Origin of the sequence: Sphingomonas sp. Root241 (genome assembly GCF_001428865.1) — a bacterium.
Classification (GTDB): Bacteria; Pseudomonadota; Alphaproteobacteria; order Sphingomonadales; family Sphingomonadaceae; genus Sphingomonas.
In genome coordinates, this window is record NZ_LMIV01000001.1 from 1,327,030 (window position 1) to 1,382,320 (window position 55,291).

General features: G+C 64.8%; 59 protein-coding genes and 1 tRNA gene (2 of these 60 running past the window's edge). 35 read left to right on the plus strand and 25 right to left on the minus strand.

Going from position 1 to position 55,291, the window contains the following annotated elements; translation table 11 throughout:
• From ASE13_RS06120 to ASE13_RS06135, 5 genes are all read left to right on the plus strand, one after another.
• Positions 1–105: the final stretch of an OmpH family outer membrane protein gene (locus tag ASE13_RS06120; RefSeq protein WP_056612694.1), read on the plus strand. Its footprint begins 645 nt before the window's first position; only the last 105 of its 750 coding nucleotides appear in the window; its start codon lies off the left edge, out of view; it ends in the stop codon at positions 103–105.
• Positions 102–581 (plus strand): 3-hydroxyacyl-ACP dehydratase FabZ, encoded by a 480-nt coding sequence (fabZ, locus tag ASE13_RS06125; RefSeq protein WP_056612696.1) that lies wholly within the window; start codon positions 102–104, stop codon positions 579–581. The genes ASE13_RS06120 and fabZ overlap by 4 nt, the downstream gene beginning before the upstream one ends.
• Before the next feature lie 107 nt (positions 582–688).
• A complete protein-coding gene (gene rpmE, locus ASE13_RS06130) occupies positions 689–919 on the plus strand; it encodes a 50S ribosomal protein L31 (protein WP_029724515.1) in 231 nt (76 codons plus the stop codon).
• A gap of 216 nt (positions 920–1,135) precedes the next feature.
• Positions 1,136–1,477, plus strand: a complete 342-nt coding sequence (locus ASE13_RS19360; RefSeq protein WP_235536862.1) for a hypothetical protein — start codon at positions 1,136–1,138, stop codon at positions 1,475–1,477.
• Entirely contained in the window at positions 1,477–1,962 is a 486-nt protein-coding gene (locus tag ASE13_RS06135; RefSeq protein ID WP_156404756.1) for a hypothetical protein, read from the plus strand. The genes ASE13_RS19360 and ASE13_RS06135 overlap by 1 nt, the downstream gene beginning before the upstream one ends.
• 324 nt (positions 1,963–2,286) lie before the next feature.
• Here the strand turns inward: ASE13_RS06135 and rpoD are convergent, their stop codons facing one another.
• The 4 genes from rpoD to ASE13_RS06150 are packed head-to-tail and all read right to left on the minus strand — an operon-like array spanning position 2,287 to position 7,190.
• Positions 2,287–4,326, minus strand: coding sequence for an RNA polymerase sigma factor RpoD (gene rpoD, locus ASE13_RS06140; protein WP_056612700.1), 2,040 nt, complete (start codon positions 4,324–4,326; stop codon positions 2,287–2,289).
• A gap of 41 nt (positions 4,327–4,367) precedes the next feature.
• Positions 4,368–6,221: a DNA primase gene (gene dnaG / locus ASE13_RS06145; RefSeq protein ID WP_056612702.1), complete on the minus strand. Its 1,854-nt coding sequence runs from the start codon at positions 6,219–6,221 to the stop codon at positions 4,368–4,370.
• Positions 6,212–6,736, minus strand: a complete 525-nt coding sequence (locus ASE13_RS19365) for an endonuclease domain-containing protein (RefSeq protein WP_082596394.1) — start codon at positions 6,734–6,736, stop codon at positions 6,212–6,214. Before ASE13_RS19365 ends, dnaG begins: the two co-directional genes overlap by 10 nt.
• A gap of 1 nt (position 6,737) precedes the next feature.
• Entirely contained in the window at positions 6,738–7,190 is a 453-nt protein-coding gene (locus ASE13_RS06150) for a GatB/YqeY domain-containing protein (RefSeq protein ID WP_056612704.1), read from the minus strand.
• Between the two features lie 140 nt (positions 7,191–7,330).
• Here ASE13_RS06150 and carA point away from each other — a divergent pair, with 140 nt between their 5' ends.
• The 5 genes from carA (at position 7,331) to ASE13_RS06175 (ending at position 13,734) form a co-directional block, all read left to right on the plus strand.
• The gene (gene carA, locus ASE13_RS06155; RefSeq protein WP_056612706.1) at positions 7,331–8,506 is read left to right on the plus strand and encodes a glutamine-hydrolyzing carbamoyl-phosphate synthase small subunit; all 1,176 of its coding nucleotides are present in this window, start codon (positions 7,331–7,333) and stop codon (positions 8,504–8,506) included.
• Positions 8,503–9,210 (plus strand): hypothetical protein, encoded by a 708-nt coding sequence (locus ASE13_RS06160; protein ID WP_056612708.1) that lies wholly within the window; start codon positions 8,503–8,505, stop codon positions 9,208–9,210. The genes carA and ASE13_RS06160 overlap by 4 nt, the downstream gene beginning before the upstream one ends.
• Entirely contained in the window at positions 9,210–12,542 is a 3,333-nt protein-coding gene (carB, locus tag ASE13_RS06165) for a carbamoyl-phosphate synthase large subunit (RefSeq protein ID WP_056612710.1), read from the plus strand. Before ASE13_RS06160 ends, carB begins: the two co-directional genes overlap by 1 nt.
• Positions 12,543–12,622: 80 nt before the next feature.
• Positions 12,623–13,099 carry a transcription elongation factor GreA gene (greA, locus tag ASE13_RS06170; RefSeq protein WP_056612711.1) on the plus strand — a complete coding sequence of 159 codons (477 nt, stop codon included), beginning with the start codon at positions 12,623–12,625 and terminating at the stop codon, positions 13,097–13,099.
• Between the two features lie 8 nt (positions 13,100–13,107).
• Positions 13,108–13,734 carry a rhomboid family intramembrane serine protease gene (locus ASE13_RS06175; protein ID WP_056612713.1) on the plus strand — a complete coding sequence of 209 codons (627 nt, stop codon included), beginning with the start codon at positions 13,108–13,110 and terminating at the stop codon, positions 13,732–13,734.
• Between the two features lie 4 nt (positions 13,735–13,738).
• On the opposite strand, the gene ASE13_RS06180 is transcribed toward ASE13_RS06175, so the two are convergent.
• The 5 genes from ASE13_RS06180 to ASE13_RS06200 all read right to left on the minus strand — a co-directional run bounded on the left by ASE13_RS06180 (position 13,739) and on the right by ASE13_RS06200 (position 15,623).
• On the minus strand, positions 13,739–13,966 hold the full coding sequence (locus ASE13_RS06180; RefSeq protein ID WP_056612715.1) for a DUF4170 domain-containing protein: 228 nt from the start codon (positions 13,964–13,966) through the stop codon (positions 13,739–13,741).
• Between the two features lie 74 nt (positions 13,967–14,040).
• Entirely contained in the window at positions 14,041–14,400 is a 360-nt protein-coding gene (locus tag ASE13_RS06185; protein ID WP_235536863.1) for a hypothetical protein, read from the minus strand.
• Positions 14,397–14,744 (minus strand): DUF3618 domain-containing protein, encoded by a 348-nt coding sequence (locus ASE13_RS06190; RefSeq protein WP_156404757.1) that lies wholly within the window; start codon positions 14,742–14,744, stop codon positions 14,397–14,399. Before ASE13_RS06190 ends, ASE13_RS06185 begins: the two co-directional genes overlap by 4 nt.
• Positions 14,741–15,082 (minus strand): phage holin family protein, encoded by a 342-nt coding sequence (locus tag ASE13_RS06195; RefSeq protein ID WP_056612717.1) that lies wholly within the window; start codon positions 15,080–15,082, stop codon positions 14,741–14,743. The genes ASE13_RS06190 and ASE13_RS06195 overlap by 4 nt, the downstream gene beginning before the upstream one ends.
• A 13-nt stretch (positions 15,083–15,095) precedes the next feature.
• On the minus strand, positions 15,096–15,623 hold the full coding sequence (locus tag ASE13_RS06200) for a hypothetical protein (protein WP_056612719.1): 528 nt from the start codon (positions 15,621–15,623) through the stop codon (positions 15,096–15,098).
• A 147-nt stretch (positions 15,624–15,770) separates the two neighbouring features.
• On the opposite strand from ASE13_RS06200, the gene eno reads away from it, so the two are divergent.
• From eno to ASE13_RS06220, 4 genes are all read left to right on the plus strand, one after another.
• Entirely contained in the window at positions 15,771–17,048 is a 1,278-nt protein-coding gene (gene eno / locus ASE13_RS06205) for a phosphopyruvate hydratase (protein ID WP_056612722.1), read from the plus strand.
• A gap of 193 nt (positions 17,049–17,241) precedes the next feature.
• Entirely contained in the window at positions 17,242–17,559 is a 318-nt protein-coding gene (locus ASE13_RS06210; protein ID WP_056612724.1) for an FtsB family cell division protein, read from the plus strand.
• Between the two features lie 202 nt (positions 17,560–17,761).
• Positions 17,762–18,811, plus strand: coding sequence for a pyruvate dehydrogenase (acetyl-transferring) E1 component subunit alpha (gene pdhA / locus ASE13_RS06215; protein WP_056612726.1), 1,050 nt, complete (start codon positions 17,762–17,764; stop codon positions 18,809–18,811).
• A gap of 1 nt (position 18,812) precedes the next feature.
• Entirely contained in the window at positions 18,813–20,225 is a 1,413-nt protein-coding gene (locus tag ASE13_RS06220; RefSeq protein ID WP_056612728.1) for a pyruvate dehydrogenase complex E1 component subunit beta, read from the plus strand.
• Positions 20,226–20,263: 38 nt separating this feature from the next.
• On the opposite strand, the gene ASE13_RS06225 is transcribed toward ASE13_RS06220, so the two are convergent.
• The 3 genes from ASE13_RS06225 to ASE13_RS06235 are packed head-to-tail and all read right to left on the minus strand — an operon-like array spanning position 20,264 to position 23,546.
• A complete protein-coding gene (locus ASE13_RS06225) occupies positions 20,264–20,956 on the minus strand; it encodes a TadE/TadG family type IV pilus assembly protein (RefSeq protein ID WP_156404758.1) in 693 nt (230 codons plus the stop codon).
• On the minus strand, positions 20,953–21,576 hold the full coding sequence (locus tag ASE13_RS06230; RefSeq protein WP_056612730.1) for a TadE/TadG family type IV pilus assembly protein: 624 nt from the start codon (positions 21,574–21,576) through the stop codon (positions 20,953–20,955). The genes ASE13_RS06225 and ASE13_RS06230 overlap by 4 nt, the downstream gene beginning before the upstream one ends.
• Positions 21,576–23,546: a TadE/TadG family type IV pilus assembly protein gene (locus ASE13_RS06235; RefSeq protein WP_162254669.1), complete on the minus strand. Its 1,971-nt coding sequence runs from the start codon at positions 23,544–23,546 to the stop codon at positions 21,576–21,578. Before ASE13_RS06235 ends, ASE13_RS06230 begins: the two co-directional genes overlap by 1 nt.
• A 126-nt stretch (positions 23,547–23,672) precedes the next feature.
• Here ASE13_RS06235 and ASE13_RS06240 point away from each other — a divergent pair, with 126 nt between their 5' ends.
• Both ASE13_RS06240 and ASE13_RS06245 read left to right on the plus strand, forming a co-directional pair.
• Entirely contained in the window at positions 23,673–24,347 is a 675-nt protein-coding gene (locus ASE13_RS06240; RefSeq protein ID WP_156404759.1) for a hypothetical protein, read from the plus strand.
• Between the two features lie 62 nt (positions 24,348–24,409).
• Complete coding sequence (locus tag ASE13_RS06245) at positions 24,410–24,889, plus strand: histidine kinase (RefSeq protein WP_056612736.1); 480 nt, start codon at positions 24,410–24,412, stop codon at positions 24,887–24,889.
• On the opposite strand, the gene trmFO is transcribed toward ASE13_RS06245, so the two are convergent.
• Complete coding sequence (gene trmFO, locus ASE13_RS06250) at positions 24,886–26,199, minus strand: methylenetetrahydrofolate--tRNA-(uracil(54)-C(5))-methyltransferase (FADH(2)-oxidizing) TrmFO (RefSeq protein WP_056612739.1); 1,314 nt, start codon at positions 26,197–26,199, stop codon at positions 24,886–24,888. The genes ASE13_RS06245 and trmFO overlap by 4 nt on opposite strands.
• A gap of 64 nt (positions 26,200–26,263) precedes the next feature.
• Here trmFO and ASE13_RS06255 point away from each other — a divergent pair, with 64 nt between their 5' ends.
• From ASE13_RS06255 to ASE13_RS06265, 3 genes are read left to right on the plus strand one after another with little or no spacing between them, the layout of a single operon-like run.
• A complete protein-coding gene (locus ASE13_RS06255; RefSeq protein ID WP_082596396.1) occupies positions 26,264–26,890 on the plus strand; it encodes a lysoplasmalogenase family protein in 627 nt (208 codons plus the stop codon).
• On the plus strand, positions 26,887–27,318 hold the full coding sequence (locus ASE13_RS06260; protein ID WP_056612742.1) for a DUF488 family protein: 432 nt from the start codon (positions 26,887–26,889) through the stop codon (positions 27,316–27,318). The genes ASE13_RS06255 and ASE13_RS06260 overlap by 4 nt, the downstream gene beginning before the upstream one ends.
• A 14-nt stretch (positions 27,319–27,332) precedes the next feature.
• Complete coding sequence (locus ASE13_RS06265) at positions 27,333–27,722, plus strand: VOC family protein (RefSeq protein ID WP_056612744.1); 390 nt, start codon at positions 27,333–27,335, stop codon at positions 27,720–27,722.
• A gap of 173 nt (positions 27,723–27,895) precedes the next feature.
• Here the strand turns inward: ASE13_RS06265 and ASE13_RS06270 are convergent, their stop codons facing one another.
• The 6 genes from ASE13_RS06270 to ASE13_RS06285 form a co-directional block, all read right to left on the minus strand.
• Positions 27,896–28,423: a hypothetical protein gene (locus ASE13_RS06270; RefSeq protein WP_056612747.1), complete on the minus strand. Its 528-nt coding sequence runs from the start codon at positions 28,421–28,423 to the stop codon at positions 27,896–27,898.
• 153 nt (positions 28,424–28,576) lie between these two features.
• Positions 28,577–29,539: an O-methyltransferase gene (locus ASE13_RS06275; protein WP_056612749.1), complete on the minus strand. Its 963-nt coding sequence runs from the start codon at positions 29,537–29,539 to the stop codon at positions 28,577–28,579.
• A complete protein-coding gene (locus ASE13_RS19370; protein ID WP_162254671.1) occupies positions 29,532–30,866 on the minus strand; it encodes an ATP-binding protein in 1,335 nt (444 codons plus the stop codon). Before ASE13_RS19370 ends, ASE13_RS06275 begins: the two co-directional genes overlap by 8 nt.
• Complete coding sequence (locus ASE13_RS19375) at positions 30,859–31,335, minus strand: very short patch repair endonuclease (protein WP_268801280.1); 477 nt, start codon at positions 31,333–31,335, stop codon at positions 30,859–30,861. The genes ASE13_RS19370 and ASE13_RS19375 overlap by 8 nt, the downstream gene beginning before the upstream one ends.
• 17 nt (positions 31,336–31,352) lie before the next feature.
• Complete coding sequence (locus ASE13_RS19380; RefSeq protein ID WP_082596399.1) at positions 31,353–32,522, minus strand: DNA cytosine methyltransferase; 1,170 nt, start codon at positions 32,520–32,522, stop codon at positions 31,353–31,355.
• 97 nt (positions 32,523–32,619) lie between these two features.
• Entirely contained in the window at positions 32,620–33,984 is a 1,365-nt protein-coding gene (locus ASE13_RS06285) for a class II 3-deoxy-7-phosphoheptulonate synthase (RefSeq protein ID WP_200955666.1), read from the minus strand.
• 553 nt (positions 33,985–34,537) lie between these two features.
• Here ASE13_RS06285 and ASE13_RS06290 point away from each other — a divergent pair.
• Genes ASE13_RS06290 through ASE13_RS06300 form a run of 3 tightly spaced genes read left to right on the plus strand, consistent with a single transcriptional unit; the run spans position 34,538 to position 36,855 of the window.
• Complete coding sequence (locus ASE13_RS06290) at positions 34,538–35,326, plus strand: sulfite exporter TauE/SafE family protein (RefSeq protein ID WP_056614809.1); 789 nt, start codon at positions 34,538–34,540, stop codon at positions 35,324–35,326.
• 15 nt (positions 35,327–35,341) lie between these two features.
• The gene (locus tag ASE13_RS06295; RefSeq protein ID WP_082596401.1) at positions 35,342–36,463 is read left to right on the plus strand and encodes a pyridoxal phosphate-dependent aminotransferase; all 1,122 of its coding nucleotides are present in this window, start codon (positions 35,342–35,344) and stop codon (positions 36,461–36,463) included.
• Between the two features lie 56 nt (positions 36,464–36,519).
• Positions 36,520–36,855, plus strand: coding sequence for a hypothetical protein (locus ASE13_RS06300; RefSeq protein WP_056612754.1), 336 nt, complete (start codon positions 36,520–36,522; stop codon positions 36,853–36,855).
• A 149-nt stretch (positions 36,856–37,004) separates the two neighbouring features.
• Here ASE13_RS06300 and ASE13_RS06305 read toward each other — a convergent pair whose 3' ends face one another.
• The 5 genes from ASE13_RS06305 to ASE13_RS06325 form a co-directional block, all read right to left on the minus strand.
• Positions 37,005–37,940 carry an NAD(P)-dependent oxidoreductase gene (locus ASE13_RS06305; protein ID WP_056612756.1) on the minus strand — a complete coding sequence of 312 codons (936 nt, stop codon included), beginning with the start codon at positions 37,938–37,940 and terminating at the stop codon, positions 37,005–37,007.
• Between the two features lies 1 nt (position 37,941).
• Positions 37,942–38,391: a TM2 domain-containing protein gene (locus tag ASE13_RS06310; protein ID WP_056612758.1), complete on the minus strand. Its 450-nt coding sequence runs from the start codon at positions 38,389–38,391 to the stop codon at positions 37,942–37,944.
• Between the two features lie 218 nt (positions 38,392–38,609).
• Entirely contained in the window at positions 38,610–40,109 is a 1,500-nt protein-coding gene (gene cysS / locus ASE13_RS06315; protein ID WP_056612760.1) for a cysteine--tRNA ligase, read from the minus strand.
• Positions 40,110–40,271: 162 nt separating this feature from the next.
• Entirely contained in the window at positions 40,272–40,547 is a 276-nt protein-coding gene (locus tag ASE13_RS06320) for a hypothetical protein (RefSeq protein ID WP_056612762.1), read from the minus strand.
• 62 nt (positions 40,548–40,609) lie between these two features.
• Positions 40,610–40,828 (minus strand): hypothetical protein, encoded by a 219-nt coding sequence (locus ASE13_RS06325; RefSeq protein WP_056612764.1) that lies wholly within the window; start codon positions 40,826–40,828, stop codon positions 40,610–40,612.
• Between the two features lie 221 nt (positions 40,829–41,049).
• On the opposite strand from ASE13_RS06325, the gene ASE13_RS06330 reads away from it, so the two are divergent.
• Positions 41,050–41,457: a glycine zipper 2TM domain-containing protein gene (locus tag ASE13_RS06330; protein WP_056612766.1), complete on the plus strand. Its 408-nt coding sequence runs from the start codon at positions 41,050–41,052 to the stop codon at positions 41,455–41,457.
• Positions 41,458–41,528: 71 nt separating this feature from the next.
• Here the strand turns inward: ASE13_RS06330 and ASE13_RS06335 are convergent.
• Positions 41,529–41,602 (minus strand) — tRNA-Cys (locus tag ASE13_RS06335).
• A 162-nt stretch (positions 41,603–41,764) separates the two neighbouring features.
• On the opposite strand from ASE13_RS06335, the gene ASE13_RS06340 reads away from it, so the two are divergent.
• The 12 genes from ASE13_RS06340 to ASE13_RS06395 form a co-directional block, all read left to right on the plus strand.
• Complete coding sequence (locus ASE13_RS06340; RefSeq protein ID WP_156404829.1) at positions 41,765–42,448, plus strand: protein-L-isoaspartate O-methyltransferase family protein; 684 nt, start codon at positions 41,765–41,767, stop codon at positions 42,446–42,448.
• Positions 42,449–42,462: 14 nt separating this feature from the next.
• Positions 42,463–44,049, plus strand: a complete 1,587-nt coding sequence (locus ASE13_RS06345) for a TolC family outer membrane protein (protein ID WP_056612768.1) — start codon at positions 42,463–42,465, stop codon at positions 44,047–44,049.
• A 35-nt stretch (positions 44,050–44,084) separates the two neighbouring features.
• On the plus strand, positions 44,085–44,561 hold the full coding sequence (locus ASE13_RS06350; protein ID WP_056612770.1) for a DUF2497 domain-containing protein: 477 nt from the start codon (positions 44,085–44,087) through the stop codon (positions 44,559–44,561).
• 55 nt (positions 44,562–44,616) lie between these two features.
• Positions 44,617–46,656 (plus strand): alpha/beta hydrolase family protein, encoded by a 2,040-nt coding sequence (locus ASE13_RS06355; protein ID WP_056612772.1) that lies wholly within the window; start codon positions 44,617–44,619, stop codon positions 46,654–46,656.
• A gap of 49 nt (positions 46,657–46,705) precedes the next feature.
• Complete coding sequence (locus ASE13_RS06360; protein WP_156404760.1) at positions 46,706–46,909, plus strand: hypothetical protein; 204 nt, start codon at positions 46,706–46,708, stop codon at positions 46,907–46,909.
• Positions 46,887–47,522 carry an AAA family ATPase gene (locus ASE13_RS06365; RefSeq protein ID WP_235536865.1) on the plus strand — a complete coding sequence of 212 codons (636 nt, stop codon included), beginning with the start codon at positions 46,887–46,889 and terminating at the stop codon, positions 47,520–47,522. The genes ASE13_RS06360 and ASE13_RS06365 overlap by 23 nt, the downstream gene beginning before the upstream one ends.
• Positions 47,523–47,566: 44 nt before the next feature.
• Positions 47,567–50,320, plus strand: a complete 2,754-nt coding sequence (locus ASE13_RS06370) for a valine--tRNA ligase (protein WP_056612776.1) — start codon at positions 47,567–47,569, stop codon at positions 50,318–50,320.
• Between the two features lie 162 nt (positions 50,321–50,482).
• Positions 50,483–51,922 carry an MATE family efflux transporter gene (locus ASE13_RS06375; RefSeq protein ID WP_056612778.1) on the plus strand — a complete coding sequence of 480 codons (1,440 nt, stop codon included), beginning with the start codon at positions 50,483–50,485 and terminating at the stop codon, positions 51,920–51,922.
• Positions 51,923–51,940: 18 nt separating this feature from the next.
• Complete coding sequence (gene hemB, locus ASE13_RS06380) at positions 51,941–52,927, plus strand: porphobilinogen synthase (protein WP_056612780.1); 987 nt, start codon at positions 51,941–51,943, stop codon at positions 52,925–52,927.
• A gap of 130 nt (positions 52,928–53,057) precedes the next feature.
• Positions 53,058–53,594 carry a GNAT family N-acetyltransferase gene (locus ASE13_RS06385; protein ID WP_056614822.1) on the plus strand — a complete coding sequence of 179 codons (537 nt, stop codon included), beginning with the start codon at positions 53,058–53,060 and terminating at the stop codon, positions 53,592–53,594.
• Positions 53,591–54,130: a GNAT family N-acetyltransferase gene (locus ASE13_RS06390; protein ID WP_056612782.1), complete on the plus strand. Its 540-nt coding sequence runs from the start codon at positions 53,591–53,593 to the stop codon at positions 54,128–54,130. Before ASE13_RS06385 ends, ASE13_RS06390 begins: the two co-directional genes overlap by 4 nt.
• Before the next feature lie 41 nt (positions 54,131–54,171).
• On the plus strand, positions 54,172–55,291 hold the 5' portion of the coding sequence (locus ASE13_RS06395) for a hypothetical protein (RefSeq protein WP_056612784.1). The gene runs 1,115 nt beyond the window's last position; the window shows 1,120 of its 2,235 coding nt (coding positions 1–1,120); it begins with the start codon at positions 54,172–54,174; its stop codon lies beyond the right edge, outside the window.

A 55,291-nucleotide genomic window follows, 5' to 3' on the forward strand; every position in this document is an offset into this window, starting at 1 on the left:
CAGGCCTATCAGCAGCAGGCAGCAGCGCAGCGCGGCGCAGCTCCCGCCGCGGCTCCGGCGGCAGGCGCGGCGACTCAGCCCGCCAAGCCGGCCGAGCCTCGGTGAGCGAGAACGACACCGGCAGCATCTCCATCGGTCCGTTGGATATCCAGCGGGTGATGGCGGCGCTGCCGCATCGTTATCCGATGCTGCTGGTCGATCGCGTCGAGGAGCTGGTGATCGACCAGCGCATCGTCGCGATCAAGGCGGTGTCGATGAACGAGGAATTCTTCCAGGGGCATTTCCCCGGGCGTCCGATCATGCCCGGCGTGCTCCAGGTCGAGGCGTTGGCGCAGGCGGCGGGCGTGCTCGCGGTCGAGAGCCTCGGTCTCGCCGGTTCGGGCAAGCTCGTCTATTTCATGTCGATCGACGGCGTGAAGTTCCGCAAGCCGGTCGTGCCGGGCGTGCTGCTCCGCCTCGAGGTCGAATTCATCCAGAAACGTTCGCGCGTGTGCAAATTCGCCGGCAAGGCATTGCTGGACGGCGAAGTCGCCACCGAATGCGAGTTCACTGCGATGATCGCGGACCCGCCCAAAGTCTGATCGCCTTCGCGCGCGGGGCAGGGGAGGTTGCGTTGGGCGGCCCCCTCTGCTAACCGCCCGCGTCCGCTGCCGGTCGGAAACCGGCGGCCTTTCCAAGGAATTGACCCGTGAAGAAAGACACGCATCCAGATTACCACATGATCAAGGTGCAGATGACCGACGGCACCGTGTTCGAGACTCGCTCGACCTGGGGCAAGGAAGGCGATCTGATGACGCTCGACATCGATCCGCTGGCGCACCCGGCGTGGACCGGCGGCCGCGGTCAGATGCTGGATCAGGGTGGTCAGGTCGCGCGCTTCAACAAGCGCTTCGGCGGCCTCTCGCTCGGCAAAAAGTAATCGCGCGCCGCCCGAGGGCGGGCGCTTGCGAGACCATCATCCCGGCGAACGCCGGATTTTGCTGACGGACCAAAGGGTTCGGGCAAGGTCCGAGGTTCGCCGGGATGTTCTTTTAAGGCGCTGTTAGCCGGGCCGGCCTAGCCTTTGCGGCATGGGATCGAGGTCCGCGCCCTTTGCTGCAGAATTCGAGCCTGCGGAGATACCAGGTGCGCGCAGGTGTCGCTCGACGCTCGGATCGGGCGTGGCGGGCTCGACCGGACATTGTGCGCGGTCGTCGATCTATCGGTCAGCGGCGCGCGGCTCCAGACCTATTCCGAGTTATGGCCGGGCGTGACGATCTGGCTCGCGCTTTCCAAAATCGGGCGCTGCGCCGCTCGCGTCATCTGGGTGCATCATTTCGAGCGGGGTTGGAGTTCGAGCGGCCGCTCGCACCCAAGGAGTTTGAAGCACTTACGGCTGAGTGAGGGCTGGACGAGCCCGAATGAGCCCGAACCGGGTTGCGGCTCCCGGCAAACAACGTCATGCTTCGGCAACTTCACTGCTTTGGGGAAACGGTGATGCTGAAGGCTGTGGTCGCCTGCGTCATCCTGTGTGGAATGTCGTTCCCGGCAGTTGCCGGCGAGCGAAGCGGCGTCGCCAAGGCGCGCGCGAATATGCTCAAGGCCTCCGCCGCACCGGGTCGCGATCCGCCCGCACGCGTTCGAACCGCCCCTAGGCCGTTCATGCTTCCCGCCGGCGCCACGCCCCTTCGGGTGCTCCCCCAGACAACGTTCCTTACTGGGCAATCGGCGAAGCGCACCGCCGATGATGCGTCGGAACCGGTGGAATGGGGGCCGGGATCGACGCTGCCAGAAGTCACAGCCCGCGCCGGGGGCAGCTATGCCGTCTACGACGTGATGCGCGCGCAGCCGAGGCCGCGCCATCGTGAATCCGCCTTGAGTACGGCTCTCGTGCTCCGACTCGATGGCGAAGACGACAGCCCCGCCTTCAGCGTCGGTGGCGGCGGCGTGGCGGCAGCGGTATGGCGCGCGGTTCCGAGATAATCGCGCCAACCGACCGATTTCAGGCTTAATTTCGTTTCCCTGGAACTTCCGCACAAGCGGACGGAACACTCGTTCAACACTTGTTCCGCGCCGATCCGCTATTTGAATTGCATAGTTCGCTGTTGCTGCCGGTCGCACCAAGGTGCGGCAGCGCGCACGCGAGCGACCGGTTTTCGATCCGGGGGGAGGGCGTTTGCCGGCCGCCGACAACATGGCCGGCAGACGTTCAGGACGGGCGGTTAAGCCGCCCGTCGCGAAAACCAGAACGGCCCCGGAAGCGATTCCGGGGCCGTTCTATTTTCTCAGCGGGCGCCGCGCGCGACCTTATTGGTCGAGGAACGACCGCATCTTCCGCGAACGGCTCGGATGCTTGAGCTTGCGCAGTGCCTTGGCTTCGATCTGGCGGATGCGCTCGCGCGTGACCGAGAATTGCTGGCCGACTTCCTCGAGCGTGTGATCGGTGTTCATGCCGATGCCGAAGCGCATGCGCAGCACGCGCTCCTCGCGCGGCGTGAGCGAGGCAAGGACGCGGGTGACCGTTTCCTTGAGGTTCGCCTGGATCGCTGCGTCCACCGGGATGACCGCGTTCTTGTCCTCGATGAAGTCGCCGAGGTGCGAATCCTCCTCGTCGCCGATCGGCGTTTCGAGGCTGATCGGCTCCTTTGCGATCTTCATAACTTTGCGAACCTTCTCCAAAGGCATGGAGAGGCGTTCGGCCATTTCCTCGGGCGTGGGCTCGCGGCCCTGCTCGTGGAGGAACTGGCGGCTGGTGCGGACCAGCTTGTTGATCGTCTCGATCATATGGACCGGGATGCGGATCGTGCGGGCCTGATCGGCGATCGAACGCGTGATCGCTTGGCGGATCCACCAGGTGGCATAGGTCGAGAATTTGTAGCCGCGGCGATATTCGAACTTATCGACCGCCTTCATCAGGCCGATATTGCCCTCCTGGATGAGATCCAGGAACTGCAGGCCGCGATTGGTGTATTTCTTGGCGATCGAGATCACGAGGCGGAGATTGGCTTCCACCATCTCCTTCTTGGCGATGCGCGCCTCGCGCTCGCCCTTCTGCACCATGTTGACGATGCGGCGGAACTCGGCGAGCGCCATGCCGGTCGCCTGGCTGATCTCGGAGACTTCGACGCGGATACGATCGACCGCCGCCGCCTCGTTGGCGACGAAGGCAGCCCATTTCTTGTCGAGCTTCTCGACCGAGCCGAGCCACTGCTCATCGAGCTCGTGGTTCACATAGCGATCGAGGAAATCTTTCCGGGGCACCTTGTGACGCTCGGCGAGGCGCAGCATCTGGCCGCCCAGCGCGGTCAGGCGGCGATTGAAGCTGTAGAGCTGATCGACGAGATATTCGATCTTGGCGTTGTGGAACTGGACGCTCTCGACCTCGGCCGTCAGCTCCTCGCGCAGCTTGTGGTACTTGCGCTCCTCGGTCGCTGGCAGCTCGCCGCCCGCGGCCATCGCATCGAGGCGGGCCTGCTGGACCTTGGAGAACTTCTTGTAGACCGAGGTGATGTTGGCGAACTTCTCGAGCGCCTGCGGCTTGAGCGTCTCCTCCATCTGGGCGAGGCTGAGGGTGTTGTCCTCTTCCTCGTCGTCCGAGATCCGCGGGGCGCGGCGCTCGGTCATCGAGTCCTCGTCCTCCTCCTCGGCGACTTCCTCGGGCTCTTCCTCTTCCTTGAACGAGGCGCCGGCGGTCTTTTCGCTGATCTCGCCGTTATCGTCTTCCTCGGCGCCCTCGACCTGCTCGGCCGACGGACCCTTGGAGAGCATCGCGTCGAGATCGAGGATCTCGCGCAGCTGCATCGTGCCTTCGTTGAGCGCGTTCGACCAGCCGATGATCGCATTGAAGGTGATCGGCGACTCGCAGAGCCCGAGGATCATCGTGTCGCGGCCGGCCTCGATGCGCTTGGCGATCGCGATCTCGCCCTCGCGGCTGAGCAATTCGACCGCGCCCATCTCGCGCAGGTACATGCGGACGGGATCGTCGGTGCGATCGACCGTCTCTTTCTTCTTCGCGGCTTCGAAGGCGGGCGCCGAATCGTCGTTGCCGTCCGAGGCATCGACTTCGTCCGGGGTATCGTCCTCGGCCTGCTCGTCCTCGCCGCCTTCTTCGTTCTCGACGACGTTGATGCCCATGTCGTTGAGCGCCGACATCACGTCCTCGATCTGCTCCGAGGACATCTGGTCCTGCGGCAGCATCTCGTTCAATTGATCGACGGTGATGTAGCCGCGCTTCTTCGCACGGGCGACAAGCTTCTTGAGCGTGCCTTCGTTGAGATCGATCAGCGGAGCGTCACCCACGTCAATCGCCGTGTCTTCGCCGCTGCCGCCGCCATTAGCCTTCGCCATCAATAACCCTCGAAATCAAGATGGCGGCATTATACGCCGCCCTAATCGTCGAATTCTTCTTCGTCCGCAAGCATCAGATTCGCAAGCCGCGCTTCGAGCTCCTGGCGCTTCCGCGAAAGCGCCACCTGACGGGTGAACGCTTCCTCCGAGCCGTCCCTGCTCAACGCCGCGGTTGCCTCGGCGAGTGCAGCGTCGACCGCTGGCCGCGCCACCATCACCGCTATGGCCTCGTTCAAGTCCTCACGCGCCCTCGCTTCGTCCGCCTGAGAGCGTGTGAAGGAGAAAGGAAGCGTGTCGGCTCTCAAGAGGTCGCTCGCCACAGAATCAAATCCGGATCGCGCCAATATGGTGAGAACTTTGCCGCTATCAAGCTGCCGGTCCTCCAGCGCGACGTCGATCACTGCCTCGAACAACTTGCCGAGCGCGCCCGAGGCACTGCGCAGCGACCCCAGCACCTCCATATGGCGCGCGATTTCGGCAGGGTGGCGGATCAGCCCGGCGAGCACGGCCTTGGCGAGTACCGGGTCGATCCCGTCTGCGCGTACCCCACGCATCGTGATGCCCGGCATGGCCTCGGGGGGCTTCCACGGGCCTTTCTGGCGCGCACGAGGGCTCTGCGGCCGGAATTCGCGCGGCTGACGCGCAAACAGCTCGTCGAAACGGCGCCGGAACTCGGCCTGATACTCCGATTTGACGTTGGGATCGGCGATCGTCTGGGCGAGCTCGCTCAGGCGGCGCTTGAGTCCGGCGCGGCGCTCCGGAGTGTCGAGCGGTTCGGCGGCGACTTCGCTTTGCCAGATCCGGTCGACCAGCGGCTGCGGTGCCCTGAGCAATGCCTCGAACGCCGCTGCGCCCTTGGTGCGGACGAGATCGTCGGGATCTAGCCCGTCGGGAAGGGTGACGAAGGCGAGACTTCGGCCCGGCTGGAGCATCGGCAGCGCACGGTGCGCAGCGCGAAGTGCCGCCTTCTGCCCCGCCGAATCGCCGTCGAAGCAGAGCAAGGGCTCATCGGCCATCCGCCACAGTCGCTCGAGCTGGTGTTCGGTAAGCGCCGTGCCGAGCGGGGCCACCGCCTCGCCGAACCCGGCCTGGGCGAGCGCGATCACGTCCATATAGCCTTCGACTGCGATGATCCGGTCGGCCTTGCGCGCGGCGGCCTGGGCGCGATCGAGATTGTAGAGCGTGCGGCCCTTGTCGAAGAGCGGAGTCTCGGGGGAATTGAGGTATTTCGGCTCGCCATCGCCGATGATCCGGCCTCCGAACGCGATCGTACGGCCGCGGACATCGCGGATCGGGATCATCAGGCGGCCGCGGAACCGGTCGTACGGCTCCTTCTCCTCGACCTGGATCAGCATGCCGGCCTCTACCAGCATCGCGTCGCCATAGCTCTTGAGCGCTTCCTTCAATTTGCCGCGCGAATCGGGAGCGAAGCCGAGGCCGAAGGAACGGGCGGTCTCCTCGGTGATCCCGCGGCGCTTGAGCACGCCCCGCGCCTCGGCGCCTTCGATGCCGTTCAGCTTCTCGACGAACCACGCCGCGGCATCGGCCATTGCCTCGTGCAGGCCCTTGGCGCGTTCGGCCTTTTCGGCGGAGCGGCGGTCCTGCTCGGGCATCTCCATGCCCGCGGCCTGGGCCAGCTCCTTCACGGCATCGATGAAGGGCAGACCACGCTGGTCGGTCATCCAGCGGATCGCATCGCCATGCGCCGAGCAGCCGAAGCAGTGATAAAAGCCCTTGTCGTCGTTGACGTAGAAGCTCGGCGTCTTTTCCTGATGGAAGGGGCAGCAGGCGCGGAACTCGCGGCCGGCCTTTTGGAGCTTCACCGTCTTGGCGATGAGGCCGGAGAGGAGGGTGCGGGCGCGGAGCTCGTCGAGGAACTGGGGGGTTAGGGACATTTCGGTGCCCTTCTGCTCCCCCTCCCGCGTGCGGGAGGGGGCTGGGGGGTGGGCCCCCGCTCTCCGCAAGCGGTGGCGGTCGTCAGGATCGTCTCCAGGACACCGGCCATGTTCGTAGTCAGATCATTGTTCCAAAACCGGATCACGCGATAGCCTTCGGCCTCGATCCGGCGCGTTCGTTCAGCATCCCGTTCGGCTTGTTCTGCGTGCTGGCTGCCATCCAGCTCGATGATCAATCGCGCGCTACGGCACCCGAAATCGCCAAAGTGTCCGGCCACCGGCAATTGACGCGTGAACTTGAATCCGCCGAGCTGTGATTTGCGAAGATGCGACCAAAGAAGCTTTTCGGCGGGAGTCGGGTCGTTTCGCAATTCGCGTGCCCGCTCGGTTGGGCGTTCCAGACGGAATTTTGGCGATTCTGCCCGCGGGGTCGCCCGCGGAGGGCGGGGGCCCACCCCTCGGTCCCCTCCCGCTCGCGGGAGGGGAAGCGCAGAGTCGTTGGGCCCGTCCTCCATCTCAGCTCAAAGCCGCCTTCACCGCCGCACTCGCCTTGCTCATGTCCAGCGTCGTCGCGTGCCGCGCCTTCAGTTCCGCCATCACGCGGCCCATGTCCTTCATGCCCGACGCGCCCAGCTCCGCCTTGATCGCCTCGACAGCGGCGGCGGTCTCCTCCGCGCTCAACTGCTTCGGCAGGAACCGCTCGATCACTGCGACTTCGGCCGCCTCGGCGTCGGCGAGCTCCTGGCGGCCGCCCTTGGTGTACATGTCGATCGATTCGCGGCGCTGCTTGACCATCTTCTGGAGCACTTCGACTACCAAAGCGTCGTCGTCCTCCGGGGCCTTGCCGGTGCGCGCCTCGATGTCGCGATTCTTGATCGCGGACTGGATCAAGGTGATGGCCCCGCGGCTCGCCTTGTCGCCGGCTTTCATGGCGGCGATCTGCGCGGCCTTGATATCGTCGCGAATCATGGTCTCTCTCGATAATCGGAAAGCGATCAGCCCTAGCCGATGCCGCGGCATCCGTGAACCGGTTGACGCGGGGCGGGGAGGGGTCTAGCCGCCACCACTTAGCGACATCGCAGCAACCTCTATTGGAGCGCCACCCTTAAATGGCCGAAGCCAAACCCATGTCCGTGCCCGCTGGAGCCACCGGCGTATTGGTGCTCGCCAACGGAGACGTGGTGTGGGGAAGGGGATTCGGCGCCGAGGGGCAGGCGGTAGGCGAAGTGTGCTTCCACACCGCGATGACCGGCTATCAGGAGATCATGACCGATCCGAGCTTCGCCGGTCAGATCATCAATTTCACCTTTCCGCATATCGGCAATGTCGGCGCCAATGCCGACGACGTCGAGGCGGACAATCCGCATGCACTTGGGATGATCGTCCGCGAAGATGTGACCGAGCCGAGCAACTTCCGCTCGACCGAGCATCTCGACGCGTGGATGAAGAAGCATGCCCGGATCGGGTTGGCCGGGATCGACACGCGGGCACTGACCCGGCGGATCCGCACCGGCGGCGCGCCCAACGGCGTGATCGCGCATTCGGCCAGCGGCGAGTTCGACATTCCGCTGCTGCTCCAGATGGCGCGCGAATGGCCGGGGCTGGAGGGCATGGACCTCGCCATCACGGTCACCGCCGAAACCCATTTCGGCTGGGAAGGCGGCGTGTGGCGATTGGGAGCCGGATACGAAAAGTCACGCCAGGGTCACACTGGTGCACCAAAGCGCCCGCACGTCGTTGCGATCGATTATGGCAGCAAGCATAACATCTTCCGGAACATTGTTCAGGCCGGAGCTGAAGTAACCGTTCTGCCGGCGACCGCGACGTTCGAACAGGCGATGTCGTTCGCGCCCGACGGCTTCTTCCTTTCCAACGGCCCGGGCGACCCCGCCGCGACCGCGGAATATGCCGTGCCCGTGATCCGCGCGATGCTCGACAGCGGCAAGCCGGTGTTCGGCATCTGTCTCGGCCACCAGTTGATGGCGCTGGCGGTGGGCGCCGAAACCTCGAAGATGTTCCAGGGTCATCGCGGCGCCAACCACCCGGTCAAAAGGCTGAGCGACGGCGCGGTCGAGATCACCAGCATGAACCACGGCTTCGCGGTGCTGGGCAAGACGCTGCCGGAGAATGCCCGCGAGACGCATGTGTCGCTGTTCGACGGGTCGAATGCGGGTTTCGAGCTGACCGACCGGCCGGCGTTCGCGGTGCAATATCACCCCGAGGCCAGTCCGGGGCCGCAGGATAGTCTGTATCTGTTCGAGCGGTTTGTGGAGATGATGAAGTGAGCAATCCGGCTGACTACGTATTTGTCGGCGTCCTGAACGCCATTCATGCGATTTCGCCGAATAAGGCCATCAATCACTCCCTCACTATTGAATCTATACAGCAGGCCTTTGCGAAAGAGTACGCTATTGATCTGCAGGATTCTGTGGCTTCCTACATTATTAAAAGAATGGAATCTGCGGGGATTTTGGTGGTCATTGTCGATCCTTACGCTGATACGGTTCTTGAGATAGCCGATAGTGACATCTCGGCATTTGCGGCGGACAACGAAAATGCAGTCATTGCGCGAGGTTGGTCCAGCGAAGATTGGATCAAATCCGCTTTGAAAAATCAAAATCTATGGGATGACATGGAGCGTCTTGTATCCGGCGCGGAATCTATTGAGGCAATTCCCTCTGCGGATGGTTTCGTTACGGTCAATCATAACTCCGCCGCATACATCGAGGCCGAAGCGTCTATTGTCGAAGCAGATGACGCTTTGCGTGGGGATAACGAATTCGAAGATGACGAGCAGCGCAGTTGGATTCGCATCCATATCGAGACTGGTATCGGCCTGCTAAAAAGAGGGGGGCCGGTTCTTCGTGCGGCTCTGATTGCTCTCATTGTTGAACCCCTCAAAGCCGCACTCAAAGCGACGACAAGTGAAAAGGTGAAGACACTGGTGGGTGTTGCTTTGGCCGCGTTTCTGAAGTGGTTGGGATTGTAATGCCCAAACGCACCGACATCTCCTCCATCCTCGTCATCGGCGCGGGGCCGATCGTCATCGGTCAGGCGTGCGAGTTCGATTATTCGGGCACGCAGGCGATCAAGGCGCTCAAGGAAGAGGGCTATCGCATCGTCCTGGTCAATTCGAACCCGGCGACGATCATGACCGATCCCGAACTGGCCGACGCAACCTATGTCGAGCCGATCACGCCGGCGATCGTCGCCAAGATCATCGAGAAAGAGCGCCCCGATGCGGTGCTCCCGACGATGGGCGGGCAGACCGCGCTCAACACCGCGCTGGCGCTGGCCAATGACGGCACGCTGGAGAAGTTCGGCTGCATCATGATCGGTGCGGACGCCGAGGCGATCGACAAGGCCGAGGACCGGCTGAAGTTCAAGGACGCGATGACCAGGATCGGGCTGGAATCGGCCCGCTCGGCGATCGCGCACAGCGAGGCCGAGGCGCTGGCCGCGCTCGAGCATGTCGGGCTGCCGGCGATCATCCGCCCCAGCTTCACCATGGGCGGATCGGGCGGCGGCATCGCCTATAATCGCGAGGAATTCATCGCGATCGTGCGCTCCGGGCTCGATCTCTCGCCGACCACCGAGGTGCTGATCGAGGAATCGCTGCTCGGCTGGAAGGAATATGAGATGGAAGTGGTCCGCGACCGTGCGGACAATTGCATCATCATCTGCAGCATCGAGAATGTCGATGCGATGGGCACCCACACCGGCGATTCGATCACCGTCGCGCCGGCGCTGACGCTGACCGACAAGGAATACCAGATCATGCGCAATGCATCGATCGCGGTACTCCGGGAAATCGGCGTCGAAACCGGCGGTTCTAACGTACAGTTCGCCGTGAATCCGAAGGACGGCCGCCTGATCGTCATCGAGATGAATCCGCGCGTGTCGCGTTCATCGGCATTGGCTTCCAAGGCGACGGGCTTCCCGATCGCCAAGGTCGCGGCCAAATTGGCGGTGGGTTACACGCTGGACGAGATTACGAACGACATCACCGGGGCGACCCCTGCGTCGTTCGAGCCGACGATCGACTATGTCGTCACCAAGATCCCCCGTTTCGCCTTCGAGAAGTTCAAGGGCGCCGAGGCGACCTTGGGCACCGCGATGAAGTCGGTCGGCGAGGTCATGGCGATCGGCCGCAACATTCATGAATCGATGCAGAAGGCGCTGCGCGGGCTCGAAACGGGGCTGAGCGGCTTCAATCAGGTCGACCGCCTCGCCGGCGCGCCGCGCGACGAGATCGAGGCGGCGCTGGCCGTCCGCTCGCCCGACCGGCTGCTGATCGCGGCGCAGGCGCTGCGCGAAGGCTTCACGGTCGCCGAGGTGCAGGCGCTCACCGCCTATGACCCGTGGTTCCTTCAGCGGATCGCCGAGATCGTCGAAGCCGAAGAGGCCGTGTGCCGCGGCGGACTGCCGCAGGATGCCGCGGGCATGCGCAAATTGAAGGCGATGGGATTCAGCGACAAAAGGCTCGCTTATCTGGCGCTCAAGTCCGTCAACATGCGTCGCGGCTCGGAGACGATGGCGCGCAGCCACGGGCTGATCGGCGAAGTCGCCAAGGCGATGAGCGGCGGCGTGACCGAGGCGGATGTGCGGAAGCTGCGCCACAAGCTCGGCGTGCGCCCGGTGTTCAAGCGGATCGACACCTGTGCCGCCGAGTTCGAGGCGAAGACGCCGTACATGTACTCGACCTATGAGGCGCCGAGCTTCGGCGAGCCCGAGTGCGAGTCCAATCCCACCGATCGCAAGAAGGTGGTGATCCTCGGCGGCGGGCCGAACCGGATCGGGCAGGGGATCGAGTTCGATTATTGCTGCTGCCACGCCTGCTTCGCGCTGGCCGACGCGGGCTATGAGACGATCATGGTCAATTGCAATCCGGAGACGGTGAGCACCGACTATGACACGTCCGATCGCCTCTATTTCGAGCCGCTGACTGCCGAGGACGTGCTCGAGATCCTCGAAGTCGAGAAGTCGAACGGCAATCTGGTAGGCGTGATCGTCCAGTTCGGCGGACAAACGCCGCTCAACCTCGCCCAGGCGCTGGAAGATGCCGGGATTCCGATCCTGGGTACTTCGCCTGACGCGATCGATCTTGCCGAGGATCGCGAGCGTTTCGCGGACCTGGTCGCCAAATTGGGGCTCAAGCAGCCCGCCAACGGTCTGGCGCGCAGCCGCGACGAGGCAGTGGCGGCGGCCGAGCGGATCGGCTTCCCCGTGCTGATGCGGCCGAGCTACGTGCTGGGCGGCCGGGCGATGGAGATCGTCGACACGCTCCAGCAGCTCGACGACTATATCCAGACCGCCGTGCAGGTCTCCGGGGACTCGCCCGTCCTCATCGACCAGTATCTGCGCGACGCAATCGAAGTCGATGTCGATGCGATCGCCGACGGCGACGACGTCGTGGTCGCGGGGGTGCTCCAGCATATCGAAGAAGCCGGCGTGCATTCGGGCGACAGCGCCTGCTCGATCCCGCCCTACAGCCTCTCCGCCGAGATCGTCGCCGAGATCGAAAGGCAGACCGAGGCGCTCGCCCGTGCGCTCAAGGTCAAGGGGCTGATGAACATTCAGTTCGCGGTCAAGGACGGCGAGGTGTACCTCATCGAGGTCAATCCGCGCGCCAGCCGCACGGTGCCCTTCGTCGCCAAGGCGATCGGCATCCCCATCGCCAAGATCGCGGCACGCGTGATGGCGGGCGAGAAGCTCAAGGACCTGCCGAAGATCGATCGCGACATCGATTATATCGCGGTGAAGGAAGCGGTCTTCCCCTGGGCGCGCTTCCCCGGAGTCGATCCGGTGCTCTCACCCGAGATGAAGTCCACCGGCGAAGTGATGGGCATCGATCGCGATTTCGCCACCGCCTTCGCCAAGTCGCAGCTCGGGGCGGGGACGGTGTTGCCGTCGTCCGGCACCCTGTTCGTCAGCGTCAAGGACAGCGACAAGCCGGTAGTGCTGCCCGGCGTGCAGATCCTCGCGGACCTGGGCTTCCGGATCATCGCCACCGGGGGAACCGCCGATTATCTCGAAGCCGAGGGCATCGCTGTCGAGCGCGTGAACAAGGTTGCGCAAGGCCGGCCGCATATCGTCGATCGGATTCAGGACGGCGATGTCGCGCTGATCTTCAACTCCACCGAGGGCTGGCAGTCGCTCAAGGACTCGGCGAGCATTCGCGCGACGGCGATGGCGCAGAAGATTCCCTACTTCACCACCGCACCGGCCAGCGTCGCGACAGCAAGGGCGATTGCGGCGCTTTCTGGGCAGGCGCTTGATGTTTGCCCGCTCCAGTCTTATTATTCGCACTCGCACAATTGATCTCCCCCAATCGATGTTAATGTGCGGGCGTATCCCATGTGGGACGCTTGGGGATCGAGGCGTTTGAAGGGCGGAATGGAATGGCGACGGTCGAAAAGATGCCGATGCTCAAGGAGGGCTATGAGAAGCTCACTGCCGAGCTGAAGCGCCTCAAAGCGGAACGTCCGCTGATCGTGGATGCGATCGAGGAAGCGCGTGCGCACGGCGATCTTTCGGAAAATGCCGAATATCATGCCGCCAAGGAGCAGCAGGGCCAGAACGAAGCCACGATCTCGGATATCGAAGGCAAGCTCAGCCGCGCCCAGATCATCGATCCCAAAGACCTGTCGGGCGACAAGGTCGTGTTCGGCGCGACGGTGACGTTGCTCGACGAGGACGACAAGCCGATCAGGTACCAGATCGTCGGCGAGACCGAGGCGGATGCGAGCAAGGGCCGCATCTCGTACAATTCGCCGATCGGGCGCGCGCTGATCGGCCGCAAGGTCGAAGAGGAAGTCGAGGTCTCGGTGCCCGCGGGCGACCGCTACTATCTGGTTTCCAAGATCGAATTCATCTGAGGCCGGCCATGCGCCGACTATCGGCGACTTCGATCATCGTGCTGGTCACGATCGTGGTCAGCCTTGCCGTCACGCTCGGCAATCATGAGGTGCTCGCGGCCTATGCCGGCGGGTTCATTCCACGTCGCCTGAGCGGGTTGGTGATCGACGACATGTGGGCGGTGCCGGTGTGGCTGACGCCCCTGTCGAGCGCGTTCCTGCATGCCGGCATCTTCCACCTTGCGATGAACATGCTGATGCTGGGCTTCACCGGCAAGGAAACCGAACGCGCGGTCGGTCCGGCGGGCATCGTCATACTCTATGTCGTCGGGGCCTATGCCGCGGCGCTCGCGCAGTGGCTGCCGGATCCCATGTCGATGACTCCGATGATCGGCGCCAGCGGCGCCGCGTCGGCTGTGGTCGGCGCCTATTCCCTGCTGTTCGGCCGTTCGCGCGCCCGGGCAATCGGCCCGATCCCGGCACAGGCAGTGCACGTGCTCTGGCTGGCGGCTGCCTGGACGGTGGTCAATCTGCTGACTGCCTTCGCGTTCCTCGGCGCGGGCGTAGCCGTCGCGGCGGCGGCGCATATCGGCGGGTTCGTCGCCGGCCTCGCGCTCGCCAAGCCGCTGCTGGCGTGGAACTGGCGGCGGGCCTGAGGCCTCAGGCCGCCGGCTTTTCGAGGTCCGGCTCAAGCAGCCGGTGGAGATGGACCACGACATAGCGCATCTCCGCATCGTCCACCGTGCGCTGCGCGGCTGCGCGCCACGCCTTTTCGGCGCTGGCATAATCCGGGAAGATGCCGACCACGTCGAGTTTGGTCGGATCGGTGAAATCGAGGGTCTGCGGATCGGTCACGCGACCGCCGAAGACGAGGTGAAGCTTGCTCATCGAAACTCCTGGGGAGAGCGGTTTGACCTGCCCTTACCGGGCAAAGGCTTAACCGCTCAACCCCGATCTCGCCTTTAGGCTTTTTGTCCGGCGCCCTTGGCGGCTTCGAGGAGGTTGCCGAACAGCGCGGTGGCGCGTTCCTTGGTGGCGTCGCGGCCGGGGAGGAGCGATTCGATCTCCTGCTTGCCGGCCTGCTTCACCGCACTCGCCGTGGCGGTGGCGCGATCGGCGAGCTGGCGGCCGACCGGGTCGAGCAATTCGCGCTCCTTCGCCGAGCGGGGCAGCAGCATGCCGATGACCACGCCGAGCGCGATGCCGCCGGCGAGGAGCGCGACCGGATTGTCGCCGATCCCCTCGGCCGCCTTTGCCGCACGAGCTCGGGCGCTGCCGTTCTGGTTGGCTGCCTTGGGCGCGCTCACATTGTCGTTGCTCATCTGGGCTGTCCTTTCTTCGCGGGCTTCGCGGATGTCTTTTTGTTCAAACCATCGGCGGCGGGGGCGGTTTCATTGCGGCGGCGAAGCATGTCGGCGATCCAGCCCCGCGCGAAGACGAGGCCCACCGTTCCGGCGATCGCAGCGACGGCGAAGGGACGCGAGCGGACGGCCTCGGCGCCCTTGCGGGCAGTCGAGGCGACGCCCAGCGCGGCGATTTCGACGGCATTTTCCGCGAGATGCGAAGGCTTGAGCCGCTCCTGCACTGCATCGAGGGTCGCGAACAGGCGGGTTCGGGCGGCCTGGACCTGCGCCTCGGCGGCGAGCAATTGCGGATCGGTGCTCATGCATCGCTCCCGAACAGGCGCGCCATCTGCCGATAGGCGAGCCAGCCGAGCAGGCCGGCAAGCGCGAACGCCACGACGATCACGATCAGCGTGGCGAGTGCCGGGCCGACCAGCGGCGTCAGCGACAGGATCAGCCCGACGAGCAACGCAGTGACCGAGCAGAGCGCGATCACCAGCGCGGCGATGCCGAGGATCAGCCCGGCCCTGGCCTCGCCGATCTTGGTGGCGGCGAGCGTGCGATAATAATCGATTTCGGCGCGAGCAACGTCCTTGCCGTCCTCGACGAGCCGCCCGATCAGCTCGCCGATGCTCTCTTCCGCTGCCTCTGGCTCGCTCACCCCCCTTTACCCGTCAGGCGTCGGTGGTTTCGGAAGCCGCGTCGACCCCCGACTTGATCAGCCGCGCGACGACGAAACCGACCGCGGCCGCAGCGCCCACGGCGATGACCGGGCTCTTCTTCACCAGATCGGTCGCGTCATTGAACAGATCGTCGACTTCCTTGCCGCGCAGGCTCTCGGCGAAGTTCGAGATGCCCTGGGCGGCAGAACGGGCATATTTGCCATATTGCTCACCGAGCCGTGCATCGACGTCGAGAGCGGCGCCCTCGAACATCTTGGCGACTTCGTCGAGCGCGTTGGTGGCGCGTTCCTTGTTCTCGCCGGCAAAGGCGCGGGCGCGGTCGGCCGCCTGCGTGCCTAGCTTCGACGCCTCGTCCTTGAGCTTCCGGGTCGCGCCGGACGTGGATCCGCCGAGATCGTCCGCCGCTTCGAAATTGATCGCGGCAGGTCCTGCGCCGCCGGCCGTCGCCTCGAGCTTGGGGTCCGCTTCGAAAGCGACTTGCTCGCCGCCGGTGGATTTTGGGGTCTTCGCGTCAGCCATGGCTTGGGCCCTTTCAGTTACTCGTGCAGAGAACCATGGCCGTACGCGCCGGTTCCATCCTCTGCGTTGCCCGGGAGCACAGGAGCGGTTAGAGGCTCGCGCGCGCCCTCGGGCAATCCGATATACCCTAAGTAGGGAGACCGTTACGTGACCGCAATCATCGACATCCATGCCCGCCAGATCCTCGACAGCCGGGGCAATCCCACGGTGGAGGTCGATGTGCTGCTCGAGGACGGCAGCTTCGGCCGTGCCGCGGTGCCTTCGGGTGCCTCGACCGGTGCGCACGAGGCGGTCGAAAAGCGCGACGGCGACAAGACGCGCTGGCTCGGCAAGGGCGTCGAGGCGGCGGTGCAGGCGGTCAACAGCGAGATTGCCGAGGAAGTGCTGGGGCTCGACGCCGAGGATCAGGCCGATCTCGACCGCGCGATGATCGAGCTGGACGGCACCGAGAACAAGGGCCGGCTGGGCGCCAATGCGATCCTCGGCGTCAGTCTTGCCGCGGCGAAGGCGGCCGCCGATGCGCGCGGGCTGCCGCTCTACCGCTATGTCGGCGGGGTCAATGCGCATGTGCTGCCGGTGCCGATGATGAACATCATCAACGGCGGCGAGCATGCCGACAATCCGATCGACTTCCAGGAATTCATGATCGTGCCGGTCGGCGCGGAGAATATCGTCGAGGCAGTGCGCTGCGGCTCGGAGATCTTCCACACGCTCAAGAAGAAGCTGCACGAGAAGGGCCTCGCGACCGGCGTGGGCGACGAAGGCGGCTTCGCGCCGAATCTCAGCTCGACCACCGATGCGCTCGACTTCATCATGGCGAGCATCGAGGCTGCGGGCTACAAGCCGGGCGACGACGTCATGCTCGCGCTCGATTGCGCCGCGACCGAATATTACAAGGACGGCGCGTACAAGATGGTGGGCGAGGGGAAGACCTTCTCCTCGGCGGAGAATGTCGACTTCCTCGCCGGGCTGGCGGCCAAATACCCGATCTTCTCGATCGAGGACGGCATGGCCGAGGACGATTGGGAGGGCTGGAAGGCACTGACCGACGCGATCGGCGGCAAGGTCCAGTTGGTCGGCGACGATCTGTTCGTGACGAATCCCAAGCGCCTCAAGCGCGGCATCGACGGCGGCTATGCCAATTCGCTGCTGGTGAAGGTCAACCAGATCGGCACGCTGACCGAGACGCTGGAGGCCGTGAGCCTCGCGCAGCGTTCGTCCTATACCGCAGTGATGTCGCACCGCTCGGGCGAGACCGAAGACGCGACGATCGCCGACCTCGCGGTGGCGACCAATTGCGGGCAGATCAAGACGGGCTCGCTGGCACGCTCGGACCGGCTCGCAAAGTACAACCAGCTCATCCGCATCGAGGAAGAACTGGGCGATGCGGCACGCTATGCGGGCCGCTCGGTTCTCAAGGCGTAATCCTTCTCGTCACCCCGGCCTTGTGCCGGGGTCCACCGGGAGGCATCGGGTGGATCAGCCATCGATGGACAGACCGTGAGGCTGAGTGGACCCCGGCACAGGGCCGGGGTGACAAGGTGCTTTGGTGTCTTCGGCTCGGTTAAGTGAAACTGCGGCCTTGATTAACGACTCTGGTTACGCAAGAATCAACCCGATGGCGCGCACTTCTCCGATCAATACGCTTCTGCGCCGCGCGGGGCTTCCCGCCGCGGTGCTCATCGCCATGGGCTTTTTCGGTTATAATGCTGTGCTGGGCCCCACGGGCATCGTCGCGGCGCGGGAGTTGAAGGCCGAGCTCGCGCAGAAGAATTTGGAATATGCGGCGCTGGCCAAGAAGCGTGCCGAGATCAAGAACCGCGTCGATTTGCTCGATCCCAAGCGTGGCGCCGATCCCGACATGGTCGACGAGCTGGTGCGCAAGCAGCTCAACGTCGCACGTCCCGACGAAGTCATCGTTCCGCTCGACAAATAGTCCGGAACGGCCGCGGTTCGCGGCGTTCGACAGCCCGATAATTGGTATCCCATTTTACCATCTCGGCTTGCACCCGCCGGGAAGCGTGTCGTTTGCGCAACGCGCGGAATGAACGCCGGCCTTTCGCGTGCGTTGACGTTGCGTCGGGGCCGAAAACACGCCTATAGGCGCCGCATTGACCTTCCGGGCATGAGGATTTCCTGTGGCCAAAACGCCGGCACGCAAAGCGTCTACCGAACCTGCGGTACCGAACCGCGAACGACCCAGCGAACCAGAACGGTACAAAGCTTCCAAGGAGCAGCTGCTCGAATTCTACAAGCAGATGCTGCTCATCCGCCGCTTCGAGGAGAAGGCAGGGCAGCTCTACGGGCTCGGCTTCATCGGCGGCTTCTGCCACCTCTATATCGGTCAGGAGGCCGTTGCGGTCGGCCTGCAGTCGGCGCTGGACGGCGAGAAGGATTCGGTGATCACCGGCTATCGCGACCATGGCCACATGCTCGCTTACGGCATCGATCCCAAGGTGATCATGGCCGAACTGACCGGGCGCGGCGCAGGCATCAGCCGCGGCAAGGGCGGCTCGATGCACATGTTCTCGACGGAGAAGAAGTTCTACGGCGGCCACGGCATCGTCGGCGCGCAGGTCTCGCTCGGCACAGGGCTCGCCTTCGCACACAAATATAACGAGGATGGCGGCGTCGCGATGGCCTATTTCGGCGATGGCGCGTCGAACCAGGGCCAGGTCTACGAATCGTTCAACATGGCCGAGCTGTGGAAGCTCCCGATCATCTATGTGATCGAGAACAACCAGTATGCCATGGGCACCAGCGTCAATCGCTCCTCGTCCGAGGACCAGTTGTACAAGCGCGGCGAGAGCTTCCGCATTCCCGGCATCCAGGTGGACGGCATGGACGTGCTCGCCTGCCGCGGCGCCGCCGAAGAGGCTTTGGCCTGGGTCCGTGCGGGCAAGGGCCCGATCATCCTCGAGATGAAGACGTACCGTTACCGTGGCCACTCGATGTCGGATCCGGCCAAGTATCGCAGCCGCGAGGAAGTCCAGTCGGTGCGCGAGAAGTCCGACCCGATCGAGGCGGTGAAGCGCGAGCTCGACCAGCTCGGCGTCAAGGAGGACGAGCTCAAGGCGCTCGAGCAGGAAATCCGCAAGGTGGTCAACGAAGCCGCCGATTACGCCGAGCAGACCCCCGAACCCGACCCCGCGGAACTATACACCGACGTGCTGGTGGAGACCTATTGAAATGGCGATCGAACTCAAGATGCCGGCACTCTCGCCGACCATGGAAGAGGGCACGCTCGCCAAGTGGCTCGTCAAGGAAGGCGACACGGTGAAGTCGGGCGACATCCTCGCCGAGATCGAGACCGACAAGGCGACGATGGAATTCGAGGCAGTGGACGAAGGCACGATCGCGTCGATCCTGATCGCCGAGGGCACAGACAACGTGAAGGTCGGCACCGTGATCGCGACGATCGCGGGCGAAGGCGAGGATGCCTCTGCACCGACCCCGGCTCCCGCTGCGGAGGCTCCGAAGGCCGAAGCACCGGCCACCGAGCAGAAGGCCGAGGAATCCGAGGCACCTGCGCCGAAAAAGGCCGAGAGCGGCACGTCGCAGCTCGCCAGCAACAAGGCGGCGACGGTCTCCGATCCCGCGATTCCCGAGGGCACCGAGATGGTCAAGACGACCGTCCGCGAGGCGCTCCGCGACGCGATGGCCGAGGAAATGCGCGCCGATCCGCGCGTGTTCGTGATGGGCGAGGAAGTCGCCGAATATCAGGGCGCGTACAAGGTGACGCAGGGCCTGCTCGAGGAGTTCGGGGCCAAGCGCGTGATCGACACCCCGATCACCGAATATGGCTTTGCCGGCGTCGGCACGGGCGCGGCGATGGGCGGATTGAAGCCGATCGTCGAATTCATGACCTTCAACTTCGCGATGCAGGCGATCGACCACATCATCAATTCGGCTGCCAAGACCAACTATATGTCCGGCGGCCAGATGCGCTGCCCGATCGTGTTCCGCGGGCCGAACGGCGCCGCCAGCCGCGTCGGCGCGCAACACAGCCAGAATTATGGTCCGTGGTATGCCAGCGTCCCCGGCCTGATCGTGATCGCGCCCTATGACGCGGCCGATGCCAAGGGCCTGCTCAAGGCGGCGATCCGTTCGGAGGACCCGGTCGTCTTCCTCGAGAACGAATTGCTGTACGGCCGCAGCTTCGAAGTGCCCAAGCTCGACGATCACGTGTTGCCGATCGGCAAGGCGCGGATCGTGCGCGCCGGTAAGGACGTGACGATCGTGTCCTATTCGATCGGCGTCGGCGTTGCGCTCGAAGCCGCCGAGACACTGGCGGGCGAAGGGATCGACGCCGAAGTGATCGACCTGCGCACGCTGCGCCCGCTCGATACCGCGACCGTGCTCGAGAGCCTGAAGAAGACCAACCGCATGGTGGTGGTCGAGGAAGGCTGGCCGGTCTGCTCGATCTCGTCGGAGATCGTCGCAGTGGCGATGGAGCAGGGCTTCGACGATCTCGACGCCCCGGTGCTGCGCGTGACCAACGAGGACGTGCCGCTGCCTTATGCGGCCAATCTCGAGAAGCTCGCTTTGGTCGATGCGGCGCGTGTCGTCGCGGCGGTCAAGAAGGTGACGTACAAGGGCTGAGCGACGGACGGGGCGCTCTCGGGCGCCCCGCCAGCGCGTCAGCAGGTCGAGGGCGTGACGCCGTTGACCTTGTAGACCCCGTTTGGATGCTGCGGGTTGGGATTGTTCTGCTCGACGCCGTTGACGGTGATCTTGCTGTCGTCGCTGGTGTCGCGACGATCGCGGACCATCATCGACGCGATCTCGTCCATCGAGGTCGAGGGCGAGAGCGACGTCTTGATAAGCGGCTGATAGGTGTAGAACACCTCTACGAACATGGTCACGCCGTCCGCCGGCGCGGTGATCTTCGGCGCGGGCCCCATGCCGGTGAGATTCTTGGTGCCCGCCACGCCATAATTGGACACCGGGGCGCTGAGGCCGCCGCAGCGCTGCCAGCGGATCTGGTATTTCCCCGCATTGGTGGGGTCTGGTTCGAGCGACGAGACGATCACGCGGCCTCGGGTCAGCAGATTGAGTTCGCCGCTCTGCAGCCCCGCGCCGATCAGCAGATCGTTGATGTCCGCTTCGGTGATCTTCTTGGCTTCGAGTTGCGTGCCGCTGCCGATGCGCGCGGCATTGTCCGCCACCTGCAACGCAATCTGGCTGACCCGCATGCGCGTGATGATATAGTTGGTCAGCTCGGCGCCGGTGAGCGACATCGTCAGGAAGATCGGCAGCGAGAAGGCGAATTCGAGCAGCGCCAGGCCGCTCGTGTCGCGCCGCAGCCGCGTGGCCAGCGTGCGCAGGGTCATGGGCAGTTCCTCACCTGGGGCGTGCCATAGGCGCCCTGATCGGCATAAGGCTGGTTGCGCAGCACGGTGGCCGCAGTGACCCGCGTCGTGTTCGACCCTCCGACCATGCGGTAGATCGGAAAGAAGCGCGGATAGGAGACGGTCACTGTGTAGAGCGTGGAATCGCGCGCGCCGCCCTGGCCGCCATTTCCGCCGTCGGCATCCCAGATGTTGTTGAGATTGCTGTCGGTATAGGGCTCACCGGCATCGCACTTGCCGCTGCCGTTGCTGTCGGTGAAGTCCTCGGCCTTTGCCGCGGCGACATCGGAAAAGGTCCGATAATAGCGGCGCTTGATCTCGATCGTGCCGTTGTTGGCCAGCGCCGCTACCTGGCTCTTGATCTTCCTGTCGATGCTGTCGAGCTGGGTCTGCTGACTGCCGCTCTCCAGCGCGGAATCGCGTGCCGCCTTTTGCAGCACGCCCTGCAGCACGGCGCGCATGTACAGCGTGTGGCCGACGTCGAACCCGCCGAGCAACACCAGCCCCATGACGGGTGCGATGATCGCGAACTCGACCACGGTGGAGCCGCGCTCGTCGTCGCGCAAAGCGCGAGGATGGCGAAGGAAGGAGATCCGGCGCATCAGTTGGTCAGCCTCAGTGCGGAGATCTGGTTGGCGATGTCGCGGAATGCCTTTTGCAGTGCCGTCGAGTCGCTCGCGTCGAAGAAGCGCCCCGCGCTGGCGCAGTTGGTCAGGCGCGTCTTGGTCGTCGCGTCGACGCCCGCACCGAACGAGATCACCCACAAAGTGATGTTCTTGTTCTTGACCGCGGTGCACAGCCCTTCGAGGCGCTTGTTGATCTGAGCGTCGAGATTGGCATTCTCGTTGCCGCAGCTGCTGGCATTTCCGACGTTTTCGGTGGTGCGGCGATCGAACCAGGCGACGCCATAGGCCGAATATTCGCATGGGTTTGCCTGTGCGATACCGTCGGTGAAGAAGATCATGTGCCGCTCGATCTCGCCACCTTGTGGCGTAAACTCGTTCTCCGACCTGAAGATGCCGGTGGGTGACATCAGCCGAGCACCCCAGATCATGCCGATGTCATGATAGGTGCTGCCGGTCGGATTCAGGCTGTCGACATAGTCGTCGAAAGCGCTTGCGACGGGCCAACTCTGCAGCTTCTTCGCCTGCGTCGGGCAGCCATAACCAGGAGCGGCGAAATTGTTGATCGAATCTACGGGATTGAGCGTAGCATTGCTGTAATTGCCGCCGGTCACTGCGCGCAAATAGATCAGCGGGCGCAGCGCCGGCTTCCACTGGGTTTCCGCGTTGCCGTTGGGCCGCATGTCGATGTCGAGGTCATATGCATCCGCCGGCGCCGGATTGTAGCTGGCAGCGTCCTTGACGGTCTTGCGCTCCTCGATGCACCCGTCCCAGTTGATCTGCCGGTTCGAGCCGTTGGCACCGTCGGGCCAGGTAAAACTGTTGTTCCAGTTACTTCCGCCTGCCTTCAGCGCACTGAAATTGATCGGGAGTCTATCGTAAGTCCAGCCCTGATAATGAGTCACCGTATCGGTGCGGTTGCGGCGGCAGCTGCGGTTGTTGCCGCTGGTAACCGATGCACCGCTCCAGCCCCCCCACTCGCCGTACCATTCGGTGCTGGCGCTTCCATCGCTGTTGAACGTAATTTTGGTGACCGGCCCCGGAGCCGTGCCGACAGGCGTCGGCGTCGGAGTGAAGCCGTTGAAACTCTGGTTGTTCATGAACTTCAGGCAGTTGGCTTGGCTGATAGCAGTGCCATAGGTTTCCCAATAGGGCGTGCCGACGGCATCCTGGGGCGTGGCGAACAGGTTCCATTTGCGCGTTTGATAGTAGCCGCTGTCCGCGAAGAACTCGTTGGGCAGCAGCTTCCCGACATTGACGTTCACCGAATAGGGTACGAACCCGAACCGGATCTGCGCACCGTTGCCGGTGCCGCCGCTCGGCGCGCCGCCATCGCAGGCCGCATCGGTATCGAGCCGCGCAACGATCTCGAAGAAGCACTTCACCGCGACGCGCAGCATCTGCATCTTCGAACCGCCGGCCGCCTTGCAGCTGGCGTCGCAGGAGCTGTTGTCGGGCTTCCAGTCCATCGACCCGGTATTGTCGAGCACGAACATCACGTCGGTGTTGGGAAGCCGCATATCGGCTTCGCAGGTCACGGTGAGCGTCTCGGTGGTACGGCCGAAGATCCGCATCAGCGTCATCGGCACCGTCGCGGTCGCCGTGCCGGAAACCTTGCCGGCATTTTCGGTGAAAGCCTTGTTGGGACTGGTTCCGCCATAAGCGTTCTTGTCGAAATTCGAATCGAAGAACTGCTTGGCCGTGGTCTCGGGATAGTTGGCGACGCCGTTGACCGTCTGAACCCAATTGCCGCCGGCCATCGCCTTGCGGCCGGCGAGTGCGCCGGCGTCGCAACCATGTTGCAGGCGCGTCTTGACGATGTACATGCGGCTGATGTCGATGCCGCCACCTACCATGCCCGCCAGCGGGATGATCGCCATCGCCATGATCGCCAGCGTGTTGGCGCGCGTATCGCGGGCGAATTCCGTCAGGAACGCCTTTGCCCTCATCAGGCTATGCCGATTGCCCACCATTCTTGCGACCCCGGTCCCCGATCAACACGGCATCATGCCGCACGCACAGCTAACGCCCCATAAATCGAGCTGGTTAACGGGCGGCTTATGGGGGGCAGGGAAATGACCGGAGTAGCGGGGGGGAATCCGGAACACGCGCTCGCGCTCTCTTACGCGCCGCAGGGGGGCGCGGCCGCGCTCGAGGCGCTGTTCGCCCTCGACGAGGCGCTGGCGCAACTGCTGCGGACGACGCGTGAACCCGCTTTGGGCCAGTTGCGACTCGCCTGGTGGCGCGAGGCGCTGGCGAAGCTGGACAGCGAGCCGGCGCCGGCCGAACCGGTGCTGCAGGCGCTCGTGCGCGAGGTGCTGCCCAAGGGGGTGCGCGGAGCCTCGCTGGTGCCGATCGTCCATGGCTGGGAAGTGCTGATCGAGGAGGAGACGCTCGATCGCGGCGCTCTGCGGCGGTTCGGCGAGGGACGCGGGGAATTGTTTGTGGTGGCCGGTGCGGCGATGGGCGCGGCGCCGGGCGATCCGCTTGCCGCGTCCGGGCAGGGCTGGGCGCTGGTCGATCTGGCGCGCCATCTCCGGGCGCCTGACGAGGCTGCCGAAGCGCGCGACCTCGCCGCGCCGCTGCTCGAAGACGCCGTATCGAAGCGCTGGAGCCGCAATGGCCGGGCGCTTGGAGCATTGGCGCACCTCGCGCGGCTCGATCTGCGCGTGCCGCACGGCGGCGAGCCACCGATAGGCGCCCCGCACCGGGTCGGCCGATTGCTCTGGCATCGCCTGACGGGAAGGTAGGGGCTTGCCAGCGCGACGGACGCGCTTAGCTTGCAGGCCTCGACTCTCGGGGGAGACGTTCGATGTGGCGCTATTTCGTCGGCGTGGGTGCGGCACTGGTGCTGGGGCTCGCGGGCTTGTTCCTGCTTCGCGGCTCAGCTGCGCCACCTGTGAAGCTGCCCGGCGCGCCCGCGGCGCATATTGCGGCAGCCGCGACCGAAGACCCGCTTCCCGAGGAAGTGCCTAGCGCCAGCGCGAAGACGCGCGAGCAGAAGCGTTTCGATCGTTATGACAAGGACCGCAATGACGCAGTGACCCGGGAGGAATATCTGCTCTCTCGGCGGAAGGCCTATGCGAAGCTCGACGCCAATCATGACGGGAGGCTCGATTTCGACGAATGGGCGGCGAAGACCACGACCAAATTCGCCGGCGCCGATGCCGACAAATCGGGCGCGTTGAGCCGCGCGGAGTTCCTCGCCACTGCACCCAAGGCCCGCGCCGGCGCCAAGCCGCGTTGCGCGTGCCCTGCCGCTGCTCCCGGGAAGGAAGAGGCGGAGGACTAAGCCGGCATCCAGCCGCTGAACGCGGCACGCGCGCGGCTGGTGTACATCAGCTTGCGGTCGGCCTTTTTCGAGCGGCCCTCGATCGGCGGGAACAGGCCGAAATTGACGTTCATCGGCTGATAGGTCTCGACTTCGGCCTCGCCGGTGATGTGGGCCAGCAATGCACCGAGCGCGGTTTCGCGGGGCGGGGCCGGAAGGGTCTGACCGGCGATCTCGGCGGCGGCGAAGCGGCCCGCGAGCAGCCCGATTGCGGCACTTTCGACATAGCCCTCGCACCCGGTGATCTGCCCGGCGAAGCGGATGTTGGGGCGCGCCTTGAGCCGGAGCGTCGGGTCGAGCAGTTCGGGCGAGCGGATGAAGGTATTGCGGTGCAGGCCGCCCAGCCGCGCGAACTCGGCCTTTTCCAGGCCCGGAATGGTGCGGAACAGCTCGACTTGCGCGGCATATTTGAGCTTGGTCTGGAAGCCGACCATATTCCAGAGGGTGCCGCTGGCATTGTCCTGGCGGAGCTGGACGACGGCATAGGGCCAGCGGCCGGTGCGCGGATCGTCGAGGCCGACGCCCTTCATCGGGCCGTAGCGCAAGGTATCGACGCCGCGTTCGGCCATCACTTCGATCGGCATGCAGCCTTCGAAATAGGGGACGTTCTCCCACTCGCGGAACTCGGTCTTCTCGCCGGCGAGCAGGCCGGCGTGGAAGGCGAGATATTCGTCCTTCGACATCGGGCAGTTGATGTAATCCTTGCCCTCGCCCTTGTTCCAGCGCGACTGATACCAGGCGGTGGTGAAGTCGATGCTCTCGAAATGAACGATCGGGGCGATCGCATCGAAAAAGGCCAAGGCCTCCTTCCCGGTGGCGCTGCCGATGCTCTCGGCGAGGCCGGGGGCGGTGAGCGGGCCGGTGGCGACGATGGTCAGGCCCTCGGCGGGGAGCTGGTCCACCCGCTCGCGGACAATCGTGATGTTGGGATGGGCCTCCAGCGCGGCGGTGACGCCGGCCGAGAAGCCGTCGCGGTCGACGGCCAGCGCCGAGCCTGCCGGGACCTTGTGGATATCGCCCTGGGTGAGGATCAGCGAGCCGAGGTCGCGCATCTCCTGGTGGAGCAGGCCGACGGCGTTGCGCTCGGCATCGTCGGAGCGGAACGAATTGGAGCAGACGAGCTCGGCGAGGCTGTCGGTGTGGTGCGCGGGGGTCCTGTCACCCGAGCCGCGCATTTCGGAGAGCTTCACCTTGTGCCCGGCCTGAGCGAGCTGCCATGCGGCTTCGGATCCGGCGAGGCCGCCGCCGATGATGTGGATGTCGTGAGTCACGGCCGGGCGAATAGCGGCAAGCGAGGCGCATGACAAAGGCTGTGGCCGCGTTATGCTCGGGGGCATGAACCCATCCGCGCTCCGCTTGCTCTTCCTTGCCGCATTGGTGGCGGGCGGGAGCTTCTATGCCACGCACTGGATCAGCGTTCCCTTCGCCGTGGAGACGGTGTGGAAGGGGGCCGGGGTGGGGCTGCTCGCTTTGTGGGCGGGGCTGCAGGCGCGGTCGACCGACGGGTGGCTGATCGCGGCGGCGCTGGCGCTGGGGGCGCTGGGCGATGTGCTGCTCGAGACGCATGGGCTGACGGTCGGGGCGGTTGCCTTCCTTGCCGGGCATGTCGTCGCCGCGACCTTGTACCTGCGCAATCGGAGCGGGCCGCTTTGGCAGGCCGCCCTGATCGCGGCGGCGGTGGCCGGGGCGGCGTTCCTGCTGCCCGCGGAGCGTGCCGCCGCACCGGGGATCGCGCTCTACGCCGCGGGGCTGGGGGCGATGTTCGGGACCGCGGCGATCAGCCGGTTTCCGCAGGGGAGCGTGGGGCTGGGCGCGGCATTGTTCGTGCTTTCGGACCTCCTCATCTTCGGGCGGATGGGGCCGATGGCGGGATCGGCGCTTCCGGGACTGCTGATCTGGCCGACCTATTTCGCCGGACTGGCGTTGATCGCCTGGGGCGTGGTGCGGAGCTTGCGGGCATGAGGATCTTCACGATCGGCTATGAGGCGACGACGATGGCCGAGTTCATCGCGGCGCTCCACAAAGCGGGCGTCGAGCGGGTGATCGACGTGCGCGCGGTGCCCCTCTCGCGGCGCCCGGGCTTTTCGAAGAACATGCTCGCCGCGAGCCTGAAGGAGGCGGGGATCGACTATGTCCTCCTCAAGAATCTCGGCACCCCCAAGCCGGGGCGCGACGCGGCCAAGAAAGGCGATGTCGCGACGCTGGAGCGGGTATATGAAACCCAGCTCGGGCTGCCCGAGGCGCAGGCCGAGGCGGCGCAGATGCGCGCGCTCGCCGCGGAAAAGCCCAGCGCCCTGGTCTGCTTCGAGCGCAACCCCGAACATTGCCACCGCACCCTGCTGCTCGCGGCCGAGGGCGAAGGCGCGGAGATCGTCGACCTGTTTCCCTGAAAGGAGTGACCGCCATGATCGACCATATCGGTTTCGCCGTCTCCGACCTCGCCCGCTCCGACGCCTTCTACGCCGCCGCGCTCGCGCCGCTGGGCATCGCCGAGATCATGCGCGTCACGCCCGAACAGACCGAGGCGGGCGGCACCGCGATCGGCTATGGCAAGCAGGGCAAGCCGTTCTTCTGGATCGGCGACAACGAGCGAGTGGGGCAGGGCACGCATGTCGCCTTCGCGGCCGACAGCCGCGCGCAGGTCGACGCGTTCCACGCCGCGGCGCTGGCGGCGGGCGGCACCGATCACGGCGCCCCGGGCATCCGCGCGCATTACCACCCCGATTACTACGCCGCATTCGTGCTCGATCCCGACGGGACCAACATCGAAGCCGTGTGCCACCGGCCCGAATGAGGCAAAAAAGCGGGGCGGCCGGAGCCGCCCCGTAGTTCGGGGAGAGCCGGCGCGGAAGGAGGGGACCTGGCGCCGGCCCGAGCGGCATTGGACGCAGTGCGTTACAGAGATATGTCGCTTTGTTGCAGCGCGGCTCCGCACGGGCCGAATGTTGGATTTGCCGGGGCGCAATTTCACGGTTTGCACGGCGAATCGGCAATGTTGTTGCGTGTCGGCGTAACTTCGTTGCGCGGGGCGGGCGCGGCCGAACCGGTGTCAATTGCTGCCCCCGATGCATGGAAACGGCCCGACATGCCATCGAGCGCGCGCAGCGCGGCGTAGAGCAGCCTGTTGTCGTAGCGTTCGCGCCAGCCGATTTGCCGTCCGCATCGGAACATTGCTTCGCGGACCGGCCCGAAGCCGCGCGTGCGGATTTCGTCGATCGCTTCGCATTGCGCTTCGTCGAGCGCGCGGTTCCATGCGCGAGCGAAGCCGCTGTCCGGCCCGGCGCGTTTCCGGAGCTGATAGGCGGCCCCGGCAGTCATCCCCACCGACCGCGCCGCCACGGCGACCACGCCGATGCGCCGCAGGCATTCGACAAACGCAATCTGCCGCTCCGCCGACCACCCGCCGGCGCGCGGCGGCATGGGGTGGGGCGTGAAGCGGAGGATGTCGTCGGGCTCTTCCGGTGTGGGCGGTTGCGACTCGCTGGAGTGGAACATATGAGGAACATTGCATGGGCGAGGGGTTGTAGGAAAGTACTTTCTCGCGTTAGTCGGCGCCCGCGCGCTCATCCCACCGAAACATGCCGCGGCCCGCGCCACCCCGGTCCGAGCGAGCGCTGCGATGAACGCGATCTGCCGCCCCAAACCATTTCAGATGGCTTCCACTGGTGCAAAGTTAGGTAGATATCGATAGCTCTTCGCGAATGCGACCCGCTCCTCGGTTGGTATCCAAGCAAGTTCTGCTGCGGCTTGTGGTTCGGGAAGACGCCGTTCCATTTCGCGTATCTCAAGGGGCGTCACCCTCGGGATATCGATACGAAAAGCGTCGCTGCCGGGTCGAAAAAATGGAAGAGTTTCGAGCCTGCATAGATCAAGTGTCTCGAGATCGCTTTCTGACACGATGAGCCATCCGACTGTCGCCATTTGCGCGCCGTCTTTATACTTGAAGTAGCAGACCTGAAATGCGACCCGCTTAGCCAGCGGATCGGGGTTTCCTGCATCGGCATCCTTGAGCGCTGTATCCAAGAGCGACCCAAACGTCGCGCGAACAAATTCGGCATATTTGGGTCCCTGATACGAGATCGCTTTAGCGTCGTCTGGTACGAACTCCGGAAATCCTTCTTTCAAAAAGTGCAGTGCTTTCTCAGATAACTTCTTTTCAGCTGGAAAATCATTGGTGAAGGTGACGGCAACAAACGTGCCACTCTTTGCCTTCCCTGCAACGCTCGCTAGATCGTTAACCATGAATCGTTTGGCTGGTTCATCATAATCTAGCCATACGATCGAATGACGGTCAAAATTAATTTGTGGTAATATCGTGCTGGAATGCCCAAATCGGAGATCAATTCGTTCGTACGGTTTGTTTTGTGTGAATCTGACCTGCTCTTCTTTCTCGTCAGTTCCTTCAATGCTCAAAAGGTCGTCGATGCCGAGCGCTCGATGTACCATTCGGAAGTCGACGAAGGCGACCGAACCGAAGCCGACATATTGATAGCCCTCTATCGGAGCGAAGCGAAGACGCTTGTAAAGGTCGATAAGCATCGTCCGCTCCGCATGCTTTGCTGGGCGAAGTCTGTAATCGATCTTATTGAAGGTCCCGACCAACTCAGTCATCCTCGACGAGGTTTTCGTAGGCAAATTCAAAAGAGCGTTCGCCCAGGTCCGGTAGTTTTTTGACATTGAATGCGGCTAACAACTTGTCCGCTTCGGCTTTTGGCTTCTTGTATGCGATCCGTGACATTGGAGGTCCCCGCTTCGCGGGGGCCTGAAAAACGAACGCGGCACGCTCCGGCAACCTCGCGAGAGGTACTGCCGGCGCCGAAGCCACTGCAGAAGTTAGCACTCTATCGGCTGGTTCGAGGTCTTGCTCACTGTCCAATGCATTGAGGAAAGATATGATCGGTCGCATCGCTTCAATCAGACGAGGTTTTAACCTGCGGTAAGCAGGTGATTCTTCATCCAATCCGGTTTTCGTTGTATTCCAAGGTAGTAAGCTGGCATCATCCGAGTCCAAGAACGCATACCCTCGGAATCGTGCAAACTGATTGTGGTATTTCGGGATAGCGACCCCTTCATCGACCTCCGACCATCCTGTAGTTTTGCTCTGATCGGCCTCTAGAATGCAGCGACCATTGCAAAATATATACCATCCAGCATGTTGCCGACTGGACTCCGCAACACCTGCGTGAAGACGAGTGGTAAGTAGCGCTTTGCCTCCAAGATCGTCTGGGTAGGATTTGACGACTGGTTGAATGCTATCGGAGCTCTTCAGCTGCCAGACACTTGCAATGATCGCCGAGCCGTTGAATGAAATCTCAAGCCCAGCTGCCATAGGTTGTGCATGAGCGATGCGAATATTGTTTGATAGAATAGATTTGAATGTGTCCTGCCCGAAGCGCTCCGGAACACCCACATTGAGCCGGGTGACGCGGAGTGTTGTGCCTGTCTCGGCCTCCTGAAATTTTCGCTCCTCAAGATCTGTAATGGGGAAATCCCAATTTCCCTCGTCCGCAAGCCACAATGGAATATCAACGTCGATTTTGAATTTCGCGGCGGGCTCCGTAGAGCTTACCTCGAAATACGCACCCATCTTGAATAGTGCGCGCTTCATGCCAATGCCGAATTGGCCCACCGAATGATCGGTCTCTTCGAACCCTGCGGCGCGACCAAATTTGAAGGCATATTTCCGTGCAGTTTCTAAAGGTATGCCGCCGCAATTATCAGAAATGACAAAGTGATTTGGAGTGACCTCAATTTCGACCTTAAGCCCCCTATAATCACCTTTGGGCCTCAGCCTCTTCGCGCCATCCACGCAGTTGTCGACCAGATCTTGGATAGCTTCGTCGAGTTGAATGTCTCGCGTGATGATATCTACGAAAAATCGCTTCGTAGGAGATGCATCTGCCTTATTCGGATCATCGCTCGGGACGAATTTAGCCACCGTCTGGTCTCCCCTCGCTGCCAAATCTAACAGCTTGATTACAATTCGCTACTGAATGTGGAATTTTTTCCTGCGAAGCGCGTCGGATACCTGCCAAGATGTCGACAATACCGCTCTCGCGAGTTTCGCATTCCCACACGGTGATCACTTGCCAACCTAGGGCTTCCAGTTCCGCCGCCACCCGAGCGTCACGCGCCACGTTCATGTCGAACTTCGCCTGCCAAAACTCTTCACGCGATTTGGGCGTCGACGCCTTCGGGCAGCCTGGATGCCGGTGCCAGAAGCAGCCATGCACGAACATTGCGATGCGGTACTTAGGGAAAACAAGATCGGGCTTTCCCGGCAGGTCCTTCCGGTGGAGTCTGAAGCGTAGGCCGAGAGAATGAGCGGCGCGGCGGACGCGCATCTCGGGCGTTGTGTTTTTGCCCCGCACCCGTGACATGAGCCAGGAGCGACGTTCGGGGGTCAACCTATCGACCAGATGGACTACTCCGCCGCTTCAGCGAGTTGTTCGCCTCTGCTTTCGATCATCGGCGTTTGTTCGGGCGCGTCCACATGTCTCGTCCCGTCCGGATCGATCATCTCCTCTGCTTCTGCGCCGGTCAGTCGATCACGGATGGCAACAAAAACTGCCTCCGCCATAATTGGAGATACGCTGTTCCCTATCATCCGGAAGCTATGCCAAACGGTAGGATGAAAGAGGTGGTCGTCTGGGAATCCTTGAAGGCGCGCCGCTTCCCGTACGGTGATCACACGATCAAACTCGGGGTGGATTGGCCGGACCGATTGAAATGAGCCGAGATCGGCCCCGGTTCCGGCGCGCAATGTTGGGCATTGGCCGCCTAGGCGTAAACGCGGGTGGCGGCCGATTTTATCTACACCACCGGGCCGGACGTCATGGAAGCGCTTCACCACAGCGGAGGTGTGTACTGTGGGCCGATGCCCTGTTGTAATGCGATTCTTCGCTCGCAGTGGGCGTGCGTATGACGTCGGAGCTCCCGGACGATCAATCGACCAGCGATCGAAGCCAGGTAAGTTGGGATCATCCTCGATGGGGCGCAGGTCCTTCAAGTCGGATAGCGCTTGCCGTACCGTAGCAGCGGGGCGTTTCAATGCTTCGACATCGGCAAGCGACAGAGGCGCTTTGCGGTCCCTCCGAATACCAATGACGAACATTCGGTTGCGCTTCGTGGCGGCACCGAAATCCGATGCATCCCATATGTTTGGGCCGAGAATGTCATAGCGGTCGCTTACGAGCGCCAACGCATCATCTAGTACCGGTCGCGCGTCTTGATAAGCGAGCCCGCGCACATTCTCCATGACGAAGAACACCGGATCGAGTTCCGCAACAATGCGGAAGAAGTGCCGCAGCAAAAGACGCCGCGGATCTTTGGGGTCCCGCTTGCCCATGTCGCTGAAACCTTGGCAAGGGGGCCCTCCGAAAACACCGAACGCATTTCCCCCGATATCCGCACGAATTTCGGCGGCGGTAAGCGTGGCAACGTCACGGTGCCTGAGCACAGTGTTGGGGAAGTTAAGCGGATAAGACGAAGTGAGGATCGGGTCCAGATCGTAAGCAGCGGCGACAGAAAAGCCAGCCGCATGGGCTCCGCGCGAAAAGCCTCCCGTTCCGCAGAACAATTCCACCAGTTTCATCGATCCGACACCACCCTCCATGTCGGGGCAATGCTCTAGCACAACTCGATGCCTGCGCATCCCATAAACGACTAGTGTCGAGCCGCGATCAGCCGCCTCACGCCGCCTTCCGCCGCTCCGCCATCTCCGCATTCAGCATCTCCGCCAGCAGAAACGCCAGTTCCAGCGACTGCCCCGCGTTCAGCCGCGGGTCGCAGTGCGTGTGGTAGCGGTCGGCCAGCGATTGCTCGGTGACGTCGATTGCGCCGCCGGTGCATTCGGTGACGTTCTGGCCGGTCATCTCGGCGTGGATGCCGCCGGCGAAGGTGCCCTCGGCGCGGTGGACGGCGAAGAAGCCGCGGACTTCGGCGAGGATGCGCTCGAAGGGGCGGGTCTTGTAGCCGTTGGCGGCCTTGACGACGTTGCCGTGCATCGGGTCGCAGCTCCACACCACCGGATGGCCCTCGCGCTTGACCGCGCGGACGAGGGCGGGGAGGCCCTTCTCGATCTTGTCGTGGCCGTAGCGGGTGATCAGGGTCATGCGGCCGGGGACGCGCGCGGGGTTGAGCGTGTCGAGCAGGCGCAGCAGCGCGTCGGGCTCGAGGCTGGGGCCGCACTTCATCCCGATCGGATTGCCGATGCCGCGCAGGAACTCGACATGCGCGCTGCCCTCGAAGCGGGTGCGGTCGCCGATCCACAGGAAGTGCGCGCTGGTATCGTACCAGTCGCCGGTGAGGCTGTCCTGCCGGGTGAGCGCCTGCTCGTAGGGGAGGAGCAGGGCCTCGTGGCTGGTGTAGAACTGGGTGCCCTTCAATTGGGGGACAGTGTCGGGGTTGATGCCGCACGCCTCCATGAAATCGAGCGACTCGCCGATGCGGTCCGCCACGTCGGCGAACTTCTTCGACCAGGGGCTGCGGCCCATGAAATCGAGCGTCCATTTGTGGACCTGGTGGAGATTGGCATAGCCGCCGGTGGCGAAGGCGCGCAGCAGGTTGAGCGTCGCGGCGGACTGCGAATAGCCCTGCACCATGCGCTGCGGATCGGGGATGCGGCTCTCGGGCGTGAAGGCGATGTCGTTGACGTTGTCGCCGCGGTAGCTGGGGAGCTCGACGCCGTCGATCGTCTCGGTATCGGCGCTGCGCGGCTTGGCGAACTGGCCGGCCATGCGGCCGAGCTTCACCGTGGGGAGCTTCGACGCGAAGGTGAGGACGACCGCCATCTGGAGGATGACGCGGAAGGTGTCGCGGATGTTGTTGGGGTGGAACTCGGCGAAGCTCTCGGCACAATCGCCGCCCTGGAGGAGGAAGGCCTCGCCGCGCGAGACGCGGGCGAGTTCGGTGGTGAGCTCGCGCGCCTCGCCGGCGAAGACGAGCGGGGGGAAATTGGCGAGCTGGGCCGTGGCGGCGTTCAGCGCGGCCTGATCGGGGTAATTGGGGAGCTGGCGGGCTTCGGCCTGGCGCCAGCTGTCGGGGGTCCAGCCCATGTCTTGCTCCAGATTGCGGACATGGACGTACCAGTCCTGGTGATGGGCGATGCCGTTGGCGGCGATCTGGTTGAGCACGGCGGCGGAGGCGCGCTTGCCGTCCTCCTCCCAGCCCTGCACCGTCGAGCCGGGCGTGTCGAACCAGGCGCCGAATGCGGCGCGGGAAAGGGCGCGTTCCTCGCGGAAGCGGCGGATCTTGGAACCTGCTAGCGTCGTCATGATGCGGGCGCCTTACCCCGACGGGGTAAATGGGCGCAAGGGGTAAAATTACCCTGAGCGGGTAAATGTTCGGGGCGCTTGTGCGGAGGGCTGCGGAGGCATAGCCTGTACGGGCTGTCGGGAGTCGCAGGCCCGGCATGCGGCGCGGCCATGCGCCGGAACGGACATAGCGCGGCCACCGGACGACAGCCACAGGCGCGGACGGACAGCGACGCGCAACGGGAGAGGCAGGAAGCTCCAGACGGGAGAGTTTCGTGCCCTTGGTTCGCGTGCGGGTTTTCATGATCAGGGGTGCCGCGTGAGTTTGCTCGCGTGGGCCGAGGCGTTGGCCGCGATGCTGGCGGCGGGGCTTGCCGCGGGGTTTGCGGGCGGGCTGTTCGGAATCGGCGGCGGGTTCGTGGTGGTGCCGGCCTTGTTCGCGGTGCTGCCGCTGCTGGGCGGCGCGCCAGAGGAGCTGGCGCATGTCGCGATCGGGACCTCGCTGGCGACGATCGTCGCGACGTCGATCCGATCGGTGCACGCCCACGCAAGGCGCGGGGCAGTGGACTTCGAGATATTGAAGAGCTGGGCGCCGTGGATCGTCGCGGGCGTGGGGGCAGGGGTGCTGCTCGCCGCGCGGGTGCCGGGGCCGGCGCTGGCGATCATCTTCGGCACCGGTGTGCTGGTGATGGCGCTGCATTTCCTGTTTCCGCTGCTCGGCGGGCGGCAGCTGGCCACCGAGATGCCTGGCGGGGCGGCGCGCGCGGGGATCGCGGGCGGGCTGGGCGCCTTCTCGTCGCTGCTGGGGATCGGCGGGGGAACGATCGCGATCATCGTGATGACCCTGTGCGGCAAATCGATCCACCGCGCGATCGCGACGGCCTCGGGCGTGGGCGCGATCATCGCCGTGCCCGGCGTGATCGGCTTCGTCGCGATCGGGGCGGGCGCGCACGGGCTGCCTTATGGCTCGCTCGGCTATGTCAATCTGCCCGCCGCGGCGGTGGTGACCGCGGCGACCCTGCTCACGGCGCCCTGGGGCGTGGCAGCGGCGCATGCGCTGAGCCCGGTGATGCTGCGGCGGAGCTTCGGAATCTATCTGGTGGCGATCGGGATATTGATGATCCGCAACGGCCTTTACGGCTGAACAGGGAGACGGGCGATGGTGACGGTATCGAGGCGGGGACTGATCGCGGCAGGCACGGCGACGGCGGCGTGCGCGGCGTTTCCGAGGGCGGCGTGGGGCACGGGCGCGGCGGCGAGCGAAGTGCCGCTGTTCGGGCCGGCGAAAGGCGTGGCTCTGCTGTCGCGCAACGAGAATCCCTATGGCCCGGCACCGAGCGCGATCCGGGCGATCGCCGAATGGTCGGCCAAGGGGTGCTATTATGCCGACGAAGGCGCGCGGCGGCTGACCGCGATGATCGCCGAGCGCTTCGGCGTGACGCCGGACCATGTCGCGATCGGCAGCGGATCGACCGAGATATTGAGCGCGGCGGGGCTCGCCTTCGCCGGCAAGGGCGCGATCCTGTGCCCCGAATTGTTCTGGGACACGACTGCGCTCTATGCCGAGGCCAAGGGCGCGAAGCTCCAGCGCGTGGCACTGAAGCCGGACATGGACGTGGACCTCGACGCGATGGCCGCGGCGGTGGGGCCGGACACGGGGATGGTGCACATCTGCAACCCCAACAACCCGACCGGCCGCGTGCTCGACGGCGACAGCATGCGCGCCTTCGTCCGCGCGGCGAGCCCGAAGGCGACGGTGCTGGTCGACGAGGCCTATATCGAGCTGACCGATCGGCCCGAGTATAATTCGGTCGCGGCTCTGGTGAAGGAGGGGCACGACCTGGTCGTGTGCCGCACCTTCTCCAAGATCTATGGCATGGCGGGGCTGCGCGTGGGCTATGCGATCGGCCAGCCCGAGACGATCCGGAAGATCAGGGGGTACGAGATGAGCTTCGGCGGGAACACCGCGGGGCTGGCGGCGGCGATCGCGGCCTATGACGACACCGTGTTCACCACCTGGTCGAAGAGCCGCATCCTCGAGGCGCGCGCGATCATGCTCGCGGCGATCGAGAAAGCGGGGCTCGAGGCACTGCCGAGCCAGACCAATTTCCTGTTCGTGAAGGTGCCTGACGCGAACAAGATGAAGGACGCGATGGCGGCGAAGGGCATCCAGATTCGCGGCGCTTATGGCAAATGGAGCCAATATTCGCGCGTCTCGACCGGCAGGATCGAGGACGTGACGCGCTATGCCGCGGCCTTGCCCGAGGCGGCGCGCGCCTGAGGCTGGACCCGTCCGTGCTCCCGCGGCGTTGATGTTGCGGGGCACGGAGACCGGCAATGGATGATCTGGCGACGGAAGCTCTCGATTTCGACGACGAACTGGCAGCTGAGGAAGAGCAGGAGCAGGAGCGCGAGGCGTTCGGCGAGTCCGATTATGTGGCCGATCCGCGCGCGCTGTTCGGATCGGAGGCGGCGCGGGCGATGCTGGTGGTGCTGACCCGGCGGCTGGGGCCGGACTTCGCGCGCGAAGTGAGCGACGAGATGGCGTCGCGAACCTTCTCGTACCAGGCGGGCTGCCCCGACGACCGCAGCGACGGCAAGGCGATGGAGTATCTGCTCCGGGACGCGTTCTGGGATAAATTGTTCGCGATGGAGGGACCTGACAGGGAATAGGCGTCCCCCTCCCTGCAAGGGAGGGGCTAGGGGTGGGTAAGAAGAGGTCGGGCTCGATGCCCGGCCTTTTCTTTTCTCATCCTGCATCGCCGGGCTCGCTGGCGCTCGCACCCACCCCCAACCCCTCCCTTGCAGGGAGGGGAGTCCAGTCAGTAACCCGCCGCCAGATCGACTTCGTTCTTGAGCGGGCGGCCTCCGAGGAAGGCGTGGAGGTTCTCGACGAAGAGATTGGCGGCGCGGACGAACATGCGGGTCTGGCTGCGGCCCGAGAGGTGCATCGAGAGGATGATGTTGGGCGTGCTCCACAAGGGATGCTCGGGCGGAAGCGGCTCGGGCGTCACGGTGTCGAGGAAGGCGCCGGCGATGCGGCGCTTGGTGACGGCCTCGATCAGGGCGTCCTGATCGATCAGCTCGCCGCGGCCGACATTGATGATCCAGGCCGAGGGCTTCATCGCCTTGAGCTCGGCCTCGCCGATCATCGCGCGGCTCGCCTCGGTCGCGGGGGCGGCGAGGAAGATCCAGTCGAACTCGGCGAGGCGATCGCGCCAGGCGTCGGGGAGGATCGTGCCGGGAGCGCCGGTGCGAGTGACGCCGGTGACGCTCACGCCGAAAGCGGCGAGGCGCTCGCCGATCAGGCGGCCGATCGTGCCGTAGCCGATGACGAGTGCGCTGGTTTCGAACAATTCGAGCTTGCCGGGGGCGTCGAACGGCCATTCTCGCGTTTCGGCGATGCGGACGACCTGATCGTAGCGCTTGGCGGCGACGAGCGCGCCCATCACGGCATATTCGGCGACGGTGTGCGCGTTGACGCCGCTGCCGTTGGTGACGCGGGTGCCGCGGGCGAGGAGTTGCGCCTTGTCGAGCCGATCGAGCCCGGCATAGATCGTCGACAGCCATTTGAGCTTGGCGCCGGCGGCCACGGCGCGCGCCCATTCAGGCGGCTTGTTGATGTCGACCCAGCCGATATCGGCGTCGGCGACCATCTCCGCGGCTTCGTCGGCGGAGGCGAACCAGTGCACGTCCAGCCCCGCCGGAAGCTGCGGCTCGATCAGCGGCCGGGCCAGCGCGGGGAGGACGACCTTCACTTCAGTAACGGCGTGCGTAGCGATGCGCGAATTCGGCGTCCGACATGAGGAGATAGCGGATCGCGTCGATAAAGGCCCAGATGCCGGTGACGAGCAGGCCGATGATCGTCGCCGAGATCACCAGCATCAGCACCCCCGTGCCGTTGCGGCCGAGATAGAAACGGTGGATGCCCAGCGTGCCCAGAAAGAAGGCTAGCAATGCGGCGACGATCTTGTTGCGATCGTTCGCGACCGGCGGCGGGGCCGCGCCGACCGACGCCATGTCCGAATCGGGCAGGCGGAAGATGCGCAGTGCCCGCGTGCCCTCGATGGCGAAATCGATCCGCGCACCCACGGCCGGGCCTCTGGCGTCGCTCCAATCGTCCGGCCTGAAGGTGTAGCGATGGCCGTCCTCGCCCGAAATCTGGCCCTCGCCGCTGGTGCGATCGACGCCCAGTACCTGTCCCCGCATTTTACGTACCCCGTGTTGATGTGCCGCTTTTGGCGAAAGCGGGGGTGGGAGCGCAAGGGGCGGGCGTCTCTTTTCCATATAACCCGTCACCCCCGCGAAAGCGGGGGCCCATCTCCTGCACATCCCGCATACGATACAGCCGTGATTGCCCGTGGCCTCTCCCCGAGATGGGCCCCCGCTTTCGCGGGGGTGACGGTAAGGAGGAGAGGGGGAAGAGTTTACAGCACCGGTTTCCAGTCCCAGCCGAGGGGATCGCCGTCCATCACTTCGACGCCGGCGGCGGCGAGTTCGTCGCGGATCGTGTCGGAGCGCTGGAAATCCTTCACGACGCGCGCTTGCTGGCGCTCGACGAGGCGATCGCTGATCTCTTCGGGGGTAAGAATAGCGTTCGCCGGACGGACGCGGAGCTCTTCGCGGGTGAGGGACAGTAGGTTGAGGCCCAGAGCGGCATCGCATCGAATGGCGAACTCCAGCCGCTGAGGCTCGGACAAGGTCCTGTCCCGAATGGCAGCTTCGAAAATTGACAGAGCCAGAGGAGTGTTAAGATCATCCGAAAGGGCGCGATCGAACGCGGCATATTCGTCAGGCAGGCGCTGTGTGTCGCTTTGAAGTGCTTGACCAATCGTCGCCCACTCAGCTTTTTCCAGTTGCTCGCTTAACCAGTCCGTCATCGCCGGCGCGCTTTGTCGGAGCTGGTCGACAAGGCCGACCAGCCGCTTCAGCCGGGTCAGCGCGGCGGCGAGGTTCTCCGCGGAGAACTCCAATTCGCTGCGGTAATGCGCCTGCAGGCAAAGCAGGCGATAGGCGAGCGGGTGCACCCCTGCGTCGATCAGCGACTGGAGCGTAGTGAAGCCGCCCTTCGACTTCGACATCTTGCCCTGTCGGTCGACGAGGAAGTTGTTGTGCATCCAGAAATGCGCGCCGGTATCCGAGCAGCCGCAAAAGGCCTGGTTCTGGGCGATCTCGTTGGGGTGGTGGATCTCGCGATGGTCGATCCCGCCGGTATGGATGTCGAACGGCGCGCCGAGATATTTCAGGCTCATCACCGAGCATTCGAGGTGCCAGCCGGGCGCGCCCTTGCCCCAGGGGCTGTCCCATTCCATCTGGCGCTGCTCGCCCGGGGGCGATTTGCGCCAGATCGCGAAATCCTGCGGGTGGCGCTTGCCTTCGACTGCCTCGATCCGGCCTTCGCGCGTATCGTCCTGCGATCCGGCGAGCTTGCCGTAATCGGGCACCGTGGTGCTGTCGAAATAGAGGCCGGTGTCGAGCTCGTAGCAGTGATCCGGCGCGATCTTCTTCGCGAAGTCGATCATCTCGCCGATATGATCGGTCGCGACCGACCAGCGTGAGGGCTGGCGGATGTTGAGATCGGCGATGTTCGCCTTGAACGCCGCAGTGTAGTGCGCGGCCACGTCCCAGATGCTCTTCGCCTGGGCGCGGGCAGCGGCCTCCATCTTGTCGTCGCCAGCGTCGGCGTCCGAGGTCAGATGGCCGACATCGGTGATGTTGATGACGTGGGTGAGGGGGAAGCCCTTCCAGGTCAGCACCCGGCTCAGCGTGTCGGTGAAGACATAAGCGCGCAGGTTTCCGAGGTGCGCGTAATTATAGACCGTGGGGCCGCACGAATAGACGCGGACGCCCTTTTCGGAGTCGAGCGGAGCGAACGGCTCGAGGCTGCGGGTGAGGGAGTTGTAGAGCGTGAGCTGGGCGGGGTGCATGCGTGGCACTTAACACTAACTCCCCTCCCTGCAAGGGAGGGGTAGGGGGTGGGTGCGCGGCGTCAGCCGCGCCCCTATCGATGAAGCAAAGTCGGGGCATCGAGCCCCGGCTTTGCTAACCCACCCCTAACCCCTCCCTTGCAGGGAGGGGAATTTTTGGAGTCACACCGTCTCCTTTTGCCCGATCGCGGCGCGGACCATTGCGTTCCAGACTTGCGCGGGATCGCCGCCGGCGGCGCGGCCGGCCTCGACCATTTCGGGAGTGGGTTCGCGCAAGGTGCGGAGCACTGCGGTCGCGCGGGGGATTTCCTGTTCCCACACCGCGTCGACCGCGCCGCCGGCACTGACGTCCTCGCCTTCGCCGTTGATGCTGAGCGCCTCGGCGGCGATGACGCGTGCGATTCGCTCGACGGGCGAGGTCACGGAAAGGTCGGTCATTCGGGCAGCTCCTGTCGCGGGTCTCGCGACGTGCAACGCATGCCCGGAGACCGCGTTCCTGCTCAGGCGGCGAGCGGGGCGGTCGTGTTCCGACGCGTGACGCCGTTGCCCGACGCGCCGCCGCCGATCAGCGGCAGCGCGGTGCCGCAAAAAGCGCATTCGGCGGTGAGTCGGCCGATCATCCAGTGCGACCGGCCGCAGCCGGGGCAATGATTGGTCTCCTGCGGCCGATACGCGATGCGATAGCCGGTATGTGCCTGGCGGATGCCGAAATCATACATTCGTCGTCTCCCGGTAACCGCTGCGGAAACGAGCGGGATTCGCGGCTTGTTCCGCGGCCGGGTCGAACCGGGTGCGACGAGGCGTTCTTTTTCGCCGTTAAGTTACGCAAAAGCCACAGTGCATGAACAGCGGCTAACGGACGCGTTCAGGCTCGTTGCACGTCCGGCATGGCAGAAGAGTCGGCATGTGGAGGCAATCAAGGCCCCCGAAGGAGGATGAAATGATCAAGTCCCTGTTCACTGCCGCGCTCGCCGCGACCGTCACCCTCGGCGGCATGGCTGCAACTCCCGCCGCCGCGCAGGATTATGGCCGCGGCTATTATGAGCGCGAATATCGCGACGACGGCTATCGTGGCGACCGCGGCTATCGCGGCGACCGTGGCTATCGCGAGGATCGCGGCTATCGTCGTGACTATCGCGGCTATCGCAACCGCAGCTATCGTCGCTGCTCGAGCGGCACCACCGGCACGATCCTCGGCGCAGTCGCCGGCGGCCTGCTGGGCGGCGAGATCGGCCGCGGCAGCTCGTGGAGGGGGCGCAGCACCACCGGCACGATCATCGGCGCGGGCGCCGGCGCATTGCTCGGCCGCGAAGTGGACGGCGGCGATTGCCGCAGCCGCCGCCGCTGATCGGCGCACCAGCTGAAACACGAAGGGCGTCCGCTGCGCGGGCGCCCTTTCGCATATCTGTCTGGAAGCGCTGGAGGCCCGACCGGGAATCGAACCCGGGTGCAAGGATTTGCAGTCCTCTGCGTCACCACTCCGCCATCGGGCCTCGAAAGCGAGGGCGCGAAATGCGCGAGGGGTGTGGCGCTGTCAACATAGTTTCAAAATGATCCGGCCCTCGCTTGGCGGCGACGCTGCGGCGCGATAGAAGCGCAACAACGTCAACAAGTGTATTGCGCAACTAATACGGTTGTGCGACAAAGCCGGAGTGATGATGACCCTTCAGGTCGATCCCGCGCCCGTCGAAGCGAGCCGCTTCGAAGCGATGCGCCATGCAATGGTAGCGAGCCAGCTCAGGACCAACGCGGTCAATGATCCGCGCGTGGTCGAGGCGATGGCCCGGGTACCACGCGAAAACTATTTGCCGCCCGAACATCGCGGGCTCGCTTATCGCGACACGCTGCTGCCGCTCGTCGGCGGGCGCCGCCACAATTCGCCGCTCGTGATCGGCCGGCTGCTGACCGAGGCGCAGGTGCGCGCCGACGATCATGTCCTGCTGGTCGGCGCGGCCGGGGGCTATGCCGCGGCGCTTCTGGCGCTGCTCGCCGGATCGGTGGTCGCGCTCGAGGAAGAGGAGTCGCTGGTCGAAATCGCGCGCGGGGCGCTTGCCGGTGAAGACAAGGTCGAAGTCGTGCAGGGGCCGCTGAATGCCGGCTGGCCCGTGCGCGCGCCTTACGACCTGCTGGTCGTCGACGGTGCGGTGGAGCAGCTTCCCGACGCGCTGATCGCGCAGGTCAAGCCGGGCGGGCGCGTGCTCACCGGCGTGATCGATCGCGGCGTGACTCGCCTCGCTTCGGGTCGTCGCACCGAAGGGGGCTTCGGCCTGATCGACTTTCAAGATATCGAATGTGCCGAATTGCCTGGTTTCCGACGCCTACGGACCTTCACTTTCTGAAGAAGAAGAGATTGATGCGACTTACCTCTTTGCTCCTGGGCGTGAGCCTGACGGCGCTCGCCATGCCTGCCGCCGCGCAGACCACGACGACGCGCACAGGCACTTCGACTCCGGTACGCGTGCAGACTGCGCAGCCGACCGCGACTCCGGCGCTGGCGCAGGCCGGGCAGCCGACCACGACGCTGCGCGACGCCCTGGTCCAGGCGTACAACACCAATCCGGACCTCGCCGGCGAACGCGCCAATCAGCGCGCGAACGACGAGAATGTTCCGATCGCGAAGTCGCAGGGACGTCCGGGCGTGAGTTCGACGGGATCGGTCAGCAACAGCCTGTACGATACCGACGCGACCTTCGGGCCGAGCCGGCGCGGCGCGCTGGGGCTCGATCTGTCGGTTCCCGTGTTCAGCGGCGGCGCGGTGCGCAATTCGGTCAAGGCGGCCGAGACTCGCGTCGAGGCGGGGCAGGCCAATCTGCGCGGCGCCGAAGCGGATGTCTTCACCCAGACGGTGACGGCCTATGTCGACGTGCTGCGCGACGAGGCGATCGTGCGGCTCAACCAGCAGAATGTCCGCGTGCTCGAGGTCAACCTCCAGGCGACGCGCGATCGCTTCGAGGTCGGCGATCTGACGCGCACCGACGTCGCCCAGTCCGAGGCGCGGCTGGCACTGGCGCAGAGCCAGCTGCGGACCGCCGAGGCGCGGCTGATCGGCAGCCGCGAGGCCTATATCCGCGTCGTCGGCACGCCGCCCGGCACGCTTGCCCAGCCGCCCGCTTTGCCCAACTTTCCCGATGACGTGGGCACCGCCGAGCAGACCGCGCTCGCCAACAATCCGTATCTCGAGGCCGCCAAGCTGGCGCGCGACGCGACGCGCTATGACGTCAGCGTCGCCAAGGCGAGCCGGCTGCCGCAGGTGAGCGTCGGCGTGGGCGGGGATTATTACAATTATCTCGGCTCGGTCGGCAGCCAGGCCGCCGCCTCGGGGTTCAAGGGCGACGGATTCGCGACGACCCTGGGCGCGCAAGTGACGCTGCCGATCTTCCAGGGCGGGCGGCCGGCGGCGCAGGTCCGCCAGGCGCAGGCGCGGCAGGGGGCGGCGATCGAGCAGGTCACGCTCACCGAGCGCGGCGTGATCGCGCAGGCGCGTTCGGCCTTCGCTTCCTATGACAGCGCGCTCAAGGTGATCGAATCGTCGCGCGTCGCAGTCGAGGCCAACAAGCTCAGCTTGGAGGGGGTCCGCGCAGAGAACAGCGTCGGCACGCGCACGATCCTCGACATCCTCAACGCCGAGCAGGAACTGCTCAATTCGCAGGTGAACTACGTCACCGCCGAGCGTGACGCCTATGTCGCGGGCTTCACCTTGCTTGCGGCGATGGGGCGTGCGGAGGCGAAGGATCTCGGGCTCGACGGCGGGCCGCTCTACGATCCCGCCGCCAATTACGAGCGCGTCCGCGGCCGCTGGAGCGACTGGGCCGACGACAAGGCACCAACCGGCACGAGCACCTCGACCAGCGGCACGCCGGCACAGGGCGCGACGGTGAACACCACTCCGCTGGATCCTTTGTTGCAGCGATCTGTTGACACCACGCCTGGAAATCCCTGATTTAACCACAGTCAGCCACAGGAGACGTGCCGGCTATGGGGGATATCAGTACCGAGCCGTCGATGGAGGAGATCCTCTCCTCGATCAAACGCATCATCGCCGAGGAAGGCGATGCGGCGGTGGCTTCGCGTACCCGCCGCGGCCGCGCCTCTACTGCGTCCACCGCACGTCCGCCGCGCGCGGAGGACGGGGATCCCGAGGAAGAGGCGGTGCTCGAATTGCACGAGCAGGTCGAGGATGAAGCCGAGGCGCCTTCGGGTGCCGGGGAACCCGCATCCATGACGCGTCCCGAGCCGATTCTCTCCGAGCGTGCCGTAGAGGCGACGCGCGGACCGCTCGAGGCGCTCTCGCGAATGGTGGTGAAGCCCGAGGTGGCGGGCTCCGACACGCTCGAGGGACTGGTGCGCGAACTGCTCAAGCCGATGCTGCGCGATTGGCTCGATGCCAATCTGCCGCAGATCGTCGAGGCGATGGTCGCGCGCGAGATCACGCGGATCACCGGGCGGAATTGATTTTTCGCGATTGCGGGCGATTGTAACGCTCGCAACCATCTGCTTATCTCCGCGCATGAAGCATCTCCTGCTCGCGAGCGCTCTGCTCGCTTCCGCCGCCGCGCCTGCCCTGGCGCGAGACCTCACCATCCAGGACGTCGCGACGCTCTCGCGGGTGGGAGCGCCTGCCGTCTCGCCCGACGGCAAATGGCTCGTCTGGCAGCAGCGCGAGACCGATCTGGCAGCCAATCGCGGCCGCTACGATCTGTGGCGGCTCGATTTGAGCAGGAAGGGGGCTGTCCCCGAAAAGCTGGTCGCCGAGGCTGATGTCAACGAAACCAGCCCGCAATTCTCCGCCGACGGTACGCGTGTTTTCTTCCAGTCGGACAAGGGTGGTGTCGATTCGATCCAGTCGGTGGCGATCACCGGCGGCGCGGCGACGGCGTGGTTCACGCCGAAGGGCGGGTTCAGCGGCTTCAAGCTCTCACCCGATGGAAGCAAGGCGCTGGTCTGGGCCGATCGCAAGCCCGGCGCGCCGACGATCGAGCCGGCGATGGAGAAAAAGGATCCGAATGCGGGATCCGGCCGGGTCTTCGACAAGATGTTCGTGCGGCACTGGGACAGCTGGGCGAATGGCGAACGCTCGCAATTGTTCGTCGTGCCGCTCCGCCAGGAAGCGGTGACTGCAGTGCCGATCGCAGCGAGCCTCGATGGCGATACGCCTTCCAAGCCGTTCGGCGGCGGGGAGGAATTGAGCTGGTCGGCGGACGGCAAGACCGTCTATTTCGCGCTGCGCGAGGCGGGGCGGACCGAACCGCTCTCGACCAATCTCGACATCTTCGCGGCGCCTGCCGACGGCTCCGCGGCGCCGGTGAACCTCACGGCCGACAATGACGGGATGGACAATCTCCCGACAGCGTCGCCCGACGGCAAGTGGCTGGCATATTTCGCAATGAAGCGGCCGACCTACGAAGCCGATCGCCAAGTGCTGATGCTCCGCAACCTCGCCACCGGCGAAGTGCGCGCGCTGACCGAGGCTTGGGACCGCTCGGTCGCCTCGATCGCCTGGGCACCCGACGGCAAGACGATCTACGTCACGGCGCAGGACACGCAGGAAGAGCCGATCTTCAGCGTCGACCCGACCAGCGGCAAAGTGACGCGGCTGACGCAGGAAGGCGCGGTTTCCGCTGTGGTGCCGGCGAAGAACGGATTGGTGTTCAGTATGAACAGCCTGACCGCTCCGGACGATTTCTACCGGCTGACCGGCAAGAAGACCGAGCGGTTGACTTCGGTCAACGCCGCGAAGCTCGCAGGGGTGGATTTGCCCAAGGTCGAGCGATTCAGCTTCACCGGGGCGAACAACGACAAGGTCTGGGGCTATGCGGTGCGTCCGGCCGCGCTCGCCGAGGGCAAGAAGGCACCGATCGCGTTCATCGTCCATGGCGGACCGCAGGGATCGAGCAACAATAGCTGGTCGTATCGCTGGAACCCCGCGGTGTTCGCCGGGGCGGGCTATGCCGTGGTGTCGGTCGATTTCCATGGGAGCACCGGCTACGGCCAGGCCTTCAGCGACGCGATCCGCAACAATTGGGGCGGCTGGCCGCTCGAGGATCTGCAAAAGGGTCTCGCGGCAGCTACGGGCAAGTTCGCCTATCTCGACGCCGACAATGCCTGCGCGCTCGGCGCCTCGTACGGCGGCTATATGATGAACTGGATTGAAGGGCAGTGGCCCGACCGGTTCAAGTGCATCGTCCAGCATGACGGCGTGTTCGACGCGCGCGCCATGGCCTATGAGACCGAGGAACTCTGGTTCGACGAGTGGGAGCATGGCGGGAAAGCCTATTTCGAGGATCCCGAAGCGTTCGAGAAATGGAATCCGGTCAACCACGTCACCAAATGGAAGACCCCGCAGCTGGTGATCACCAGCGAGAAGGACTTCCGCATCCCCTATACCCAGGGGCTGGCGGCGTTCACGGCGCTCCAGCGGCGCGAGATCCCGTCGAAGCTGCTCGTCTTCCCCGACGAGAACCATTGGGTGCTCAAGCCGAAGAACTCGATGCAATGGTATGGCGAAGTGCTCGGCTGGCTGGGGAAATATACCGGCAAGGGGGAGTGAGGCTTTCGCAAGCGCACGCGCGGGCCTATATCGATCGCTGGAGATGACGATGGCAACGCAGTTGAAGTCCGTCCGCCCGAGCGACCTGCCGACGAAGCGCGTGCGCGCGCCCGACGGCACGGTCGTGCAACTGAAGGTGGTACAGTCGGACAGCGAGACGTTGGGCGAGGACCTGCTCGCCGCCTTCCGATCGAATGTGCGCCGCATCAAGGCCGATCAGCGGAAGCGGCGTGGCGATCAGGACGCCTCGTAGGCCGGACCGGCCGATCTTCTGGATCGTCGCCGGTCCGAACGGATGCGGCAAGAGCACCTTCTACAATCGTACCGATATCGAGGGTTGGGGAGGATCGGTCTGGATCATCAATCCGGATCTGCTGACCGCGAAGATCGTCGAGAACGAGCCGACGGATATCGAGGCGGCGAACCTTGCCGCCGTGCAACGAATCGAGAAATGGCTGGAAACCTCGATCCAAGCCTATCAGACGATCGGCGTCGAAACGGTGCTCTCGTCCGGCAAGTATCGGCGTCTCGTCGAACTTGCGCACCGGCACGGATTCGAAGTGCGCATGATCTACATCCTGCTCGGCTCGCTCAAACTGCAGATGGAGCGAATCGCCCAGCGCGTTCGTGAGGGCGGGCATGACGTTCCCGCGGACAAGGTCGAGGCGCGCCGTGCGCGCTCGTTCGAGCAGCTTGGGTGGTTTGCGCGGCACGTCGACCGCTGTTGGGTGTTCGACAATTCGACGGGCGAACCCGAATTGGTGGCCGTAAAGGGAGCGCCCGGGTCACTGCTGCAATTTCGGGCGTTGCCGTCCGACCTGGAAATGCTGCTGCGCCAATCGGACGTCGATCTGCAGCGCGCCTGACGATGGGTTTGCCAATTGGTCGCAGGGCTCGCTAAAGCGCCGCCATGAGCGAACTCCCCAAGACCTTCGACCCCGCCGAAATCGAAACCCGCTGGTACCAGCATTGGGAAGAAAAGGGCCTGTTCGCGCCCGAGCGGCCCGGCGCCGATCCGTGGACCTTGGTCAATCCGCCGCCCAACGTGACCGGCAGCCTGCATATCGGCCATGCGCTCGACAATACGCTGCAGGACATTCTCGTCCGCCATGCCCGGCTGAAGGGCAAGGATGCGCGCTGGGTGGTCGGCACCGATCATGCCGGCATCGCGACGCAGATGGTGGTCGAGCGGCAACTCAACGCGAAGCAGCAGAAGCGCACCGATTTCACCCGCGAGGAATTCGTCGCGAAGGTCTGGGAGTGGAAGGAAGAGAGTGGCGGCGAGATCACGCAGCAGCTCCGCCGCCTCGGCTGCTCGATGGACTGGGCCAACGAGCGCTTCACGATGGACGAGGGCTTCTCGAAGGCTGTCCTGAAGGTGTTCGTCGAGCTGCACCGGCAGGGGCTGCTCTATCGCGACAAGCGTCTGGTGAACTGGGATCCTGGTCTCGGCACCGCGATCTCGGACCTCGAGGTCGAGACCGTCGAGGTCAAGGGCAGCTTCTGGCATCTGCGCTATCCGCTGGAGGACGGCAGCGGGTTCATCCAGGTCGCGACGACGCGGCCCGAAACGATGCTCGCCGATATGGCCGTGGCGGTGCATCCGGATGACGAACGCTACAAGGCGCTGGTCGGCAGACAAGTGCGGCTGCCGATCACCGGGCGGCTGATTCCGATCATCACCGACGAGCATGCCGATCCCGCGCTGGGCTCGGGCGCCGTGAAGATCACCCCGGGGCACGATTTCAACGACTTCGAAGTGGGCAGGCGCGCCGGGATCGAGGCACGCGACATGCTCAACATGCTCGACGCCAAGGCGAACATCACCCAGACCGCCGACGGGCTGATCCCGGCCGACCTGCTCGGGCTCGACCGGTTCGAGGCGCGCAAGTTGGTCGTCGAGCGGCTCAAGGCCGAGGGTTTCCTCGTGCCGCATGTCGACAAGGAGGGCGTGGAGCACGATTCCGAGCCGCGCACGATCCAGACGCCTTATGGCGACCGCTCGGGCGTGGTGATCGAGCCGTGGCTGACCGACCAATGGTATGTCGACGCGGCCACCCTGGCGAAGCCGGCGATCGAGGCGGTCCGCTCGGGCGCGACGAAGATCGTCCCTAAGAGCTGGGAGAAGACCTATTTCAACTGGATGGAGAACATCCAGCCGTGGTGCGTGAGCCGCCAGCTCTGGTGGGGGCACCGGATTCCGGCGTGGTTCGCCGACGATGGCAGCATCTATGTCGCCGAGAGCGAGGCAGAGGCACAGGCGCAGGCCGGGGAGGGGGTCAAGCTCATCCAGGACAGCGACGTCCTCGACACCTGGTTCTCCTCGGCGCTCTGGCCGTTCGCGACGATGGGATGGCCTGACGCGGACGTGAAGGCGCTCGGCCGCTATCCCAACGACGTCCTCATCTCCGGCTTCGACATCCTGTTCTTCTGGGATGCGCGGATGATGATGCAGGGTTTGCACTTCATGAAGGAAGTGCCGTTCAAGACCCTGTATCTCCACGGTTTGGTGCGTGCTGCGGACGGGCAGAAGATGTCCAAGTCCAAGGGCAATGTCGTCAATCCACTCGGGCTGATCGACCAGTATGGCGCCGATGCGCTGCGCTTCTTCATGGCGGCGATGGAGAGCCAGGGCCGCGACATCAAGATGGATGAGCGCCGCATCGAAGGCTATCGCAACTTCGCGACCAAGCTGTGGAACGCCGCGCGCTTCTGCCAGTCGAACGGGATCGGCGCGAGCAGCACGATCGAGCCGCCCGCGGCGGAGCTGGCGGTCAATCGCTGGATCATCGCCGAAACGGTGGCGACCGTGCAGGCGCTCGACCTCGCGCTCGCCGACCTGCGCTTCGACGAGGCGGCGAACACGATCTACCAATTCACCTGGAGCCGCTTCTGCGACTGGTATCTCGAGTTGATCAAGCCGGTGATCCAAGGCGAGGGCGGGGTGCCCGCAACCGGCGCCGGTGCCGACGAAACGCGTTCGGTGGCGGGCTGGGTGCTCGATCAGATCCTCGTCATGCTCCACCCGTTCATGCCCTTCATCACCGAGGAATTGTGGTCGAAGATGGGTGCGCGCGAGCACGAGCTGATCGTGGCACACTGGCCGATGGCCGACGCGCGGGCACTCGATCCCGAGGCGGCGAAGGAGATCGACTGGCTGATCCGGCTGGTGAGCGAGATCCGAAGCGCGCGGACTGAGCTTGGCGTTCCTCCCAGCGCCCAACTTGAACTGCACGTCACCGAGGCCTCTGAGCTGACGGAGATTCGGCTTAGGGCGCAGGCGAAGAGCCTGACTCGATTGGCTCGCCTCTCAGAAATCCATCTTAAAGGTAGTGTCGGCATCGGTGTTGTGATCGACGATGCGCAAATCGGAGATCTAGGAGTTTTCAAAACGGCTCAGAAGGGAGCTGCACAGGTTGTTGTCGATGAGGATACTTTCGTGCTCCCGCTCGAAGGTATCATCGATTTCGACGCCGAGCGCGCCCGTCTGACCAAGGCGATCGCTGCGGCCGAGAAGGAGCGCGACGGGCTTGCCGGCCGGCTCAACAATCCGAGCTTCGTCGAGCGGGCCAAGCCGGAGGCGGTCGAGAAGGCGCGGGCGGACCATGCCGAGAAGGCGGCCGAGGCCGAGCGGCTTTCGGCGGCGCTGGCGCGGCTGGGGTGACAAAAACGCAACGTCATCCCCGCGAAAGCGGGGACCCATCTCCTGCAGGTGCCTTGCGATATAACGGCTGTTTCTCCCGCTGCATCTCCTGGAGATGGGCCCCCGCTTTCGCGGGGGTGACGGGTGTGGGGAACCACTCGGGCATGACGGAGTAGGGAACCGATGGCTCAGCCTCCCCAACGCCGCGACCTGACCCAGGGCCCTATCGGCCGCACCTTGATGCTGTTCGCGCTGCCGACGCTCGGCTCGAACATCCTCCAGTCGCTGAACGGCTCGATCAATGCGGTCTGGGTGGGGCGCTTCCTCGGCGAGAGCGCGCTGGCGGCGACTTCGAACGCCAACATCATCATGTTCCTCACCTTCGGCGCGGTGTTCGGCTTCGGCATGGCGGCGACGGTGATGATCGGACAGGCGATTGGCCGGCACGATGTCGACGCGGCGCGGCGGGCGTTCGGATCGGCGGTGGGGCTCGTCATCGGCGGGGCGATCGTCGTCGCGATCCTGGGCTGGCTGTTCGCGCCTGATATCCTGCGATTGCTCGCCACGCCCGGCGACGCGATGCCGCTGGCGCTCGCCTATCTGCGGGTGATCTTCCTCGGCGTACCGGCATCGATGCTGCTGGTATTGCTGATGATGGGGCTGCGCGGCTCGGGTGACGCCATGACGCCATTCTGGTTCATGATCCTGAGCGCGGTGCTCGATGCCGGGCTCAACCCCGTCTTCATCCTCGGCCTCGGCCCCGTGCCGCGGATGGGGATCGCGGGGGCGGCGACCGCGACGCTGATCGCCAATCATGTCGCTGCGATCGGGTTGCTTGCGACGCTCTACATTCGCGACCTGCCGATCCGGCTGCGCGGGCGCGAGTTCCGCTACCTGCTGCCCGAGCGCGAAATGATGCGCACGATCGTCGCCAAGGGGCTGCCGATGGGCGCGCAGATGCTGGTGATGTCGCTGGGCGGGCTCACCATGGTCGGGCTAGTCAACCGGCTCGGAGTCGATACCGCGGCCGCTTACGGCGTGTCGCAGCAGCTGTGGACCTATATCCAGATGCCCGCGATGGCGATCGGCGCGGCGGTGAGCGCGATGGCGGCGCAGAATATCGGCGCCGGCGCATGGGACCGGGTCAACGGCATCACCCGCGCCGGGCTGATCTGGAACTGCGTGATCACCGGCGCGATGGTCGGCGTCGTGCTGCTGTTCGACCGGCCGGTGATGGCCTTGTTCCTCGGCGGCGACAGTGCCGCCATTCCGATCGCGCGGCATATCCAGCTGATCGCGAGTTGGAACTTCGTGCTGTTCGGCATGACGATGGTGATCTTCGCCACCGTGCGCGCGAACGGCGCGGTGTGGGCGCCGCTGATCGCACTGATCGTCGCACTGTACCCGGTCCGCATCGGCTTCGCATTGGGGCTCGCGCCGCTGCTGGGCGGCGATGCCTTGTGGTGGAGCTTTCCGGTCGGTTCGGCGGCGGCGCTGGGACTTGCGGCGGCCTATTTCCGCTGGGGAAACTGGCGCAAGGGCGCGCTGATCCGTCCGCGCGAAGTCGAGGAGCATGCGCTCGCCACCACCGAGCCCGCCGGGCGCTTGCAACCCACCGGCTGAGGGAGCATCAGCGCCGCCATGAGCCAATATCCCGCACTTCGCCTCCGCCGTACCCGAGCCGCCGCATGGAGCCGGCGGATGCACGCCGAAACCGTATTGACGCCCGCCGACCTGATCTGGCCGCTCTTCGTGACCGAAGGCAGCGAGGAGGAGTCTATCGCATCGCTTCCCGGCGTCTCGCGCTGGTCGATCAAGGCGGTGGCCGAGCGCGCGAAGGAAGCGGCGGCGCTGGGGATTCCCTGCGTCGCCCTATTCCCGAACACGCCGGCGGGGCTGCGCAGCGACGACGGACGCGAGGCGCTCAATCCCGACAATCTGATGTGCCGCGCGATCCGCGCGATCAAGGATGCGGTGCCCGATCTCGGCGTGCTGACCGACGTCGCGCTCGATCCCTATACGAGCCACGGCCATGACGGTATCGTCGATGCGAGCGGCTATGTCCTCAACGACGAGACTTCGGCGGTGCTGACCGATCAGGCTTTGGTCCAGGCCGAGGCGGGGGCGGACATCGTCGCGCCTTCGGACATGATGGACGGGCGGGTGGGGCTGATCCGCGCCGCGCTGGAGGCCAACGGCCATGTCAACGTCCAGATCATGGCCTATGCCGCGAAGTACGCCAGTGCCTTTTACGGCCCGTTCCGCGACGCGGTCGGCAGCCGCGGGCTACTCAAGGGCGACAAGAAGACCTATCAGATGGACCCGGCCAATGCCGAGGAAGCGCTACGCGAAGTCGCGCTCGACATCGCCGAAGGCGCGGACAGCGTGATGGTCAAGCCGGGGCTGCCCTATCTCGACATCATAGTGCGTGTGAAGAATGCCTTCGAAGTACCGGTGTTCGCGTACCAGGTGTCGGGCGAATATGCGATGATCGAAGCGGCGGCGGCCGCCGGAGCGGGGGACCGCGAGGCGCTGGTGATGGAGACGCTGATGGCGTTCAAGCGCGCCGGCTGCTCGGGCGTGCTCACCTATCACGCACCCTTGGCTGCGCGGTTGCTTTCACAATGATACCTCTTCTTCGTCACCCCCGCGAAAGCGGGGGCCCATCTCCAGCGACCTCCGCAAGCACAGCCGTGCTATTCGTGGCACACGCACGAGATGGCTCCCCGCTTTCGCGGGGATGACGGATGTGGAAACGATGATCGAAACCCCTCGACTCCTCCTCCGGCCGTGGCGCGAGGCGGACAAGCCGGTGTTCCACGCACTGGTGAACACGCCGGCGATGATGGAACATTTCAGCGGACCCGTCGCCCAAGCGAAGCACGACATGATCATCGACCGACAGATCGAGCAGCAGGCGCGCTTCGGCCATTGCATGTGGGCGGTGGAGCTGCGCGACGGCGGGGCGCTGGCGGGCGTGTGCGGTGTGCGGATCGGCGGACATGCGGGCACTCCGGTGCCCGAAGAGCTCGAGATCGGCTGGCGGATCGGCGAGGCCTATTGGGGGCAGGGGATCGCGCGCGAGGCGGCCGAAGCGAGCCTCGCCTGGGGCTGGGCCAATACCGATCGCCCGCGGATCGCGGCGTGGACGGTGAGTGGCAACACGCGCTCCTGGGGCCTGATGGAGCGGCTCGGCATGCGGCGGCGCGCCGATCTCGACTTCCGCCATCCCGATTATCCTGCCGAGGATCCGGTCGGCGCGATGATCGTGTATGCGATAGACCGGCCGGCATGATCGAGACCGAACGCCTGATCCTGCGCGGGTGGCGCGATTCCGACCGCGAGCCCTTTCATGCCATGGGCCAGGACGAACGCGTGATGGTGACGCTTGGCCCGTTGCTGTGGCGCGACGAGACCGATGCGCTGATCGATCGGATGCAGGCGATCCTCGACACGCATGGCTTCACCTTCTGGGCAATCGAGCGGCGCGCGGATGGCGCGTTTCTGGGCTTTTGCGGGCTCAAGCCCGGCGCCGAGGACACGCCGATCGAAGGCGAGATCGAGATCGGCTGGCGGCTTGCGCACGCATATTGGGGGCAGGGCTATGCCCGCGAGGCGGCGCAGGCGAGCCTCGACTGGGGCTGGGCGAACCTCGACGTGCCCAGCATTGCGGCGATCACCACCATCGAGAATGTTCGCAGCTGGGGACTGATGGAAAGGCTCGGCATGGTTCGCGCGCCGCAGGACGATTTCGATCATCCCCGGGCGATCGAGCGGTTGCGACCGCACATCACCTATCGCATCGCGCGACCTGCGGTTAATCCCGGCTAAATCGGATAGAGTGCAGGCCGTCCGCAGGGGAGAAGGATTGCATGGCGGACGAGGTTGAACAGGCGGACGCGCCTCAGACGCGATTCCATTGGCTGTTCGTCGTCGCCATCCTCACCGGATCGTTCCTGCTGTTCCTCGTCCAGCCGATGGTCGCGCGGATGGCGTTGCCCCGGCTCGGCGGCGCACCGGCGGTGTGGAACAGCGCGATGCTGGTCTATCAGGCGCTGCTGCTCGGCGGCTACGCCTATGCGCATTGGCTGGGGCGCGTGCCCGTGCGGATGCAGGCCGGAATCCACCTCGCGGTGCTTGCGGTCGCGGCGATCTGGCTGCCGATCGGGCTGACGGCGATGGAATTGCCCGCCGATGCCGAGCCGGCGTTCTGGGTGCCTTGGCTGTTCGGCGCGTCGATCGGGCCGTTGTTCTTCGCGATCTCGGCGCAGGCACCGTTGCTCCAGCGCTGGTACAGCGTCGCCAGCGGCGGGCGCGACCCCTATGCGCTCTATGCCGCATCGAACATCGGCAGCTTCGGGGGACTGATCGCATATCCGCTGATCGTCGAGCCCAGCCTCGCGCTCAAGGGGCAGAGCTGGCTCTGGACGATCGGCTATGCTCTGGTCTTCGTGCTCGTTGCCGGCTGCGCGACGCTGTTGCCTCGGACAGCCCCTCAGGAACCGCACGTCGCGCACCATAGCCCGCCGGCAGGCAAGCTGCGTGTGCTCCACTGGATCGTGCTGGCTTTCGTCCCCTCAGGGCTGATGCTCGCGACGACCACCTTCCTGACCACTGACATCGTCGCGATGCCGATGCTTTGGGTGCTGCCGCTCGGCCTCTATCTGCTGAGCTTCTCGGTGGCGTTTCGCGAAGGCGGCACCATTCCCGATCTGCTCGCCAAGTTCGCACCGATCATCGTGCTGTTGTTCGGCGCAACCTTGATCGCTGGGCATCAGCAGCTCGCTTATCTCAACGCATTGATCGGCCTCGTCTTGCTGTTCGTCGTGGCAGTGGCGCTGCATTCGTGCATGTATCGGCTGCGACCGGCACCCGACCGGCTGACCGGTTTCTATCTGGCGATGTCGGTGGGCGGCGCACTGGGCGGCGTGTTCTCCGGACTGCTCGCCCCGATCCTGTTCGACTGGACCTATGAATATCCGCTGCTGATTC

Excerpts from the sequence above, each read along its gene's own strand:
- ASE13_RS06210 (WP_056612724.1), top strand. The coding sequence starts at position 17,242 with ATGGCGCGCACTTCTCCGATCAATACGCTTCTGCGCCGCGCGGGGCTT.
- ASE13_RS06385 (WP_056614822.1), top strand. The coding sequence starts at position 53,058 with ATGATCGAAACCCCTCGACTCCTCCTCCGGCCGTGGCGCGAGGCGGAC.
- carB (WP_056612710.1), top strand. The coding sequence starts at position 9,210 with ATGCCCAAACGCACCGACATCTCCTCCATCCTCGTCATCGGCGCGGGG.
- ASE13_RS06245 (WP_056612736.1), top strand. The coding sequence starts at position 24,410 with ATGTGGCGCTATTTCGTCGGCGTGGGTGCGGCACTGGTGCTGGGGCTC.
- ASE13_RS06135 (WP_156404756.1), top strand. The coding sequence starts at position 1,477 with ATGCTGAAGGCTGTGGTCGCCTGCGTCATCCTGTGTGGAATGTCGTTC.
- ASE13_RS06360 (WP_156404760.1), top strand. The coding sequence starts at position 46,706 with ATGGCAACGCAGTTGAAGTCCGTCCGCCCGAGCGACCTGCCGACGAAG.
- ASE13_RS06295 (WP_082596401.1), top strand. The coding sequence starts at position 35,342 with ATGGTGACGGTATCGAGGCGGGGACTGATCGCGGCAGGCACGGCGACG.
- ASE13_RS06175 (WP_056612713.1), top strand. The coding sequence starts at position 13,108 with ATGCGCCGACTATCGGCGACTTCGATCATCGTGCTGGTCACGATCGTG.
- ASE13_RS06390 (WP_056612782.1), top strand. The coding sequence starts at position 53,591 with ATGATCGAGACCGAACGCCTGATCCTGCGCGGGTGGCGCGATTCCGAC.
- greA (WP_056612711.1), top strand. The coding sequence starts at position 12,623 with ATGGCGACGGTCGAAAAGATGCCGATGCTCAAGGAGGGCTATGAGAAG.
- carA (WP_056612706.1), top strand. The coding sequence starts at position 7,331 with ATGGCCGAAGCCAAACCCATGTCCGTGCCCGCTGGAGCCACCGGCGTA.
- cysS (WP_056612760.1), bottom strand. The coding sequence starts at position 40,109 with ATGCACCCCGCCCAGCTCACGCTCTACAACTCCCTCACCCGCAGCCTC.
- rpoD (WP_056612700.1), bottom strand. The coding sequence starts at position 4,326 with ATGGCGAAGGCTAATGGCGGCGGCAGCGGCGAAGACACGGCGATTGAC.
- ASE13_RS06185 (WP_235536863.1), bottom strand. The coding sequence starts at position 14,400 with ATGAGCAACGACAATGTGAGCGCGCCCAAGGCAGCCAACCAGAACGGC.
- ASE13_RS06270 (WP_056612747.1), bottom strand. The coding sequence starts at position 28,423 with ATGTTCCACTCCAGCGAGTCGCAACCGCCCACACCGGAAGAGCCCGAC.
- dnaG (WP_056612702.1), bottom strand. The coding sequence starts at position 6,221 with ATGTCCCTAACCCCCCAGTTCCTCGACGAGCTCCGCGCCCGCACCCTC.
- ASE13_RS06375 (WP_056612778.1), top strand. The coding sequence starts at position 50,483 with ATGGCTCAGCCTCCCCAACGCCGCGACCTGACCCAGGGCCCTATCGGC.
- ASE13_RS06355 (WP_056612772.1), top strand. The coding sequence starts at position 44,617 with ATGAAGCATCTCCTGCTCGCGAGCGCTCTGCTCGCTTCCGCCGCCGCG.
- ASE13_RS06240 (WP_156404759.1), top strand. The coding sequence starts at position 23,673 with ATGACCGGAGTAGCGGGGGGGAATCCGGAACACGCGCTCGCGCTCTCT.
- ASE13_RS06330 (WP_056612766.1), top strand. The coding sequence starts at position 41,050 with ATGATCAAGTCCCTGTTCACTGCCGCGCTCGCCGCGACCGTCACCCTC.
- ASE13_RS06325 (WP_056612764.1), bottom strand. The coding sequence starts at position 40,828 with ATGTATGATTTCGGCATCCGCCAGGCACATACCGGCTATCGCATCGCG.
- ASE13_RS06260 (WP_056612742.1), top strand. The coding sequence starts at position 26,887 with ATGAGGATCTTCACGATCGGCTATGAGGCGACGACGATGGCCGAGTTC.
- ASE13_RS06345 (WP_056612768.1), top strand. The coding sequence starts at position 42,463 with ATGCGACTTACCTCTTTGCTCCTGGGCGTGAGCCTGACGGCGCTCGCC.
- ASE13_RS06255 (WP_082596396.1), top strand. The coding sequence starts at position 26,264 with ATGAACCCATCCGCGCTCCGCTTGCTCTTCCTTGCCGCATTGGTGGCG.
- ASE13_RS06230 (WP_056612730.1), bottom strand. The coding sequence starts at position 21,576 with ATGCGCCGGATCTCCTTCCTTCGCCATCCTCGCGCTTTGCGCGACGAC.
- ASE13_RS06290 (WP_056614809.1), top strand. The coding sequence starts at position 34,538 with ATGCTGGCGGCGGGGCTTGCCGCGGGGTTTGCGGGCGGGCTGTTCGGA.
- ASE13_RS06265 (WP_056612744.1), top strand. The coding sequence starts at position 27,333 with ATGATCGACCATATCGGTTTCGCCGTCTCCGACCTCGCCCGCTCCGAC.
- ASE13_RS06320 (WP_056612762.1), bottom strand. The coding sequence starts at position 40,547 with ATGACCGACCTTTCCGTGACCTCGCCCGTCGAGCGAATCGCACGCGTC.
- ASE13_RS06285 (WP_200955666.1), bottom strand. The coding sequence starts at position 33,984 with ATGGGCTGGACCCCCGACAGCTGGCGCCAGGCCGAAGCCCGCCAGCTC.
- hemB (WP_056612780.1), top strand. The coding sequence starts at position 51,941 with ATGAGCCAATATCCCGCACTTCGCCTCCGCCGTACCCGAGCCGCCGCA.
- ASE13_RS06220 (WP_056612728.1), top strand. The coding sequence starts at position 18,813 with ATGGCGATCGAACTCAAGATGCCGGCACTCTCGCCGACCATGGAAGAG.
- ASE13_RS06200 (WP_056612719.1), bottom strand. The coding sequence starts at position 15,623 with ATGGCTGACGCGAAGACCCCAAAATCCACCGGCGGCGAGCAAGTCGCT.
- ASE13_RS06190 (WP_156404757.1), bottom strand. The coding sequence starts at position 14,744 with ATGAGCACCGATCCGCAATTGCTCGCCGCCGAGGCGCAGGTCCAGGCC.
- ASE13_RS06340 (WP_156404829.1), top strand. The coding sequence starts at position 41,765 with ATGATGACCCTTCAGGTCGATCCCGCGCCCGTCGAAGCGAGCCGCTTC.
- ASE13_RS06275 (WP_056612749.1), bottom strand. The coding sequence starts at position 29,539 with ATGACTGAGTTGGTCGGGACCTTCAATAAGATCGATTACAGACTTCGC.
- ASE13_RS06180 (WP_056612715.1), bottom strand. The coding sequence starts at position 13,966 with ATGAGCAAGCTTCACCTCGTCTTCGGCGGTCGCGTGACCGATCCGCAG.
- ASE13_RS06150 (WP_056612704.1), bottom strand. The coding sequence starts at position 7,190 with ATGATTCGCGACGATATCAAGGCCGCGCAGATCGCCGCCATGAAAGCC.
- ASE13_RS06350 (WP_056612770.1), top strand. The coding sequence starts at position 44,085 with ATGGGGGATATCAGTACCGAGCCGTCGATGGAGGAGATCCTCTCCTCG.
- ASE13_RS06370 (WP_056612776.1), top strand. The coding sequence starts at position 47,567 with ATGAGCGAACTCCCCAAGACCTTCGACCCCGCCGAAATCGAAACCCGC.
- ASE13_RS06235 (WP_162254669.1), bottom strand. The coding sequence starts at position 23,546 with ATGAGGGCAAAGGCGTTCCTGACGGAATTCGCCCGCGATACGCGCGCC.
- ASE13_RS19380 (WP_082596399.1), bottom strand. The coding sequence starts at position 32,522 with ATGAAACTGGTGGAATTGTTCTGCGGAACGGGAGGCTTTTCGCGCGGA.
- ASE13_RS06300 (WP_056612754.1), top strand. The coding sequence starts at position 36,520 with ATGGATGATCTGGCGACGGAAGCTCTCGATTTCGACGACGAACTGGCA.
- ASE13_RS06225 (WP_156404758.1), bottom strand. The coding sequence starts at position 20,956 with ATGACCCTGCGCACGCTGGCCACGCGGCTGCGGCGCGACACGAGCGGC.
- ASE13_RS19365 (WP_082596394.1), bottom strand. The coding sequence starts at position 6,736 with ATGGAGGACGGGCCCAACGACTCTGCGCTTCCCCTCCCGCGAGCGGGA.
- ASE13_RS06310 (WP_056612758.1), bottom strand. The coding sequence starts at position 38,391 with ATGCGGGGACAGGTACTGGGCGTCGATCGCACCAGCGGCGAGGGCCAG.